Below are 55,767 nucleotides of genomic sequence, written 5' to 3'. Positions count from 1 at the left end.
TCCGCTCGACGACCCCGCCGTCACCGCCGCGGTACGCGACGCCGTCGCCGCCGAACCCGCCGTGCTCCGCGCCCACCTCGGACCGGGCCGCGCCGACGGCACCCTCGCCCTGGTACTGGCGGCGGACGCCGACCCCGCGGAGGCCGCGGGCCGGGTCGCCCGGTCGCTGGCCGCCAGCGAGGTGCTGCGGGCCCGGCTGGTGCGCGGCCTGGACCTGGCGCTGCTCCCGGCCGACGCGAACGCACCGGGTGACGCCCTGTTCACTCGCTGATCACCTCATCGGCTCAACGCGCGCGATGGTGCGCGGAGTCGGAGAATTGCGAAGAAAAGCGGACGATCTTCGCGAGGTGGTTGTATGCAGACGCGAATGGCGGCGTCGGAGTTCCTGGGCACCCTCCTGCTGGTCTTCTTCGCCGTCGGATCAGCGGTCCTCGGTGTCCAGTACATCGGGACCGTCGGCATCGCGCTGGCCTTCGGCTTCGTGCTGCTGGCCCTGGCCTACGCGCTCGGCCCGATCTCCGGCTGCCATCTCAACCCGGCGGTCACCCTGGGGATGCTGACGGCCCGGCGGATCGACGTGCGCACCGCGGTCACGTACTGGATCGCCCAGCTCCTCGGCGGAATCGCCGGTGCGGCCCTGCTGTTCCTGCTGGCCAAGCAGGTGCCCGGACTGAAGACGAGCGGCAAGTTCGGCAGTAACGGCTACGGGGACCGGTCCGACGTGCACATCAACATGGGCGGCGCGTTCCTGGCCGAGGTGGTGCTCACCTTCCTGCTGGTGTTCGTCGTGCTCGCGGTGACCCACAAGGTGGCCGTCATCGGGTTCGACGGACTGCCCATCGGCCTCTCCCTCGCGGTGATCCACCTGGTCGGCATCCCGCTCACCGGTACGTCGGTCAACCCGGCGCGGAGTCTGGGCCCGGCGCTGTTCGCCGGCGGTGCGGCGCTCTCCCAGCTCTGGCTGTTCCTGGTGGCGCCCCTGATCGGTGGCGTCATCGCGGCGCTCGCCCACCGGGTGACCCACCCCGTCCCCGGACATGAGGAGCAGACCGCGGAGGTCTGATCCCGGCCCCGGTACGCGGTGAGCCCCCGCCCACAGAGGGCGGGGGCTCACATCCGTCGGAGGGAAGGGGCGTACCGGCTCAGCCGAAGACCGGTCCGGTGTACTTCTCGCCGGGGCCCTTGCCCGGCTCGTCCGGTACGAGCGAGGCCTCGCGGAACGCCAGCTGGAGCGACTTCAGGCCGTCACGCAGCGGCGCCGCGTGGAAGGAGCTGATCTCGGTGGTGCTCGCGTCCAGCAGGCCGGCCAGCGCGTGGACCAGCTTGCGGGCCTCGTCGAGGTCCTTGTGCTCGTCGCCGTCCTCGGTCAGTCCGAGCTTCACGGCGGCGGCGCTCATCAGGTTGACCGCGACCGTCACGATGACCTCGACCGCCGGCACCTCCGCGATGTCGCGGGCCATCTCGTCGAAGCCGGGGGAATCAGTGGTGGGGGTCGCGTCGCTCATGCTGCATACGATAGGCCCACGCCGGGCCCGGTCCCTCTGCGGGAGTGCGTGCGAGGACCGGTTAGCGCACGTGCGGCCGAGCTGCTAACCTTGTGTAACGACCGGCTGGGCATCTATGTGCCCGGCCCACAAGTGGAGGCTCCGATCTCCCACCTGACCGTCCTCAGGACGGCGGGTCACCGGTCAGGTGGCGCCCATCGTTCCGTACGGACGATGGAGCCGCCCGATGCGCCCCGCGGTTGACCGCGACGGTGCTCCGGTTTTCCAGGAGCCCCGCCTGTGTCCCGTCCGGGGCATTTTTCTTGCCTCCGCAACGGTTGGTCTGTCGAAACAGACGTTACGTGGCTGTCCGCCAGGCGGCCGCGTGGTGCTACCGAGGAGGATCCATCAGCGCCGAGCCCCGCATCAACGACCGGATTCGCGTACCCGAGGTGCGACTTGTCGGTCCCAGCGGCGAGCAGGTCGGGATTGTCCCGCTTGCCAAGGCCCTGGAACTTGCGCAGGAGTACGACCTCGACCTGGTCGAGGTGGCGGCTACCGCCCGTCCGCCCGTGTGCAAGCTCATGGACTACGGGAAGTTCAAGTACGAATCGGCCATGAAGGCCCGTGAGGCGCGCAAGAACCAGGCGCACACGGTCATCAAGGAGATGAAGCTCCGGCCGAAGATCGACCCGCACGACTATGACACCAAGAAGGGTCATGTCGTCCGGTTCCTCAAGCAGGGTGACAAGGTCAAGATCACGATCATGTTCCGTGGTCGTGAGCAGTCCCGCCCCGAGCTGGGCTTCCGACTGCTCCAGCGTCTCGCTTCGGACGTGGAGGAACTCGGCTTCATCGAGTCCAACCCGAAGCAGGACGGCCGGAACATGATCATGGTTCTTGGCCCGCACAAGAAGAAGACCGAAGCCATGGCCGAGGCCCGCGAGGCCCAGGCCGCCCGCAAGGCGGAGCGTCAGGGGTACGCCCCCGACGACGCCGAGTCCGCGGACGAGGCTGCCGAGGCTCCGGCCGAGGCGTCCTCAGAGGCTCCGGCCGAGACACCTTCCGAGGCGTGACCTTCGGGGGTCGCCATCCAGGCGCCCCCGGGTCCCCCCGGAATCCCATCAAGATCTGACGCCCCTGCGGCCCGGTGCCCGCACCGGGAGGGGCGCCACTGACGAGGAGAGAACGGCGCGATGCCGAAGAACAAGACGCACAGCGGTGCCAGCAAGCGCTTCAAGATCACCGGCTCCGGCAAGGTGCTCCGCGAGAGGGCCGGCAAGCGCCACCTTCTTGAGCACAAGTCGTCCAAGAAGACCCGCTCGCTGACCGGCACGGTCGTCGTGGCTCCGGCCGACGCCAAGAAGATCAAGAAGCTTCTCGGCAAGTGAGGCCGTCGCCCCCGGTGAATCCGGGGGCGCGCCCTCGATCCGACCGGGACCAATTCGTTTCCGGGCCGTGTGAGTACGACCACGGCCCCGCTACAAGGAGTTAACAAGTGGCACGCGTCAAGCGGGCAGTCAACGCCCACAAGAAGCGCCGGGCGATTCTCGAAGCCGCCAGCGGTTACCGCGGTCAGCGCTCGCGCCTGTACCGCAAGGCCAAGGAGCAGGTCACCCACTCCCTGGTCTACAACTACAACGACCGTAAGAAGCGCAAGGGCGACTTCCGTCAGCTGTGGATCCAGCGCATCAACGCCGCTGCCCGCCAGAACGGCATGACGTACAACCGCCTCATCCAGGGTCTGAAGGCCGCCAACATCGAGGTGGACCGCAAGATCCTGGCCGAGCTCGCGGTGAACGACGCCAACGCGTTCGCGACCCTCGTCGAGGTGGCCCAGAAGGCCCTCCCGAGCGACGTCAACGCCCCGAAGGCCGCCTGATTCAGGGCCGCACTTCCTGGTATTGAGCCGGACCCGCAGGCGCTCGCCGTCTGCGGGTCCGGTGCGTTGCACCCCCGTCACCACCTGTCACGACCCGCACCTTCGTACGCAGAGAGGCTCGCCGCCGATCATGGGCATCCCTGAACTGATCTCCCCGCGATCGCCACGGGTCGCCGCCGCCCGACGGCTGGCCAGGCGCAACTTCCGCGGCAAGGAGCGCAGGTTCATCGCAGAGGGACCACAGGCCGTGCGCGAGGCCGCGGCCCACCGGGGCGGCGACGGCGAGGCGACCCTGGTCGAACTGTTCGCCACCGTCGAGGCCGCGGAACGGTACGAGGCCATCATCGACGCGGCCCTCGCGGCGGGCGCCCGGGTGCACCTGGCCGACAGCGAGGTGCTCGCCGATGTGTCGCAGACCGTGACCCCGCAGGGCCTGATCGGCGTCTGCCGCTTCCTCGACTCGCCGTTCGAGTCGGTCCTCGCCGCGCGGCCGAAGCTCGTCGCCGTCCTGGCGAACGTCCGGGACCCCGGGAACGCCGGTACGGTGCTGCGCTGCGCCGACGCGGCGGGCGCCGACGCCGTCGTCCTCACCGACGCCTCGGTCGACCTCTACAACCCCAAGTCGGTGCGCGCGTCCGTCGGTTCGCTCTTCCACCTGCCGGTCGCCGTCGGGGTGCCCGTCGAGCAGGCCGTACGGGGGCTGCGGGACGCGGGCTCCCGGATCCTGGCAGCCGACGGCGCGGGCGAGGACGACCTCGACGACGAACTCGACGCGGGCACCATGGGCGGCCCCACCGCCTGGGTCTTCGGCAACGAGGCCTGGGGCCTGCCGGAGGAGACCCGGGCGCTGGCCGACGCCGTGGTGCGGGTACCGATCCACGGCAAGGCGGAGAGCCTCAACCTCGCCACCGCCGCCGCCGTCTGCCTGTACGCCTCCGCGCGCGCCCAGCGCCCGCCCCGGAGCACGGGCTGACCCACCCGGTCGTCTCTCGGAGCGACGCAGGGTGTCGCTCCGTCACCGACGACTAGTAGGGTGACGAACTCGGGGGCCCACTGCACCGGTTCGAGAGGTGGGGTACGGGAATATGGCTGTCGGCATGAGCGGACCGCAGGCGACGGACGCGGCCGTCGTGCGCGTGGACGCGGACCCGGAAGCCGGTCCCGCCGGCCAGGGGCTGGACCCTGACGACCTTCCCGACGGGCTCGTCGTCGCGGACGAGACCGGCCGGGTGATCTGCTTCAACGCCGCCGCCGTACGGATCACCGCCATGCCCAGGGCCGCCGCCCTCGGCCGCCCGCTGGAGCACGCGCTGCCGCTGGAGGACCTCAAGGGCCGCCGCTGGTGGGAGCTGACCGACCCCTACGGCGGCCTCGCCACCCGGGTCGGCCAGCCCGAACGGAATCTGCTGCTGCCCGGCGGCCGCGAGGTCCTCGTCTCCGCTCGCTACGTACGCGAGAGCCCCACCGGGCCCGTCCGCCGGCTGGTGATCAGCCTGCGCGGCACCGAGGCCCGCCGCCGCACAGAGCGCAGCCACGCCGAGCTGATCGCCACCGTCGCACACGAGCTGCGCTCGCCGCTGACCTCCGTCAAGGGCTTCACCGCCACGCTGCTGGCGAAGTGGGAGCGCTTCACCGACGACCAGAAGCGGCTGATGCTGGAGACGGTCTACGCCGACGCCAACCGCGTCACCCGGCTCATCACCGAGCTGCTCGACATCTCCCGGATCGACTCGGGCCGGCTGGAGCTGCGCCGCCAGCCCGTGGACCTCTCGGCGGCCGTGGAGCGCCACATCCAGGCGCTCACCGCGAACGGCCAGGCGCCGGACCGTTTCCTCGTGCGTACCTGCCAGCCGCTGCCCGCCGTCTGGGCCGACCCGGACAAGGTCGACCAGGTGCTGGGCAACCTGCTGGAAAACGCGGTGCGCCACGGCGAGGGAACCGTCACCATCGAGGTGGCACCCGCACCGGCCAAGAGCGACGAGAAGGGAACGGCCGTCACCGTGAGCGACGAAGGCACCGGCATCCCCGAGGAGTCGATGGGCCGCGTCTTCACCCGCTTCTGGCGGGGCAGCAAACGCGGCGGCACGGGCCTGGGCCTCTACATCGTCAAAGGCATCGTCGAGGCGCACGGCGGCACGATCACCGTCGGCCGCGGCCCCGGCGGCGGCGCCGAATTCCGATTTATCCTGCCCGTGAGCACGCCGGCCTACATGAAGTAGCGGCCGGGCGGCCCACGGGCGCCTCCCACACCTTGTGGCCCTTAGACTCGACCATTGGCACCTTTGCGTCCTCCAGTCGTCGAGCGGGGTCGCGCCACCAGCCAATCGGAAGTACGGGAAGAGATGTCGGCACCGAACAAGTCGTACGACCCAGTCGAGGTCGAGGCACTGAAACCGGAAGAGATCGAGCGCATCCGGGACGAGGCGCTCGCCGCCTTCGCCGCCGCGGGCGACCTCGACGCGCTCGCCCAGGCGAAGACCGCGCACACCGGTGGTACCTCGCCCCTGTCCCTCGCCAACCGCGAGATCGGCGCGCTGCCGCCGCAGGCCAAGGCAGAGGCCGGCAAGCGCGTGGGCCAGGCCCGCGCCGCCGTGGGCAGGGCGCTCGCCGCCCGCCAGGCGGAGCTGGAGGCCGAGCGGGACGCCCGGGTCCTGGTCGAGGAGGCGGTGGACGTCACGCTGCCCTACGACCGCACCCCGGCCGGCGCCCGCCACCCGCTGACGACGATCATGGAGCGCGTCGCCGACGTCTTCGTGGCCATGGGCTACGAGATCGCGGAGGGCCCGGAGGCCGAGGCCGAGTGGTTCAACTTCGACGCCCTGAACTTCGTGCCCGACCACCCGGCCCGGCAGATGCAGGACACCTTCTTCGTCGAGGGCGCCGACGGCGCGAAGAACGACGAGTCCGGTGTCGTCCTGCGCACCCACACCTCGCCGGTGCAGGCCCGCACGCTGCTCGACCGCGAGCCCCCCGTCTACGTCGTCTGCCCCGGCCGGGTCTACCGGACCGACGAGCTGGACGCGACGCACACCCCGGTCTTCCACCAGATCGAGCTGCTCGCCGTCGACGAGGGCCTCACCATGGCCGATCTGAAGGGCACCCTCGACCACATGGTCCAGGCGCTCTTCGGCCCGGACATGAAGACCCGGCTGCGGCCGAACTTCTTCCCGTTCACCGAGCCGTCCGCCGAGATGGACATGGTCTGCTACGTCTGCCGCGGCGAGTCCGTCGGCAACCCGGACCGCCCGTGCCGCACCTGCGGCAGCGAGGGCTGGATCGAGCTCGGCGGCTGCGGCATGGTCAACCCCAAGGTGCTCATCGCCTGCGGCGTCGACCCCCAGAAGTACAGCGGATTCGCCTTCGGGTTCGGCATCGAGCGGATGCTGATGTTCCGCCACAACGTAGAAGACATGCGAGACATGGTCGAAGGCGACGTCCGGTTCACCCGGCCCTTCGGGATGGAGATCTGATGCGCGTCCCGCTTTCCTGGCTGCGGGAGTACGTCGACCTGCCTGCCACCGAGACCGGCCGTGATGTACAGGCCAAGCTCGTCGCCGTCGGCCTTGAGGTCGAGACGGTCGAGCAGACCGGCGCCGGCCTCAAGGGCCCGCTGGTCGTCGGAAAGGTGCTCACCATCGAGGAGCTGGAGGGCTTCAAGAAGCCCATCCGCTTCTGCACGGTGGACGTCGGCACCGCGAACGGCACCGGCGAGCCGCAGGAGATCGTCTGCGGCGCCCGTAACTTCGCCGTCGGCGACAAGGTCGTCGTGGTCCTGCCCGGCGCCGTGCTGCCCGGTGACTTCGCGATCGCCGCGCGCAAGACGTACGGCAAGACCTCGCACGGCATGATCTGCTCCGGCGACGAGCTGGGCATGGGCGACGACGGCAGTGGCGGCATCATCGTGCTGCCGCCGGAGCACGAGGTCGGCACCGACGCGATCGAACTGCTCCAGCTCGTCGACGAGGTCCTCGACATCGCCGTCACCCCCGACCGGGGCTACTGCCTGTCGATGCGCGGCGTCGCCCGTGAGACCGCCATCGCCTACGGCCTGCCGCTGCGCGACCCGGCCCTCCTGGACGTGCCCGCGCCGAACGCGTACGGCTACCCGGTCCAGGTCGCGGACCCGATCGGCTGCTCCCGCTTCACCGCGCGCACCGTGGTCGGCCTCCAGCCGGAGGCCCGGTCCCCGATCTGGCTCCAGCGCCGCCTCCAGAAGGCCGGGATGCGGCCGATCTCGCTCGCGGTCGACGTCACCAACTACGTGATGCTCGAACTGGGCCAGCCGCTGCACGCCTACGACCGGACCCGGATCGACGGCCCGATCGGGGTGCGCCGCGCGGAGCCGGGCGAGAAGCTCACCACCCTCGACGGCGCCGTCCGGGTCCTGGACCCGGCCGACCTCGTCATCACCGACAACCGCGGGCCGATCGGCCTGGCCGGTGTCATGGGCGGGGCCAACACGGAGATCGCGGACGCCGCGGAGGACGCGCACACCACCGAGGTCGTCATCGAGGCCGCGCACTTCGACGCGATCTCGATCGCCCGCACCGCGCGCCGCCACAAGCTGGCCTCAGAGGCGTCCAAGCGCTTCGAGCGCGGCGTCGACCCGCAGGCCGCCGCCGCTGCCGCGCAGCGCACCGTGGACCTGCTGGTGCTGCTCGCCGGCGGCACGGCTGAGGCGGGGGTCACCGAGGTGACCGCCCCGTCCGGCCCGCGCACCATCACGATGGCGGCCGACCACCCGGACAGGGTGGCCGGTGTCGCCTACGGCCGCGAGACCGTCGTCCGCCGCCTCCAGGAGGTCGGCTGCGACGTCTACGGGCAGGACGAGCTGCTCGTCACGGCCCCGTCCTGGCGGCCCGACCTGAACGAGCCGAACGACCTGGCGGAAGAGGTCATCCGGCTGGAGGGTTACGAGAACCTCCCGTCCACCCTGCCGACGCCGCCCTCCGGCCGCGGGCTCACCGACCGCCAGCGGCTGCACCGCCGCGTCGGCCGGGCCCTCGCGGGCGCGGGCTACGTCGAGGCGCTGAACTACCCGTTCACCGGCGAAGCCGTCCTGGACCAGCTGGGCCTGGACGCGGACGACGACCGCCGCCGCACGGTCCGGCTCGTCAACCCGCTCTCCGACGAGGAGCCGTCGCTGCGCACCACGCTGCTGCCGGGCCTCCTCGGCGCACTGCGGCGCAACGACGGCCGGGGCAGCCACGACCTCGCGCTCTTCGAGACCGGTCTCGTCTTCCGGCCGACCGGCCAGGAGACCAAGCCCGTCCGGCTCCCCGTCGACCGGCGCCCCACCGACGAGGAGATCGCCTCGCTCAACGCGGCGCTCCCGCGTCAGCCGCGCCGCGCCGCCGTCGTCCTCGCGGGCGCCCGCGAGCAGGCCGGCTGGTGGGGCAAGGGCCGCCCGGCCGACTGGGCGGACTCCGTCGAGGCCGCCCGCACCATCGCCCGTGAGGCCGGTGTCGAGCTCACGATCCGCGCCGGGCAGCACGCGCCGTGGCACCCGGGCCGCTGCGCCGCGCTGTACGTGACGGTCAACGGCGAGGAGACCCTGTTCGGGCACGCCGGTGAGCTGCACCCGCGCGTCATCAAGGAGCTCCACCTGCCCGAGCGCACCTGCGCCATGGAGGTCGAGCTCGACGTCCTGGAGCGGGCCGTGGACGGCGCGCTCCAGGCGCCCAGGATCTCCACCTTCCCGGTGGCGACCCAGGACGTCGCGCTGGTCGTCGAGCAGGACGTGCCCGCCGCGGAGGTGGAGCGGGCGCTGCGCGAGGGCGCGGGTGAACTCCTCGAATCGCTGCGGCTGTTCGACGTCTTCACGGGCGAGCAGATCGGCGGGGGCCGCAAGTCCCTGGCGTACGCGCTGCGGTTCCGTGCCGCGGACCGCACGCTGACCGTCGACGAGGCCACCGCCACCCGGGACGCCGCGGTGGCGCTGGCCGCCGAGCGCACGGGCGCGGTGCTGCGCGGCGCGTAACGGCTCGGGCGCACAGCGAGGAGGGGCGTGTCCGGCCACCGGACACGCCCCTCCCGCGTGCTCGCCCGGAGGCGGGGGACCGCACCCGGGCCCCGGCCGGGTCCGGGGGAACCCGGCGCCCGGCCGACCCCGCAGCCACCCTCCGATCCGTGGGCAGTGGGTCGTGCGATCCGGCGCCGTCCGCACTGCCGCGGAGTGTCGGGCAGGTCGGCAGAGCGGACGGCGCGGGTGCGGGTCGTCGTGCTGTACGAGGGGGAGCAGACGACCCGGCCGCCTCTTGCGAGGGACTCAGTCAAGCCATTCGCCGGCCCGCGCAACAGCGTGCGCAGCGGGACGGTTCGGGCATTCCGTTCACACCCCGTGTGAATCGTGCTCCACTGGGGCGACACGTCCTGGCGTGCCGACCCACCGGAGGGGGCAATGGGGGCAATGGAGCCCAACACTCTGCTAGAGGCTCTGATCGACGAGGCGGGTGTCTCCCGGGCCGGGCTCGCCGCGCACGTCAACCGGGCCGGCCGCGGCCGGGGTCTGTGCCTGCGGTACGAACACACCGCCGTCGCCCGCTGGCTGAAGGGCCAGCGCCCGCGCGGCCAGGTGCCCGACCTGATCTGCGAAGTGCTCGGCGGCCGCCTGCGCAGGGCCGTCTCGCTCGACGACATCGGCATGGCGGCCCACGACGGGCGCGCTCCCGGGCAGGGGTCCTCGCTCACCGGATTCGTCGAACGGGCCACCGCGCTGTGGCGCTCCGACGAACAGCAGCGCCCGCACGTCGTCGCCGCCCCGGCCGTCACCGGGACGACCGCCGTGATGCCGGTGTGGGAGTGGGAGAACCCGCCGGAGGACGCGGATGTGTCACGCGCCGGTACGAGCCGGGTCAGCATGGCCGACATAGCGACACTGCGGGCCGCCCGCGCCCACTACGAACTCATGTACCGCAGGGCGGGCGGTATCGCGACGCGCTCGCGCATCGTCGGCTTCCTCAACACCGAGACCGCTCCGCTGCTGCGCGGCGGCTACAGCGACGCGATGGGGCGTCAGCTGCACCGGGCGACGGGCGGGCTGGTGGCCGTCGCGGGCATCTGCGCCTACGACTCCGACGCGCACGGGCTCGCCCAGCGCTACTTCCACCAGGCGCTGCGGCTGGCCAAGGCGAGCGGGGACCGGGGGCTGGGCGGCTATGTGATCGCGCTGCTGGTCAACCAGTCGCTGTTCCTGGCCGACTACCGGCAGTCCGTCGCGTTCGCGGAGGCGGCGCTGCGGGCCGCCGGACGCGACATCACCCCCGCGCTCGCCGCCGATCTGCACGCGATGCAGGCCAAGGCGTACGCCCACTTCGGGGACGGCGGCAGTGCCCTGAAGTCCATCCGGCGCGCCGAGTCGGAGGCCGAGCGCATCCGGCCGGGCCAGGAGCCGGACGAGACGGGGTACGTCCAGCCGGGGCTGGTCAACGTCCAGGTGGCGGAGGCGCTGCTGAGCCTCGGTGACCTGTCCTCCGCCAGGGAGCACGCGGTGGCGGCGGTGCGCACGCCCGCGCACGACCGGGGCCGGGTGCACCGGCTGGCCATGCTGACCACCATCGAGCTGCGGCAGGGCGAGGCGGACCGGGCGGCGGTCACGGCCGCGGAGATGGCGGACCGGGCCAGGGGCATGGAGTCGCAGCGGCTGCGTGACCGGCTGCGCTCCGTGCGCGAGCGCCTGGTGGTGAGCGGCAGCGCGGAGGCGGAACGGGCCGCGGAGCTGATCGACGGATCGCTGCGCGTACCACTGTGAGCGCCGGTCTGCTGCGATATGGCCACCTACTAGTCAGAAGGTGGCAGAACTGTGCAGTGGACGAACCTGAACGAACAGACTGTGTACGAGAATCGCTGGTTCCGGGTCAATCTGGCCGATGTCGTCCTCCCGGACGGCGACCATCTCGACCACTACGTCATCCGGCTCCGCCCCGTCGCCGCGGCCACCGTCGTCAACGAGGCGAACGAGGTGCTGCTGCTCTGGCGGCACCGGTTCATCACCGACAGCTGGGGCTGGGAACTCGCGGCGGGTGTCGTCGAGGACAGTGAGGGCCTCGCCGAGGCGGCCGCGCGGGAGATGGAGGAGGAGACCGGCTGGCGCCCGGGACCGCTGCGCCCGCTGCTGACCGTGGAGCCGTCGAACGGTCTCACCGACGCCCGGCACCACTTCTACTGGGGCGAGCAGGCCGAATGGACCGGCGAGCCCTGCGACGCCTTCGAGTCCTCGCGCCGCGAGTGGATACCGCTCAAGCTGGTGCCCGACATGATCGCCCGCGGTGAGGTGCCGGCCGCGGGCATGGCGGCCGGGCTGATGATGCTGCACCACTTACGGCTGGGCTGATCACGGCCGGGCCGAACCGGCCCGCTCCGGTGCGAGTGGCCCGCCGGCGACTCGCACCGGAGCAGTGGGGGAGCGGTGTAACGGCATTCCCCTGCGTAATCGGCTGGGGTCAGGAGAAGGATGCGTCAGCCTTTACCCCGAAGCGCGATTGGCGTGGTTCGCTATTGGCGCGGAACCGGTGAATGCGCCTGCCGGCGCATTCGATAACAGTGGGCGTGTCACAGGCCTTTATGGGGGTCGCTTGCAATGGATCTCCTGCGGCTCGGATGCCATAGGCCCTGAGGATTTCCAATGTCAGGAATGCCGGCCTGGCAGCGCGTGAATATGGGACATACGGCATCTTTCGTGAAGAAGGCCTGATATTGGATGCATGACGGCCGGGCCAAGGGGAAGTGAACCCCGCCTTAAATCGCCCCTTCGGTTCAGAAGGGTGTCATTTACATCACAGAAATTTTTACAAGATCTGTACAACTATCCATAGTCACCGGTGTATGAGAGCGCGGCGAACTCCCGCTCTGCCGCGATCCGCTCGGCGGGATTCCTGCTAAATGCTCCCAAAGTGTCTATGATTCGCAATTCCGACAATGGGTTTGATGTCGACAGTACGGGGCTTTACGTCTTCCGAGCCGCGGATACCCTCGCCCCCGGGCCCGGCCGATGGCGCGCGACTCCGGCAAGTGCCTCTCATTGGTTGCGTACGATAAATCCGCATCGATCGCAGGCAGACCCGGTTAACGCGTGACGACTTGACGTCAACTGCCACATTGAAGAAGGGCGTTATTCATGGCGCAGTCTCTCGCTGATCTCGCATCGGCAAGAGTGCAGAGGATCTTGCGCTTCTTCCCCGAGAGCTCGCAGGCCGAGCGCGAAGAGCTGAGCGCCACTGCGCGGGAACTGCTCGACACCCACGGCGAGGAGGCGCTCACCGCCCTCCGTCCTGCCGCGCGCGTCATTTGGCACCTCGCCGCCGAGGGGCGTGCCGAGGACCTCGTCAAGGTGGTCCGGGGCCAGCGCAGGGACCCGAACGGCTTTCTCGTGGCAGGCGTCCGGCGCCCGCGCCTGGTGCTGCCGGGGATGCGGAGCCTCGCGCTGCCCGAACGGATAACCGAGCTCAAGCCCCGCGATCTGCCGGTGACGGCGCAGCTCACCTCGGTCGAGTGGCGCGGCGACGATCTGGTGTGGGGCGGGTACGCGTTTGTCGCGAACCTGCCGCGCGCATCGAGCCGCGTCATCGGCCGATTCGCGGTGCTGGAGCACGGCGAGACCGGCCGCCGCATCAAACTGCGCATGCGCCGCACCACGAACGAGCAGGCCACCGCCGCCTCCGGACAGGCGCTGCACTGCTACGATCAGTCGGGCTTCGAAGTCGTCGTCCCCGCTCGTCGGCTGCACGAGCTCGCCGGTCTCGGTGCCGGCCAGTGGTTCCTCTACATCGGGATAGCGGGACCGGGCGGGACCTACGGCGCCAGGGTGCGCCCGCGCGACGCGGGCACCGCCGGGCACAACCAGGTCCGTCATCTGCCGGACGGCTCACGTCTGGTGGTCGGCTTCATCAAGAACGCCGTGACCATCACGGTCCAGCAGCCCGCCGCAGAAGTCGAGTCCTGCACCGTCGAGGACGGCGAACTGCGAATCGTCACCAGGGCGCGGAGCGGTGCCGAGCCCCCCACCGCCGTGAGCATCGCCGACGGAGACAACAGACTCGACAGCCCGCTCACTCCGCTGTCCGGTTCCGCTGACGCGTTCCGGCGCCACCAGGCGGTCTTCAGCCTTGCCCAGCTGGCCGAGAACGACCTGCCGGGAATCAAGACCCGCCAGTTCAAGGTGACCTTCCGCGGAGACGACGGGCGTGGCCAGGAGGCCCCCCTCGCCGAGGGCTTCACGACCGCGAGGCACGGGCTCGGCCCCGGCCGTGAGCTGGCCATCTACCGTGACGGGCCCGGCAGGCTGATGCTGGCAACGCGAGCCGTACGACCCGTCGTGGACGCGATGACCGTGCTGGGGCCGGGGGAGCTGGTGCTTGAGGGCACGTATCCGGGTGAGTGGGCGGCCGGGAAGAAGTTCATCCTTCGGCACGGCGTCCGCCTTGAGGAGAAGGAGCTGCCGGTCGAGCTCACCGACGGGCGGTTCACCCTCCGGATCAAGCCGGAGGCGGCCCCCCAGACGCACGGCCCCGAGCTTCCCCTGTGCCCCGGTCGCTGGTACCTGTTCTTCCGCGACGCGGACGCCTGGGACAAGTCCGGGGACGTCCCGGTGACCCTGCGCCCGGAACAGGTGCAGGAGCTGCCCATGTCCTTGAGCGGCCCGCGGCGCGCCTACACCGTGGACCGTCGCTACTTCGACCGCATCTTCATCGAGCCGGAGCGGCTGCTCGGCCCCGACGAACACGGCGCCTACCGGCAGCGCATACTGCGCGAGACGTACTACCACGAGCAGCGCGAGCTCCCCCTGCGTGACTCGGTCCTCTACATCAGCCTCGGGGGCAAGCAGTTCTCGGACTCCCCGCGATCGGTCTACGAGGAGCTGGTGCGCCGGGGGGCCGACCTGGAGCACATCTGGACCCAGGACGCGGGGCTGCCCGAGATGCCGTCGGAAGCGCGTGTGGTCGGCTGGGGCAGCCGCGAGTGGTACGAGGCCCTCGCGCGCAGCCGCTACGTCGTCGTCAACTCGGCGGTGGGCGACTGGTTCGTCACCCGCCCCGGGCAACGGGTCGTGCAGACCTGGCACGGCACGCCGCTGAAGAAGATCGGCAAGGACCTGCTCGGCTCTCCGCAGTCGAGCCCCTCCTACATCGCCGGCCTGCCGCACAGCTACCGGCAGTTCGACTTCGTGGTGTCGCCGAACGCGTACACCACGGAGATCATGCGCAGGGCGTACTCCATCGAGGGCGACCTGCTGGAGAGCGGCTATCCGCGCAACGACGTCTTCCACGCCCCCGACCGTGACGAGCGTGCCGCGCGGGTCAGGGAGCGGCTCGGCCTGCCCGAGGGCAAGAAGGTGGTGCTCTACGCTCCCACCTGGCGGGAGGACCAGAAGCACGCGAGCAAGCTGTACAAACTCGATCTGCGGATCGACCTGGCCGCGGCCCAGGCCGAACTCGGCCACGACCACGTGCTGCTCTTCCGCAAGCACCCCAGGGTCCACGACAACGTGCCGGGTGCCGGCCGGGGCTTCGTGTGGGACGTCACCCGCTACCCGGACATCGCCGATCTGTACCTCGTCGCCGATGTCCTGATCACCGACTACTCCTCGGCGCTCTTCGACTTCGCGCACTCGGGCAAGCCGATGCTGTTCTTCACGTACGACCTGGAGCACTACCGGGACTCGTTGCGCGGCCTGTACTTCGACTTCACCACCCGGGCGCCCGGCCCGCTGCTGAAGACCTCGGAAGAGCTGGTCAAGGCCCTGCGCGACGTCGATGCCGTCGGAGCGGAGTACGGGGAGAAGTACGCACAGTTCAGGGCGGACTTCTGCGAGCCCGGCGACGGTCTCGCGACGGCGCGGGTCGTGGACCGCATGCTCGTGGACTGAAGGTGAGGCGAGCGCGGCCATGCGGCCGCGCGTCGGCACGGAGTGCCTCGACGGGCCCGGCGGAGTAACCGCCGGGCCCGTCGGCGTGACGGTCAGTAGGCGTAGAAACCCGAACCGGTCTTCCGGCCGAGCCGGCCCGCGTCCACCATCCGCTGGAGCAGCGGGGGAGCGGCGTACAGCGGCTCCTTGTACTCGTCGTACATCGAGTCCGCGACCGAGGCCACGGTGTCCAGGCCGATCAGGTCGGCGAGCTTGAGCGGGCCCATCGGGTGGGCGCAGCCCATCTCCATGCCGTTGTCGATGTCCTCGCGGCTGGCGATACCCGACTCGAACATCCGGATCGCGGAGAGCAGGTACGGGATCAGCAGCGCGTTGACGACGAAGCCGGAGCGGTCCTGGGCGCGGATCGGGTGCTTGCCCAGTATGTCCTGCACCACGGCCTCGGCACGCTTGACCGTCTCGTCGGACGTGGTCAGCGCGGGGATCAGCTCGACGAGCTTCTGCACCGGGGCCGGGTTGAAGAAGTGGATGCCGATGACCCTGTCGGGGCGGGAGGTCGCGACAGCCAGCTTCACCAGCGGGATCGAGGAGGTGTTGGAGGCGAGGATCGCGTCCTGCCGGGTCACCACCTGGTCCAGCACCTGGAAGATCTCGGTCTTCACCTGCTCGTTCTCCACCACGGCCTCGATGACGAGATCGCGGTCCGCGAACTCGCCGAGGTCGGTGGTGAAGCTGAGGCGGCCGAGGGTCTCGTCGCGCTCCTCCTCGGTGATCTTGCCGCGTTCTGCGGCCTTCGAGAGGGAGTTGTAGAGCCGGGTGCGGCCGATCTCCAGCGCCTCGCCGGTGGTCTCGGCCACTCTGACATCGAGGCCGCTGCGGGCGCACACCTCCGCGATGCCTGCGCCCATCTGGCCGCAGCCGACCACTCCGACGCGTGCGATGTCCGCCATAGAGTCCGTCACCTCGTGCCTTTCACTGTTCTCCGTGCGGCGGCTTCCGTTCGGTTCCGGGCTCCGCCTCGACCCCACGACGTTACTCCGCGCCCCGCACGGGATCGCAGGCCGGGGCGTGCATGCGCGGCCCTGGCCCGCGATCCCGGGGACCGGATGAGGACAGAGAAACGGCAGGTGCGAAGAAATGCGGCAAATCGGCAGAAGAGGCTTTGTGGCCGGTGCGGCCGGGACGGTGGCCTCGGTGGTGGCCCCCGGCACCGTGGCCGCGGAGGCGGCCGCGGATCCGCCGGGCGAGCGGCGCGCGGAGCGGCCGGGCGCGCCCCGCGACACGCTGCGGCGCGAGCTCAGGGGCATGTGGGTGGGGACGATCGACAACCTCGACTGGCCGTCGAAACCGGGGCTCTCCGCCGCGGCCCAGGAGACGGAGCTGCTCGGCTACCTCGACGAGGCCGTCGACCGGCGGCTCAACGCGGTGATCCTCCAGGTCCGCCCGTCCGCCGACGCGCTGTGGCCCTCCCCGTACGAGCCGTGGGCCAAGTGCCTCACCGGCGTACAGGGCAAGGACCCCGGCTGGGACCCGCTGGGGACCGCGGTGCGGGAGGCGCACAGTCGCGGCCTGGAACTGCACGCCTGGTTCAACCCGTACCGGGTCGCGAACCACACCGACCGCTCCCGGCTGGCCGCCACCCACCCCGCCAGGGTGCACCCCGACTGGGCACTGCCGTACGGCGGGAAGCTCTACTACAACCCGGGGCTGCCCGAGGTCCGGAGCTTCGTCCAGGACGCGATGCTGGACGCGGTGCGCCGGTACGAGATCGACGCGGTCCACTGGGACGACTACTTCTACCCCTACCCGGTGGCCGGGCAGTCCTTCGCGGACGGGGCCGCGTACGAGAAGTACGGTGCGGGCTTCGCGAGCAAGGCGGCCTGGCGGCGTTCCAACACCGACAAGCTGGTGCAGGAGACCGCCCGGCGGATCAAGGCGGTCCGGCCGGGGGTCCGGTTCGGCATCAGCCCGTTCGGGGTGTGGCGCAACGCGTCGACCGACCCGCTCGGCTCGAAGAGCGCGGCCGGGGTGGAGACGTACGACGATCTGTACGCCGACACCCGCGGCTGGATCAAGAAGGGCTGGATTGATTACGTTTGTCCCCAGATTTACTGGAACATCGGCCTCGCCGCCGCCGACTACGCGGTTCTGGTGCCCTGGTGGAACGAGGTGGTACGCGGCACGGGCGTCGACCTCTTCATCGGTGAGGCGCTCTACAAGGCCGGAGATCCGGCCCAGCCCGCGGCCTGGCGGGACCCCGCGGAACTGTCCCGGCACATCGAGCTGGCCGCCGGGTACGACCAGGTCCGCGGCCACGCCTACTTCTCGGCGAGAGCAGTGGTCGCGGACCGGATCGGCGCGATGTCGCGGGTGGTCGCCGACCACTACCGCTCGCGGGTGCGCCCGCCCGGCTGACTCACGGCGCTCCGCCGTCCCTGGGCCCGGAGGCGGGGCCGGCGGAGTGCCGGACGACGCTGTCGGGGCCGGGCGCCAGGAGATGTTCGTGTCCGTCGTCGAAGCGGACGCGGTACGGGGGAGTGCCCCCGTCGCCGAGCACCTCTACGATCTCTGCGACCCGGTCCTGCTGCCCCACGGTCCTGCCGTGCGTCACCAGCCGGTCGCCCGTGTGTGCCTCCATCGGGAGTGACCTCCTCACGGGTGGCGGTCCATGTCGACAAGTCTATGTCCGGACGGTCGCGGCGGGACGATCCGCCGGGGGCGGTCACCGGCCGCGCCCGGCACCGCCCGCGCGCTGCGTCGCCGCGATGCAGAGGAGCACCGCGACGGCGGCCACCGGCGCGGCCGCCGAGACCTCCTCGCCGAGCAGGAAGTACGACCAGACCAGCGTCAGCAGCGGCTGCGCGAGCTGGAGCTGGCTGGCCCGCGCCACCCCGATCTCCGCCATGCCCCGGTACCAGACGTACAGCCCGAAGAAGGTCGAGCAGGCCGCGACCCAGACCACGCCGATCACCCCGTGCGCGGTCAGCCGCACCGGCTCGTACGGCAGCGCGAGCGCGGTGCCCGCCACGGCGAGCGGCAGCGCGAGGATCAGCGCCCAGCCGATCACCTGCCAGCCCGGCATGACCTTCGCCAGCCGGCCGCCCTCCGTGTACCCGGCCGCGCACACCAGCAGGGCGCCGAACAGGAAGACGTCCCCGGCCGAGAGCGTGCCGCCGCTCTGCAGCACGGTGAAGACGATCACCACCCCGGCGCCCGCCACCGCCGCGCTCCAGAACGTACGGGAGGGCCGCGACCCGGTCCGCAGCGAGGAGAACACCGCCGTGGTCAGCGGCAGCAGCCCCACCACCACGGCCGCGTGCGAGGTCGTCGAGGTCTCCAGGGCCAGCGTGGTCAGCAGAGGGAACCCGACCACCACGCCACCCGCCACGACGGCGAGCCCGCCCCAGTGCCGGCGCTCCGGCACCCGCACCCGGGCCGCGAGGAGCACGCCGCCCGCGATCGCGGCGGCCAGCAGACTGCGCAACGCCACCAGGGACCAGGGGCCGAAGCTCTCCAGGCCCCACGCGGTGGAGGGGAAGGTCAGGGAGAAGGCGAGCACGCCGAGCCCGGCGAGCAGCGTGCCGTGCGGCCCCGCCGGCCGGGCGCCGGCGGCGTTGCGCTCGCTGTCCGCACTATCCGCGCTGTCCGTCGTGGGCCCGACCGCTATCGTGCTGCTGGGAGTAGCGCTATCCTCTGCTTTCATGCGTGAGCGTAGCAGTGTGGCCGATCTGGCGGGTTCTCTGCGGAGAGAGCTGAACCGCTACTCACCCGGCGAGAAGCTGCCGTCCAGCCGTGCCCTGGTGGAGCGCTTCCGGGCGAGTCCCGTGACCGTCTCCCGGGCCATCGCACAGCTCGCCGCGGAAGGGCTCGTCGTCACCCGCCCCGGCTCCGGCGCGTTCCGGGCGCAGCCCCGCGGCGCCGCACCGCCGGCCGGCGACACCTCGTGGCAGGAGGTGTCGCTCAGCGGCGACGGCGGCCCCGAGGCCGTACCCCGCAGCGTCGACGCGTCCGGCGTGCTGGCCACCCTGGCGGCCCCGGCCACCGGCGTCGTCGAGTTCAACGGCGGCTATCTGCACAGCTCGCTCCAGCCGGAACGCGCACTCGCCGCCGCCCTCGCGCGGGCCGGCCGCCGCCCCGGCGCCTGGGGCCGTCCGCCCACCGACGGGCTGCCCGAACTGCGCGCCTGGTTCGCCCACGAGATCGGGCCCGCGCTCACCGCCGCCGACGTGCTGATCACCGCCGGGGGCCAGAGCGCGCTGGCCACCGCGCTGCGGGCGCTCGCCCCGCCCGGCGCCCCGGTGCTCGTCGAATCGCCCACCTACCCGGGCATGCTCGCCGTGGCGCGGGCCACCGGGCTGCGGCCCGTCCCCGTCCCGGCCGACACCGACGGGGTGCGGCCCGAACTGCTCGCCGCCGCTTTCCAGGCCACCGGCGCACGGGTCTTCGTCTGCCAGCCGCTGTTCCAGAACCCGACCGGCGCCGTCCTCGCCCGTGCCAGGCGGGCCGAGGCCGTCCGGATCGCCAGGGAGGCGGGGGCGTTCGTCGTCGAGGACGACTTCGCCCGCCGGCTCGTCCACGACGACGCCGGACCGCTGCCGCCGCCGCTGGCCGCGGACGACCCCGACGGAGTCGTCGTCCACGTCTGCTCCCTCACCAAGGTGACCTCGCCCAGCCTCAGGGTGGGCGCCCTCGCCGCGCGCGGCCCGGTACTCGAACGACTGCGCGCGATCCAGGTCGTCGACAGTTTCTTCGTCCCCCGGCCGATCCAGGAGGCCGCGCTCGAACTCGTCGGCACCCCGACCTGGAGCCGCCATCTGCGCTCCCTCTCCGCCGAGCTGCGGACCCGCCGCACCGCGATGGCGGCGGCGCTGCGCGGTGAACTGCCCGCGCTCGCGGTCCCGCACATCCCGGCGGGCGGCGGCAGCCTCTGGGTGGGCCTGCCCGGCACCGGGGCCGGCGCCGACGAGTCCGCGATGGTCTCCGCCGCCCTGCGGGCCGGCGTCGCCGTCGCGCCGGGACGGCCGTACTTCTGCGCCGAACCACCGGCGCCCCACGTCCGGTTGAGCTACGCGGCCGTCGCCGGGACGGCCGAGATCGCGGAGGGCGTGCGACGGCTGCGCACCGCCTGGGAGGGCGCCCTCGGCGCGCCGGAGGCTACGCTCGGAGGATGACGGAAACTCCCCAGCAGCGTTACGAGATATCGTCCGAACCGTCCCGGCTGGACGCGGCCAGGATTCACAACTGGCTCTCCACCGACGCCTATTGGGCGCTCGGCCGGACCCGCGAGCGCCAGGATCTGGCCATCGCCGGCTCACTCAACTTCGGCGCCTACGACCTCGCGTCGGGCGAACAGGTCGGCTACGCCAGGGTGGTGACCGATCACGCCACCTTCGGCTGGGTCTGCGATGTGTACGTCGATCGCGCAGCCCGCGGCCATGGACTCGGCGCGAGCATGGTCACGGCGGCGCGCGATCACCTCGCCGAGGTCGGCGTCCGGACGATCGTGCTCGCCACGGACGACGCCCACGGCGTGTACGAGAAGGTCGGTTTCAAGCCGCTGGACAGTCCGGAGAAGTGGATGTCACTGAAGCTCGGCTGATCCGGAAGCGCTTCCGGCCGCGCTCTTGACCTGCGGGGCGAACGGCTCCACGATCGCGGCCATGAGTGTTCGAGTCTCACTCGTCGCCGCGGCGCGCAACTCCTCCCTGCTCGGTGAGCGCTTCGAGGACGACCGGCCGCTCGACGAGACCGGCTGGCACGAGGTGCAGTTCGCCGCCCCCGCCCTGCTGCCCCTGGGGGCGGCCGAACTGCGCTACTGCTCACCGACCGCCCGCAGCCGTGCCACCGGCCAGGCACTCGGCTTCGCCCCGATGGTCCAGCCCGCCCTGCGCGACTGCGACATGGGCCGGTGGCGCGGACTCACCCTCGCCGACGTCACCGCGCGCGAGCCCGCGGCCGTGGACGCCTGGCTCGCGGACCCGCGCTCCGCGCCGCACGGCGGCGAGACGCTGCTCGCGTTCATCTCGCGGATAGGCGGCTGGCTGGACACCCGGCCCGCCTGCGACGGGCTGATCGTCGCCGTCGCCGAACCGGCCGTCGTCCGGGCCGCCCTGGTGTACGCGCTGCGGGCGCCGCCCTCGACGTACTGGAACGTCGACGTCCGCCCGCTCTCCACCGTCACGCTGACCGGCCTGCCCCGGCGCTGGAGCCTCTGCCTGGAGACCGGGGCCCGCTGAGGGTGTCGGGACCGGCCTCCCCGGGGCCGGTCTTCCGGTGTGTCACGGCGACTTCAGCGGCGGGACGGACTCGCCCTCCGTGTCGATGTGCGGAAGCACCCGGTCCAGCCATCCGGGAATCCACCAGGCGCCGCGGCCCAGCAGCGTCATCACGGCGGGCACCAGCAGCAGCCGGACGATCGTGGCGTCGATGAGCACGCTGACCGCCAGCCCGAGGCCCAGCATCTTGATCACCACGGTGTCGCTGAGGATGAAGGCGGCGAACACGCTGACCATGATGAGCGCGGCACAGGTGATCACCCGCGCGGTGATCTCCAGCCCGTGCGCCACCGCGTCCTTGCTGTTCCCGGTGCGCAGCCAGGCCTCGTGCACACGGGTGATCAGGAACACCTCGTAGTCCATGCTGAGGCCGAAGACGATCGCGAACATCATCATCGGTACGTAGCTCTCGATGGGCACCGTCCCCGACACGCCCAGCGACGGCCCGCCCCAGCCCCACTGGAAGACCGCCACCACCACCCCGTAAGAGGCGGCGATCGACAGCAGGTTGAGGACGGCGGCCTTCAGCGCGACCAGCAGCCCGCGGAACACGATCAGGATGATGACGAAGGCCAGCGCGACCACGACGGCGATGATCAGCGGGAGCCGGCTGACGATGATGTCGAGGAAGTCCTCCTGGGCGGCGGTCGTACCGGTCACGTACGCGGAGGCGTCCGTGCCGGACACCCCCTTCGGCAACACGTCGTCCTTGAGGTGGTTGAAGAGAGTGGTCGTGCCCGCGTCCTGCGGGGCCTCCTTGGAGATGGCGTTCCCGACGAGCAGGGCCCCGTCGTCCGTCGGCTGGAGAGGGCTGACGCTGGCCGCGCCCGGCACGTCGGTGAGGGCCTTCTGCAGGCTGCTCGCCAGGGCCGAACGGTCCGCGCTCGGCACCGACCGCTGATCGACGACCAGGGTGAAGGGGCCGTTCGCGCCCGGCCCGAATCCCTCAGAGATGAGGTCGAAGGCCCGCCGGTCGGTGAAGCTCGTCGGATCGGCCCCGTCGTCGATGTGCCCGAGGCGGATGGAGAACAGCGGCACCGCCAGGACCCCGACCACGACGAGCCCCGCGAGCAGGAACCACCAGGGCCGCCGCTCCACCCGCCGGGAGTAGCGGTGCCAGCCGCCCTGCGACTCGGTACCGGGCGCCGCCCCGCCCTCCGCTACCGGCGGACGGACCCGGTAGCGGTCGATCCGCCTGCCGATGAGCCCCAGCAGGGCGGGGACCAGGGTGATCGCGCCGATGACCGCGGTGATGACGGTGACCGCGGCGGCCGCCCCCAGCTTGCCGATGAAGCTCACCCGGGACACGTACAGCCCGGCCAGGGCGACGATGACGGTGCAGCCGGAGACCAGTACGGCCCGCCCGCTGGTGGCCACGGCCCGGCCGGCGGCCCGGACCGGGTCGCCGCCGTCCATGACGAGCTGGCGGTGGCGGGTGATCAGGAACAGCGCGTAGTCGATGCCGACCCCCAGCCCGATCATGGTGGCGAGGGTGGGGGAGACGCTCGCGAACGTGGTGGCCGCGGCCACCAGCGACAGGACGCTGAGCCCGACGACCACTCCGATGAGCGCGGTCACCAGCGGGACACCGGCGGCGATGACGCTGCCGAACCCGATGAGCAGAACGACCACCGCGACGCCGAAACCGATGGCCTCGCTCGTCAGGTCCTTGGTCTCGGGCCTGGCGAGCTCGCCCAGCGGTCCGCCGTACTCGACCTCGACCCCGGCGGTGCGCAGCGGTTTGACCGCCGTGTCGACCTGGTGGAGGTAGCTGTCGCCCAGCGAGGTCGGGTTCACGTCGAACCGCACGGTGATGTACCCCGTTTTGCCGTCCTTGGACAGCGATGTCGACGTCGCCGAGGGCGATGACGGCAGTGGGTTCTGGGCGGACAGTACGTGCGGCAGCTTCTGCAGGCTGCCCACCACCTGGTCGATCTGGCTCCCGTCGTCGGTCAGGGGCTGACGGGCGTCGTGCATGACCACCTGGGCACCCGTGCCCCCCGCGGCGGGATCGTGCGCCTTCAGCAGCTCGGCCCCGGTGTTCGACTGGGTGCCCGGCAGGTTGAAGTCGTCCGAGTACGTCCCCCCGAACGCGCTCTGGAGGGCGTGCAGAGCGCCGAGTGCGACCAGCCAGGCGATGATCACCACGACGAAGTGGCGGGCGCACCATTCACCCAGCCGCGACAGCCACCCCCCGCTCGGTTTCGCCGGTGCCGCGTACGTGCTGCTGCTGGGCGGGGCCATGCGTTCTCCCGGAGGAAGGGACGGGCCGTTCGGCCGGGGCGCGCCGCGTACCCCGTGTCCAACGCGCCGTGTCCCCTGTGTCCAATTCGAGAACGTAGATGGCGGGGTGAGGAGCCGGTGCCGCGACACGTGCGGCGGAGCCGGCCGTTCCGCCGCACGGCCGGTACGTGCCGCCCGGTCCGGCCCGTTCCCGACGGTCAGCCGTGGCGGACCGGGCCCAGACCGTCAGTCCTTTTCCTGTGCGGCGACGATGAGCGTGAGCGCCTCGATGACGGCCGCCTCCGTGGTCGCCTTGTCGATACCGAGGCCGGTCAGCAGTCCCGCGCCGTCCTCGTGCTCCAGCAGGGCCAGCAGGATGTGCTCGGTCCCGATGTAGTTGTGCCCCAGCCGCAGCGCCTCGCGGAAGGTGAGTTCGAGCGCCTTGCGGGCGTCGGCGTTGTAGGGCAGGAGCTCGGGCAGCTCCTCCTCCGAGGCCGCCGGGAGCGCGGCCGTCGCGGCCTGGCGGACGGTGTCCAGGGTGACCACCTGGGCCTTGATGAACGCCGCCGCGAGCGCTTCCGGCTCGCTGAGCAGCCCGAGTACGAGGTGCTCGGTGCCGATCTCGCTGTTGCCCGCGGCGCGCGCCTCGTTCTGGGAGGCCATCACGACGTTCTTGGCGCGGGCGGTGAAGCGGCCGAAGCCCTGGCTGGGGTCGAGGTCGGTCGATTCGCCGGGGTTCTTGGCGACGAACCGCTTCTGCGCCGCCTGCCGGGTGACCCCCATGCTCTTGCCGATCTCCGTCCAGGAGGCACCGGAGCGCCGGGCCTGGTCCACGAAGTGGCCGATCAGGTGGTCTGCGACGTCGCCGAGGTGGTCGGCGGCGATGACGGCGTCCTGGAGCTGGTCCAGGGCGTCGGGGTGGACCTTCTTGATGGCTTCGATGAGGTCGTCGAGGCGGACCGGACGCGTGGGGCCGAGTGGTTTCGTCATGTGTCAACCTTAGGTTGACAGTGGAGAGGGTGTCAACCTTCCGTTGACAGTCGGGTGTGGTGAGTCCCGGATACGACGAACGCGCCGGCCGACGGTGTTCGTCGGCCGGCGCGTCCGGTCAGCTGTTCAGCCTGCGGGTCGGGATCAGAGGACCCCGGAGTCCGCGATGGTGACCTTCGCCTTGGTCCGGCCGCTCTGCGAGCCGAGACCCTCGATCTTGGTGACCAGGTCCATGCTCTCCTGGTCGGCGACCTCGCCGAACACCACGTGCTTGCCGTCCAGCCACGAGGTCACGATGGTCGTGATGAAGAACTGCGAACCGTTCGAGTTCGGGCCGCTGTTCGCCATGGAGAGCAGACCGGGCTTGGTGTGCGCCAGCTTGAAGTTCTCGTCGTCGAACTTCGCGCCGTAGATGCTCTTGCCGCCGGTGCCGTCGCCCCGGGTGAAGTCGCCGCCCTGGAGCATGAACTCGGGGATGACCCGGTGGAAGGACGAACCCTTGTAGCCGAAGCCGTGCTCGCCGGTCGCCAGCTGGCGGAAGTTCTCCGCGGTCTTGGGAACGACCTCGTCGTACAGGTTGAAGACGATCCGCCCGGCGGGCTCGTCGTTGATGGTGATGTCGAAGTAAACCTTGCTCGTCATGGAACCATCCTGACATCCGGCCGAGCGGCCCCGACGGGCGGGCGCGGCCAAAGCCCGCTCACGGGTGACGGCCGGGCGCATGTGGTCCACGCGCGCGGCGCCCGCGACGCCGGTCCCCGGCCCGTGCCCGGCCCTCGCGGTCAGACCCCGGTACTGCCGTCGATCCGCTCGCGCAGCAGGTCGGCGTGGCCGCTGTGGCGGGCGTACTCACCGATCATGTGCGTGTAGATCCACCGCAGGCTCACCTCGCCGCCCATGAACGCGACGGTGTCCTCCAGCGCCCGCGCCGCGCAGTTGGCGCGGGACAGGGCGACCTCGTCCCGCCAGGCATCAAGGGTCTGTGCGAAGGAGGCGTCGGCGGAGACCTCGAAACCGCCGTCGTGCCCACCGGAACCGGCCGGTGCGGGGTGCGTGGGCGGGGCGTCCTCCGCGGCGAGCACCCGGCGGAACCAGTTCCGCTCGACCTCGGTCAGGTGCTGGACCAGTCCCAGCAGCGACAGCGACGACGGCGGAACAGCGTCCTGCCGGACCTGCTCGTCGGCCAGGCCCTCGCATTTCAGGGCCACGGTGGCCCGGTAGAAGTCGAGCCAGCTCTCCAGATTGGTGCGTTCGTCGGCGTTCAGGGGCGGCATCGCGCGTTCGGTGTGCGTCATGATCACCGATCGTGCCAGCCGGGTCTGACAACCGGCGCGTTACGGCCGCTTGCGGGGCTTTCCGCGCTTGGCGCCCGCAGCGCCCTTCGCGCCCCGGGAGCCGCCCTTGGCCCCCTTCGCGCCACCGGAACCGCCCCGGGCGCCCTTCCCCGTTCCCGCACCGGCCGCGGGCTTGCGCCGGGCGCCACCGGTCTCCGGAGCCTTGCGCTTCGGCTTCTCCGCGGGCGGCCTCCCTCGGCCCCTGGTGCTGTTCACCGTCCGGCCCCGGACGATCCCGATGAAGTCGTCCACCAGATCGGTGGTCCGCTCCTCCGGCCACGACAGCGCGATGCGCGACTCGGGAGCGCCGGAGAGCGGCCGGTACGTCAGGTCCTTGCGGTGGTGCAGACGGGCCAGCGACTGCGGGACGGCGAGGACGCCCACCCCGGCCGCCACCAGCTCGATCGCGTCCGCCGTCGTGGCGGGACGCTCGATCGCGGGCTGTCCGGGCAGCCGCTCCCAGCCGAGGACGTCGTCCAGCGGGTGCAGCACGATCTCGTCGGCCAGATCCTCGACGGAGATCTCGTCCACCGCCGCCACCACGTGGTCCTTGGGGATCACGACCACGGTCGCCTCGGTGTAGAGGGGGATCGCGCTGAGGTCCGCCCGGTCCACCGGCAGCCGTACGAAACCCGCGTCGGCGCCGCTGTCGAGCAGCAGGGCGGAGGCCTCCGCCGCGGGGACCGCGACGAGGGAGAGGGGGACGTCGGGCAGGCGCTCGTTCCAGATCCGCACCCACTTGGTGGGGGTCACCCCGGGGACGTACGCGAGCCGGAACGAGGGGGTTGCTTCCGAGCCTGTCACCCCGCCAGGTTACCGGTCGTGGTCAGCGGTAGCGCACACGCTCGATACTCTTGACCCCATGACGTCGCACCAGACCACCCAGACAATGAAGCCCGCGACCGCGGCGAAGAAACTGGGTGTGTACCTCGAAGCCACACCCGCCGAGTTCCAGGAGGGTGTCGTCTCGCGCGCCGAGCTGGCGGCCCTCCAGTCAGAGCCGCCCGAGTGGCTGCGGGACCTGCGACGCGATGGCCCGCACCCCCGGCCGGTGGTCGCCGCCAAGCTCGGCGTCTCCATCTCCGGTCTCGCGCGCGGTGGCGTCACGGAAGCGCTCACCACGGAGCAGATCGAGGCCCTGAAGCAGGACGACCCCGGGTGGCTGCGCAAGGAGCGCGCCACCCAGGCCGAGGTCCGCAAGGAGACGGTCCGCATCAAGGAGCGGAACGCGGAGCGCAGCGGCAAGGAGCAGGACCGGTCCTGACACCGGCCGCCTCCGCCGTCACGGGGTACCGGCGGGGGGCGGCAGAAACCGCCCCCGGCCCCGCCCCCGCGCTCAGCGAGTGGCGAGCAGCGTCAGCGTGTCGATCACGCGGTTCGAGAAGCCCCACTCGTTGTCGTACCAGGCGGACACCTTGATGTGGCGGCCCTCCACCCGGGTGAGGGCGGAGTCGAAGATCGACGAGGCCGGGTTGCCCGTGATGTCGGACGACACCAGCGCGTCCTCCGAGTATTCGAGCACTCCCGCCAGCGGCCCCCGCGCCGCCGCCCGGTACGCCTCCAGCACCTCCTCGCGCGTCACATCGCGGGCCACGGTGGTGTTCAGCTCGACGATCGAGCCCACCGGAACCGGTACGCGGATCGAGTCGCCCGACAGCTTGCCGTCGAGGTTGGGCAGCACCAGGCCGATCGCCTTGGCGGCGCCCGTCGTCGTCGGCACGATGTTGATCCCGGCGGCGCGGGCACGGCGGGCGTCGCGGTGCGGGCCGTCCTGGAGGTTCTGCTCCTGCGTGTAGGCGTGCACCGTCGTCATGAAGGCGTGTTCGATGCCCGCGAGCTCGTCGAGCACGGCGGCCAGCGGCGCGAGGGCGTTGGTGGTGCACGAGGCGTTCGAGACGACGGTGTGCAGGGCCGGGTCGTACGCCTCGCTGTTGACGCCGTAGGCGAGCGTGACGTCCGCGCCGTCCGACGGCGCCGCGACCAGCACCCGCTTCGCACCCGCGTCGAGGTGCGCGCGGGCGGCCTTGGCGGAGGTGAAGCGGCCGGTCGCCTCCAGCGCGATGTCGACGCCCAGCTCGGTCCACGGCAGCTGTCCCGGTTCGCGCTCGGCGAGCACCTTGATGCGGCGGCCGTCGACGACGAGGGTGTCCCCGTCCACGCTCACCGGACGTCCGAGCCGGCCGGCGGTGCTGTCGAAGGCGAGCAGCCGGGCCAGCGCGGCGGGCTCCGCGAGGTCGTTGACCGCGACGACTTCGAGATCGCTCTCGCGTTCCAGCAGCGCGCGCAGCACGTTGCGTCCGATGCGGCCGAATCCGTTGATGGCAATGCGAGTCATGTGAGAGTCCCTTTCTCCTCGCTTCCAGCATCACGCTCGCCACACCCCTCCGACAGCGGCGTGATCGCCATGGTCCGTAAGGATCCCGCCACGCCCCGCGCGGGCTATTCGCCCTGGGCGAAGGTGCGCCGGTACTCGCTCGGAGTGGTGCCGAGGATGCGCTGGAAGTGCAGCCGCAGATTGGCGCCGGTGCCGAGCCCGACATCGGCCGCGATCTGCTCCACGCCCCGCTCGGAACGTTCCAGCAGCTCGCGGGCCACATCGATCCGGGCGCGCATGACCCACTGCATCGGGGTGTACCCGGTGTCCTCCGTGAACCGCCGCGAGAACGTCCGGGGCGACACCGCCGCGTGCCGGGCCAGCACGTCGAGGGTGAGGGGTTCGCCCAGCCGGTGCAGCGCCCACTCACGGGTGGCGGCGAACCGTTCGCCGAGCGGCTCGGGCACACTGCGCGGCACGTACTGGGCCTGGCCGCCGCTGCGGTAGGGGGCCGCGACCAGGCGCCGGGCCGCGTGGTTGGACGCGGCCACCCCGAGGTCGCCGCGCAGCACGTGCAGGCAGAGGTCGATGCCGGAGGCGGCGCCCGCAGAGGTCAGCACCCCGCCCTCGTCGACGAACAGGACGTTCTCGTCGACCCGGACGTGCGGGTACTTCGCGGCGAGCGCCCGCGTGTAGTGCCAGTGCGTCGTGGCGCGGCGGCCGTCGAGGAGGCCGGTGGCGGCGAGCGCGAACGCCCCGGTCGAGATGGCGGCGAGGCGCGCGCCCCGGTCGTGGGCGGCGATCAGCGCGTCGATGACCGGCTGCGGCGGATCGTCACGGTCGGGGAGCCGGTAGCCGGGCACGAAGACGATGTCGGCCCAGTCGAGCGCGTCGAGCCCGTGGGTGACGTAGTACGAGAGGCCGTCGCCGCCGGCCACGAGACCGGGCGCCGCACCGCATACCCGCACCTCGTACGGCATGCTCGCGCGGGTCGTGAACACCTGGGCGGGAATGCCGACGTCGAGTGGCTTCGCGCCGTCGAGGACGAGCACCGCGACGTGGTGCAGGCGGGGGGCTGGCATGGGAGACGAGGGTACGCGGCGGACCCGTACAGGCCCCGGCGGCTCAGCGACGCGTCGGGGCCGCGGGCGCCCCGGCCGAGCCGCTGAGGAACGGATCCAGCAGCCGCAGCAGCTCGTCCGGCCGGTGCAGCGGAATGATGTGCCCGCAGTCCTCGACGATCCGGCCGACCAGCCGGTCGGCCACCGGCCGCAGCTGCTGTTCGAGCGCCCTGCCGACGGGCCGGGCGCCGATGGCCATGGTGGGCACGGTCAGCCGGCCCCTGCGGGTGGCGTCCAGGATCTGCCCGGCGCTCGACGGCAGCGCGCGGTAGTACGAGAAGGCGCACCGCAGGGCCTCGCTTCCGCTGAAGGCGTCGCGGAAGGCCGCGCGCACGGCGGGCTCCACGCCCTGCCCGAGCGTGCCCTCGTCGAGGAACCAGCCGATGTACCGGTCCTCGTTCCCGCTGAGCACGGATTCCGCGAGACCGGGCTCGCGGTGGAAACCGAACCACCAGGGCGGCCCCTGGGCGAGGAATTCCTCGGCGCCCGGAAGCGTGCCCAGCAGCGACTCCATGACCACCAGCTGCCGGACGAGACCGGGGCGGCGCATGGCCAGCAGGAAGGCCGGCGGCGTGCCCGCGTCGATGGCGACGACCGCGGCGGAACTCTCCCCCAGCGCGTGGAGCAGGGCCTCGGCGTCCGCCGCGAGCGTGCCCGCGTCGTAGCCGTCCACGGCCCGGGTGCTCGCCCCGAACCCCCGTAGATCCGGTGCGATGACCCGGAACCGGTCCGACAGCCCGTCCATGACGTGGGTCCACAGCCGCCAGGTGTGCGGGAAGCCGTGCAGCAGGAGGACGGCCGGTCCGCTTCCCGCGACGGCCACGTTGATCTCGATGCCGTTGGCCGTGACCTGCCGGAGCTCGGCGCGGGGCCTGTGGTGGTGAGGGAGGGGGCTCGACGGGACGGGCACGGTGGGCTCCGGATCGGCTCGGGCGATGCGGCTCATGGCCGCATCGCAGCGGTTACTATTGGTGACTACAAAACGATAGGTAACTACTACGGGGGTGCCAAGACGGCACTTCCGCCTCAGGTGGTGAGCTCCAGGTGACCTCCAAGGCGCGACGGCCCCCGCAGGGCGGGCGCGGGGACCTGTTCGATCCGGAGTGCCCGACGCGCGGCCTGCTCGACCGGATCGGCACGAAGTGGATGTCGATGGCCGTCAAGGTGCTGGCGGAGGCGTCCCCCGGCGAAGTGCGCTTCGCGGAACTGCGGCGCAGGATGCCCGGTGTCTCGCAGAAGATGCTGTCCACCACCCTCCAGGGGCTGACCCACGACGGTCTGGCCGAGCGCCGGGTGGAGCCGACGGTGCCGCCGCGCGTCCACTACCGCCTCACCCCGCTCGGCCTCTCCCTGGAGGGACCGCTGGCCATGGTGCGCGCCTGGGCGGAGGAGCACATGGCCGAGATCGACCGGGCCAACCGGGAGAGCCGGACGGGCGCCCCGGAGCCGGAGCACACGGCCGCTCCCGGCACGGCGACTCCGCGGCGCGGTGGAGACGCGGACGCGGTCGACGGGAGTGTTCCGGCCGTGCGCCGAACGCCGTAGGGTCCCGCCATGACCGAGCGACACCCCAACGCATGGGCCGCAGAAGCGATCCGGCGGGTTCGGGAGGACGGTTCGCACCTGCTGCCGACGCCCCTGCGCGCACTTTCGCTGCCCGGCGTCCCGGGCGTCGACATCTACCTGAAGGACGAGTCCGCGCATCCCACCGGCAGCATGAAGTACCGCCTGGTGCGCGCCATGTTCTGCGAGGCGGTCGCCAGTGGCGCCCTGACGGCGGACACGCCGGTGATCGCGGCCACGAGCGGGGCGGTCGCCGTCGCCGGCGCCCGGTTCGCGAGGCTGCTGGGGCTGGAGTTCACCACCGTCGTGCCGGCGAAAACCGCTCCGGAGGTCCTGGCCGCCATCGCGGCGGAAGGCGGCCGCTGGCAGCGGGGTGAACAGCCGCCTGCCGCCGCCCAGACGGAGGCGCGGGCGCTGGCCGAGCGGCTCGGCGGCCACTTCCTCGACCACTTCACCGATGCGGAGCGGGCGGTCGCCGGATGCGGTGGGCCGACGGTCGCCGACGAGATCTTCGACCGGCTGGGCGGGGAGCCGCACCCGGTCCCGGAGTGGATCGTCACCGGTGCCGGTACGGGGGCGACCTCGGCGGTGATCGGACGCCACCTGCGGCGCGACGGCCATCCGACCCGGCTGGCCGTGGTCGACCCGGAGAACTCCGCCTACTTCCCCGCGTGGGCGAGCGGGTGCGCCGACTACGCCACGGGGATGCCCTCCCGGATCCCGGGCATCGGCCGCCCCCGTACCGAGCCCGGGTTCCGGCCGGCTCTGATCGACCTGATGATCCCGGTACCGGACGCGGCGTCCCTCGCGGCGGTCCGGTGGCTGAGGACGGCCGCCGGGATCGAGGCCGGACCGTCGACGGGCACCAACCTCTGGGGGACCTGCCACCTCGTGGCACGGATGCGCGAGGCGGGGATACGGGGGAGCGTCGTCACGCTCGTCGGGGACGGCGCCGGACCCTACCGGAGCACCCACCTCGACCCGGCGTGGGCGCGGGAGCGGGGACTCGACCCGACGCCGTACGAGGCCGCCATCGAGCGGTTCGCCCGCACCGGGCACTGGGCGGACGGATGACGGCCGCGGCGGCCGGACCGACCGTCCCGCTGCCCGGCCGTGACGGTGGGCCGTCCCGTAATGTGACCGGGTGACAGAATTCAACGCCCTTGCTGACAACGGGGATTGGCAGAACGACTTCGAGCGGCGGCTGACCGCCTCACTGCTGGCCGCCGGGCTCGGTGACGCCGCGACGCGGCGCACGGTCGAGGAGACGCGCGGCAGGTCCGGCGGCTGGACCGTCGCCGCGATCACCGATGCGGGGACCCGGGTGGGTTATGTCGCGGTGTCGGTGGAGGACGAGAACGGGGTGCCCACGGGGCAGATAGGCGACCTCCGCGTCGAGGCGGACCACGCCGGCCAGGGGTACGAGGAAGCCGCCCGGGACTGGGCGGAGGCATGGTGCGCGGAGCGCGGCGCCGTCCGGGCGGACATCCGGATCACCGAGCCGGCCGGCGGGCTGTTCGACGGGTACGGGGTCCGGGGCCAGCTCAGGGCGCGACGCGTCGACTCCCCGCCGGAACCGGTCGACGGCGTCACCGCGCGGCCGATGACGCCGGACGAGTACCCCGAGTGGCTGGCCGCCGAGAAGCTCGCGTACGTCGAGGACATCGTCCGCTCGGGGGCCAAGAGCCCCGAGGACGCCGCACGCAAGTCCGACGACGACTTCGCCAAGCTGCTCCCCGAAGGCCTGGCGACCCCCGCGACCACGCTCCTGGTCCTTGAGGTGGCGGGTGAGCCGATCGGCACCGGCTGGCTGAAGCACGGGCACCTCCCGGGCGTCACGTACGGCTACTCGCTCCACATCGAGGAGCGGTACCGGGGCAAGGGATACGGCCGGGCCGCGATGGCGGCCGGCGAACAGGCGACGCTCACGGCCGGTGACTCGGTGCTGATGTTCACCGTGTGGGGCGGCAACGAGGTGGCGATGAACCTGTACACGAGCGTCGGCTACCGGATCGTGGAGGAGTACCGGTCCACCGGCCTCCCGCGCGCCTCGGCCTGACGGGGCCCGGAGACCGCCGGGGAGACGGGGTGCCGGATCAGCTGCTCCGGTACCGGCCGGCCAGCCGCGGGCTCTGGCCGCCGAAGGCCGCCAGGTCCGCGGCGAAGACGTCCTGGAGGAGCCCGGGATCCTCGACGCCGGGGGCGCTGACGACCTCACCGAGCTCCAGCCCGCGCAGCGCGCCGGTGACCAGGTCCTCGGCGCTCATGCGGGGTACGGCGCTCATGTCCAGGCCCTGGGCGGAGTGGAACTCGGTGGCGACGACGCCGGGGCAGACCACATGGGCCCTGACCCCCGTGCCCGCCAGCTCGGCGCTGAGCGCCTGGGTCATGGCCACCAGGTGGGCGAGGGTACCGGCGTACACGGCGCGGCGCGGCATGACCGACGGGTCGGCGGGTCCGGAGAACGCGATCATTCCGGCGACGTTGATGAGGGTGCCGGTACCGCGCCGCAGCATTCCGCCGACGGCGGCGCGCATCAGCAGGGTGGGTGCGAGGACCTTGACGTTGATCAGCTCGCGGGCCTTGTCGGCGGGCAGCTCGGCCAGCGGCATGTAGTGGGAGACCCCGGCGTTGTTGACCAGCATGTCCAGCGGCTCATCGGCGCAGTACTCCGCGACGGAGTCGATGCCCTCCTGCGTGGACAGGTCCGCGGCGACCGTGCGCACGTTCACCCCCCGATGGCCGGAGGCGAACTCCGCGAGACGGTCCCGGCGGCGGCCGACGACGATCAGGTCGTAGCCGTCGGCGGCGAAGCGCTCGGCGAATGCCCTGCCGATACCGGAGGTCGCGCCGGTCACGAGAGCGAGCTTGCTCATGGGGTTTCCTTTCTGTCCGCGGCCGACGGCTCACGATTTCTCTCCGCCGCCGCACTTTCCGCCGTCCCACCAGCCTGGGGCACTTTCCGGCCGGCAGACAGTGGACGCGTTTTCCTGGGACTCGCGGTACCAGGAAAGAGCCGGTCCGGGTTGCCACAATGGCCGGCATGGCTCATACAGAACTGGGCGGAGCCCTGCGCGCCTGGCGCGACCGCGTCACCCCGGAATCGGTCGGCCTGCCCGCCACGAGCCGTAGACGCGCCCTCGGCCTGCGCCGGGAAGAGCTCTCCCAGCTCGCGGGCATCTCCGCCGACTACATCGTCCGCCTCGAACAGGGAAGAGCCACTCACCCCTCCGCCCAGGTGGTCGAAGCCCTCGCCCGCGCCCTCCGCCTCGCCCCGGGGGAGCGGGAGCACCTGTTCCGCCTGGCAGGACTGGCGCCGCCGGGCGCCGGCCTCATCCCCCGCCACCTCACACCCGGCATCCACCGCATCCTCGACCGGCTCGTCACCACCCCCGTCGCCGTCTACGACGCGGCCTGGACCCAGCTCCTCGCCAACCCCCTCTACACGGCCCTCATGGGCGAATGGCACGGCGAGGACCTGAACGCCGCCTGGCGCGCGTTCGTCAGTTCCAGAACCCGCGTGCGCCATACTCCGCGGTCGAACGGAGAACTCCGGGAACTCCTGGCCGCCGACCTGAAACGCACCAGCGGCCAATACCCCCACGACCCCGAGCTGAAATCCCTGATTCAGCGACTGCGCACGCACAGCACCCAATTCGCCGGACTGTGGGAAAGCGGGACGGCAGCGGAACACGAAGCAGGCCGCAAAATCATCGATCACCCCCACGTCGGTGCTCTCACCCTCGACTGCGACGTCCTCAACGTCGCGGGCAGCGGCCTGCGCGTCATGGTCTACACCGCACAGCCCGGTACCCGTGACGCGGAGCGCCTCGACTTCCTGTCGGTCGTGGGAACCCAGAGCCTCAGCTGAGTACGCGAACTCATGTACGACGCGGGACCGACTGTCAGAATCCGCCGCATGACGAGTGACAGACGCATGCTGACGGCCCTTCATCTTCTCCTGGTCTGGGCGGCGATGGCGGTCACGGTGCCGGCGCTCGGGTTCACGCTGCTGGCTTCGGCATGGGGCGGCGGGTTCGCCGCTGCGGTTCCGGTCCTCGTCCTGGGGGTGCCGCTGGCGGTGGGCCTGCTGACCGTGACGGGCGTCCCGGTGCGCACCCTGGTGCCGCTGTGCGAGACCACGTCACGACGGTTCGGCTGGGCGGCGGCGGTCTTCGTCCTGGGCACGCTCGGAGTCCTGGCAGGTCTGGCCGCTTACGCCGGTGATGTAGATCTCGGGAGCGCCGGCGCCCGCTTCGCACTGACGGGCGTGCCCTACGCGGTGGCGGCGGCGCTCTTCGTGCCGAACCGGTGGCTGCGGGTCGGGGCGGTGGCCGTGCTGGCGGCCGCGGTGGGCTACGGGGGCTTCGTCGCCCCCGCGCAGTCGCGGGAGCGGCAGCGCGAGGCGGAGATCGCGCGCTACCGGGAACACACGGAACTGCTCTACCTGGCCGCCGCCCCGGCCGGCATGGAGCTGACCCGCACCGAGGCGGGCCCCGCCTACTTCAGAGTCGAGTACCGCCCGGAGGGACGGAACAGCATGGGGTACGTGGACATCAACCTGCGAACGGCACTCACCCCCGCGCCCCGGTGCCCCGAGCCGGTGAGCAAGGGCGATTCCTGCACGGTGGACGCGCACGGCGGGATGCGCACGGTCCGCACCTTCCCCGGCGGCAGCACCATCAGCCTCACCCGCCGCCTCCCGGGCGCGGAGGCCGAGGTCAGCAGCCAGACCCTGGACGAACCCGGGCTGCGCCGTCTGCTGGACACGCTGCACCCGCTGTCCGACCAGGAACTGCGGGAGCTGATGCGGGAGAAGAAGATCGACCGCAGGAACTGAGCCCGTGAGACCTTGCATTGCGCTTGGCGGGTTGTGCGCGATGTTTGGCGGGCAGCGTAGCGATCGAGGTGTGCAGCCGGCGCGGTTTTGGGGAATCTGCGCGCCGAGGTTCGATCAAGTTGTCGCCCCGCTCACCCACGCCATCAGCGGCGGCACATCCACTCGCCGGTCTCGCGCCCAACACGCTGGATTCGCTCCCCGAGCACGTGCCCGCGTTCCTGCCCGAGGCATGGGCCGATCACTACTTTCAGAAAGGTGACGGCTTCAGCCCGCGGCTCCTGCGGTGCACAGCCTCGGTCCGCCTCGCACACATGGCCACGGGCGGCTCTCTCGACCAAGCCGTGGACTTCCTCGGCATCCACACCCCGTCGAGCGCTACGGGTGCCATCCGCCGATGGGCTCACCCCAAGCTCGATGTGTTCGAGTTCGACACCGCCCTGCACCCCCTGGCCACCGACCTGGACCAGCACGTGTCACGCCTCCCCGACTACAGGCACCGGCGTCAAGCTCTCCAGAACTGGCATCTCGACGAGCAGAGCCGGCACGAGCTCACCTCCAAGGCCCCGCCTTCGGCTACCACCCCCGCCCGCTACGACGACCTCAAGCGGCACATCGCCTCGAATTTCATATGGAGCCGCATCACACAAGGTGAGCACCTCTTCGCCCCGCGCCCCATGGAAGCCGGCCAAGAATTCCAAACTCAGAAATGGTGGCGAAGCCGCCGCAACACCATGTGGTGCCTGCCCACCAACCCAGGCGTCTCGCCTTACTGCTCCGCCCTCGGCGAGCTCCTGACCGAGTACGCCGATCAGCATCTGAATTGCGACTTTTCGAGATAGGTGAGTCAGTTCGCCCCGTGCACCGGGCTCAAGAACTCCTAACAGAATGACTCTTTGGGGTCGGTTGCCCGACGTGCGGCGCTCTCGGGCAGCACGGGTCGATGGGCGTTGAGCGGCCGCTGCGACGCGAGGTGAAGGTCATTGATTCGGCCTCGTAAACATGGCTCCGGACTCGGCACGCAATGCTGGGTTGTCGAGGCGATGAGCCTGTCTCCGGAGCACTTGCGTCCTTCTGATGAATCGTCGAGCCGGCGGCCACTCCGGGCGGCGCCATGCGTAGTACCCCGTGAGGTTTGCCAATCGACAGCACAACTACCGCTACTAAAAACCTAGTTGATGTTCTAAGCAGACTTTGCGAGACTCACCTCGCCATCGGGCCGATCACCCGACGGTTCTGCAGATACCCAAGGGGGGAACCACATGGAATTCCGCGTGCTCAGAGGCGGCCTGTCGCGTGCCGCAGCCGTCGTCGCGCTCGCCGCGGCCCTCGCCACCGGCTCGACCGGGCTGCTGCCGGTCGGAGAGGCACATGCGGCGCCGGCGTCCGAGGGAACCTTCGGCTTCAGCGGGGACGAAGGAGATTACATAAGCCTCGGACAGTCCTACGCCTACGACACGGCTTCAGAGGACCGCCTGAACGTCTACGCGAACGCCGACAACAGCGTGGTGTCGTTGTCCGTCGACGGCGCCAACGGTGACTGGTGGTCCCTGAACCTCGCCGCGCCCTCAGGCAGTGCTCTGGCTCCCGGGACCTACGCGGGTGCGACCCGTCACCCGTTCAATGAGCCATCCGAACCGGGGCTGTCGCTGGACGGAAACGGCCGCGGCTGCAACACGCTCACCGGCGCCTTCACCATCGAAAAGGTCGAGTTCGGCCCGCTGGGCTACGTCAAGACGCTCGATGCGACCTTCGAGCAGCACTGCGAGGGAGATGTCGCCGCCGCCCGCGGTGAGGTACACATCGACAACCCGGCCCCTCCCGCGGCCCTCGACCTCGGTCTCGTTGTGGCCCTGGACGGCACGGCGAGCACCTTGAACGGGAAGGCCACACTGCACGGGTCGGTCAGCTGCAACAAGCCCGTGCGGGTCGACGTCTCGGGCGACATCACACAGGTGAAGAAGCGGAAGCTCATCCGGGGTTCGTACGCCACCGCCGTGAACTGCGTACCGGGCGCACCGGTCGCATGGTCTGCCAAGGCAGTCCCGGCGGGCGACGTTCCGTTCCAGCGCGGTGACGTCGAAGTCGAAGCCCGCGCAACGGCGATCGATCCGGACTACGACCAGTCCGTCTCCGCCGGCGAGACGGTCGCCATCCACCTCGCCCGCGGCTGACTGGGACGACCACGTCGCGAACACTTCTCCACCGGGCCGCTCCCTTCACGAGGGGAGCGGCCCCACCCCCTTCCCGACTGACGGATCCCCGAACGCCGCGGCATTCGTCCTGAACCCCGCCACGGCGTGCGCGTCCTCGTCCAGTCTGATGGTCACCATCTCCGACGTGCGGAGTACTCGTAAAGCGCATCAAGGTGGAGTCAGCCGGCCCGTCGGAGTCGGTCGGGCAGTCGGTCCTGCCGACGTCAGTCGCGTCCGACGACTGTGGACCCGGGGACGTCGGAAGGAGTAAGCCGCGCCCGGTCAGCACTTCCGCGTTTCGCCGAAGCCGCGGCCCACAGGTCACGGACAGGGCTGACGATGTCTCTTCCGCCGGTCTGCCAAGTGGCCGTCTGGCGGCCTGCCCAATCCGTGCGCAGGCCGAGGCTCTCTCCTCACGCGACTGTGCACGGCACGACCAGCTCGTCGAAAGAAGCCTGGCTGTGTCGATGCAGTCGCTACCCCGCGCGCCAGTCATCGTGCTCAGCCGCTGACCGTCCTGCCCTTCCACATGAGGGGCAGCGGTCACCAGGTCGTGGGGCTGACCGTTCGAGGTCGGGGGGCGGCGTTGGGCAGGTGCTCGTGTGCGGTCGCGGTGTCTCGCCAGAGCGGGGTAGAGGTTTGGGGCCCCTGCTTGACGCTGCGCGTGCTCGGCGTTAATCGGCGCGACTCGATCTCATCAATGCGAAGAGGTGCGTGCGCAACCCTCGAAGGATCACACACAACCCGCCAGGTCACCTGCAAGCCCGCCAATTGAAGCGCAAGGTCACACCCGGCCTGCCTCCGACCAGCCCATTTCTTTGCATAAAAGTGCGACGCTGCGTATAGTCATGCCATCGACGAGGAGGATTTCGATGGTGGTACGTGCAGCGGTGGCAGGGGCGAGCGGATACGCCGGCGGGGAACTGCTGCGTCTTCTCCTGGTCCACCCGGAGGTCGAGATCGGGGCCCTCACCGCGAATTCCAACGCGGGACAGCCGCTCGGGGCGCTGCAGCCGCACCTGCGGCCGCTCGCCGGGCGGGTGCTTCAGCCGACCACGCCCGAGGTGCTCGCCGGGCACGACGTGGTCTTTCTCGCGCTGCCGCACGGGCAGTCCGCCGCCGTGGCGGAGCAGCTCGGTGACGATGTGCTCGTGGTGGACATGGGGGCCGACTTCCGGCTCAAGGACGCCGCTGACTGGGAGAAGTTCTACGCCTCGCCGCACGCCGGGACCTGGCCGTACGGCCTGCCCGAGCTGCCCGGCGGGCGGGCCGGGCTGGCGGGGACCAAGCGTATCGCGGTGCCCGGCTGCTACCCCACCGCCGTGTCGCTCGCGCTCTTCCCGGCGTACGCCGCCCAGCTCGTCGAGCCCGAGGCCGTGATCGTCGCAGCCTCCGGGACCTCCGGCGCGGGCAAGGCGGCCAAGCCGCATCTGCTCGGCTCCGAGGTGATGGGCAACATGTCGCCGTACGGCGTCGGCGGCGTCCACCGGCACACGCCCGAGATGATCCAGAACCTCAGCGCGGCGGCCGGTGAGCCGGTCACCGTGTCGTTCACGCCGACCCTCGCACCGATGCCCCGCGGCATCCTCGCCACGTGCAGCGCGAAGGCGAAGCCGGGCGTGAGCGCCGAGTCCGTCCGTACCGCGTACGAGAAGGCCTTCGCGGACGAGCCGTTCGTCGACCTGCTGCCCGAGGGGCAGTGGCCCGCGACCGCCGCCGTGTACGGCTCCAACGCCGTCCAGATCCAGGTCGCGTACGACGACGCGGCGGGCCGCGTCATCGTGATCAGCGCCATCGACAACCTCGCCAAGGGCACCGCGGGCGGCGCCCTGCAGAGCATGAACATCGCCCTCGGACTCCCCGAGGACACAGGTCTTTCCACGATCGGAGTCGCACCGTGAGCGTCACGGCAGCACAGGGATTCACGGCGGCGGGCATCGCCGCCGGAATCAAGGAGAGCGGTAACCCGGACCTGGCCCTCGTGGTCAACAACGGCCCGCGTCGCGCCGCCGCGGGCGTCTTCACCTCCAACCGTGTCAAGGCCGCCCCCGTCCGCTGGTCGGAGCAGGTGCTCAAGGGCGGCGCGGTGACCGCCGTCGTCCTCAACTCCGGTGGCGCCAACGCCTGTACGGGACCGCAGGGCTTCCAGGACACCCACACCACCGCCGAGAAGGCCGCCGAGGTCCTGGGCGGCCACAGCGCCGGCGAGATCGCCGTCGCCTCCACCGGGCTCATCGGTCTGCTGCTCCCGATGGACAAGCTCCTGCCGGGCATCGAGAAGGCCGCGGCGGTCCTGAGCGAGCACGGCGGCGAGAAGGCCGCCATCGCCATCAAGACCACCGACACCGTGCACAAGACCGCCGTCGCGGGCGGCGAGGGCTGGACCGTCGGCGGAATGGCCAAGGGTGCCGGCATGCTGGCCCCCGGCCTCGCCACCATGCTCGTCGTGCTCACCACCGACGCCGACGTGGACGCCGCCGGACTGGACGCCGCGCTGCGCGACGCGACCCGCACCACCTTCGACCGGGTCGACTCCGACGGCTGCATGTCCACCAACGACACCGTTCTGCTGCTGGCCTCCGGGGCCTCCGGGATCACCCCGGAGCAGGGGGAGTTCGCCGAGGCCGTACGGACCGTCTGCGACGACCTGGCCCGGCAGCTGATCGGGGACGCCGAAGGCGCGTCCAAGGACATCCGGATCGAGGTCGTCAACGCCGCGACCGAGGACGACGCCGTCGAGGTGGGCCGTTCCATCGCCCGTAACAACCTCCTCAAGTGCGCCATCCACGGCGAGGACCCCAACTGGGGCCGGGTGCTGTCCGCCATCGGCACGACGAAGGCCGCGTTCGAGCCGGACGAGCTGAACGTCGCCATCAACGACGTCTGGGTCTGCAAGAACGGTGGAGTCGGCGAGGACCGCGACCTTGTCGACATGCGCTACCGGGAGGTCAGGATCACCGCCGACCTCGCCGCGGGCACCGAGTCGGCCGTCATCTGGGCCAACGACCTCACCGCGGACTACGTCCACGAGAACAGCGCGTACAGCTCATGACCACCGCGCGGAAGCACACCGCACTCCCGAAGGCGCAGATCCTCATCGAGGCGCTGCCCTGGCTGACCCGGCACAACGGCAAGACCGTCGTCATCAAGTTCGGCGGCAACGCCATGATCGACGAGGAGCTGAAGGCCGCCTTCGCCCAGGACGTCGTCTTCCTGCGGCACGCGGGCCTCAAGCCCGTCGTCGTGCACGGCGGCGGCCCGCAGATCAGCGCCCAGCTCGACAAGCAGGGCCTGGTCAGCGAGTTCAAGGCCGGTCTGCGCGTCACCACGCCGGAAGCGATGGACGTCGTACGGATGGTGCTCGCCGGACAGGTCCAGCGCGAGCTGGTGGGCCTGCTCAACCAGCACGGGCCGCTCGCCGTCGGCATGACCGGCGAGGACGCCCACACCATCACCGCCACCCAGCACCGGCCCGTCATCGACGGCGAGGCCGTCGACATCGGCCGGGTCGGGGAGATCACCGCCATCGACACCGGGGCCATCCAGGCGCTCCTGGACGACGGCCGCATCCCGGTCATCTCCTCCATCGCCCGCTCGGCGGAGGACAACCACGTCTACAACGTCAACGCCGACACCGCGGCCGCCGCGCTCGCCGCCGCGCTCAACGCCGAGACGCTGATGGTCCTCACCGACGTCGAGGGCCTCTACGAGGACTGGCCGAACAGCGACGACGTGATCAGCCGCCTCACCGCCACCGAACTGGAGAAGCTCCTGCCGGAACTCTCCAGCGGAATGGTGCCCAAGATGCAGGGCTGCCTGCACGCCGTGCGCAACGGCGTCGAAACCGCCCGGGTCATCGACGGCCGGGTCCAGCACTCGATCCTGCTGGAGATCTTCACCGACGAGGGAATCGGCACGATGGTCGTGCCCGACGCACAGGGGGAAGCATGACCAACGCCGAGCTCTCGCAGCGCTGGCAGAGCGCGCTGATGGACAACTACGGCACCCCGAAGCTGTCCCTCGTCCGAGGCGAAGGTGCCAAGGTGTGGGACGCCGACGGCAACCAGTACCTCGACTTCGTCGGCGGCATCGCGGTGAACGCGCTGGGCCACGCCCACCCCGCGATCGTCGAGGCGGTCTCCGCCCAGATCGCCTCCCTCGGCCACGTCTCCAACCTCTTCATCGCCGAACCGCCCGTCGCGCTCGCCGAGCGGCTGCTCCAGCTCTTCGGCCGCACCGGCAAGGTCTACTTCTCCAACTCGGGCGCCGAGGCCAACGAGGCCGCGTTCAAGATCGGCCGGCTGACCGGGCGCACCCACATGGTCGCCACCGACGGCGGCTTCCACGGCCGGACGATGGGCGCCCTCGCGCTCACCGGACAGCCCAAGAAGCGCGAGGCGTTCGTCCCGCTGCCCGGTGACGTCACGCATGTCCCGTACGGGGACGTCGAGGCGCTGCGGGCCGCGGTGACCACGGACACCGCGCTGCTGATCATCGAGCCGGTCCAGGGCGAGAACGGAGTCGTCGTCCCGCCCAAGGGCTATCTGGAGGCGGCCCGGGAGATCACCCGGGCCACCGGCACCCTGCTGGTCCTCGACGAGGTGCAGACGGGCATCGGCCGGTGCGGCACCTGGTTCGAGCACCAGCGCCACCAGGGCGTGGAGCCCGACCTCGTCACGCTCGCCAAGGGGCTCGGCGGCGGGCTGCCGATCGGCGCCACCGTGGCGTTCGGCGCGGCCGCGGAGCTGCTGACACCCGGTCAGCACGGCACGACGTTCGGCGGCAACCCGGTCGCCTGCGCCGCCGGACTCGCGGTCCTGGACACCCTGGCCGCCGACGGCGCGCTGGACAACGTGAAGCGGCTCGGCGAGCGGATCCGGGAGGGCGTGGAGGGTCTGGGACACCCCCTGGTCTCCCATGTCCGGGGCTCGGGGCTGCTGCTGGGTATCGTGCTCACCGAGCCCCTCGCACCCCAGGTGCAGCAGGCGGCTCAGGGAGCCGGGCTCCTGGTGAACGCACCCGCACCCGATGTCGTACGGCTGATGCCGCCCCTGATCATCGGTGACGCGGAGGTGGACACGTTCCTCCGGGCACTTCCCGGCGTACTCGACGCGGCACAAGGACGATCCGGAGAATGACGTTCCGGAGAATGAGGCGACGACGATGACCGAGGCGCAGGAATCCGAGCACGGCGGGCCGTCCGTGCCGCAGACCCGCACGGCACGCCACCGCCGGATCGTGGACATCCTGAACCGGCTGCCGGTGCGCTCGCAGAGCCAGCTGGCCAAGCTCCTCAGCGACGACGGGCTGAGCGTCACCCAGGCGACGCTCTCCCGGGACCTGGACGAACTGGGCGCGGTGAAGATCCGCAACACCGGCGGCGAGCTGATCTACGCGGTGCCGAGCGAGGGCGGATTCCGTACCCCGCACGCGCCCTTGGGCGGCTCCGCGAAGGAGGAGCGGATGCGCCGCCTCTCCGCCGAACTGCTCATCTCGGCGGAGGCCTCGGCCAACCTCGTGGTGCTGCGCACGCCTCCGGGCGCCGCCCAGTTCCTCGCCTCCTCGATCGACCAGGCCGAACTGCACGACATCCTCGGCACCATCGCCGGGGACGACACGCTGATGCTGATCAGCCGCGACCCGGCGGGCGGACAGGCGCTCGCCGACCATCTGCTGCGGCTCGCGCAGAACGACCGCTGAAGGCCGGCGGCGGTCAGTAGCGGGTGATCGCGGTCGGGCCCGAATCGGTCCCGATCGCGAGGTGCGGACGACGGGCGGGATCGGCCCAGGCCAGGATCCGGTCCATCGCGGCCGCCGGTACGGAGACACAACCGGCGGTCGCACCATGCCCGTTGACGTGCAGAAAGATTCCCGCGCCGCGGCCGCGCACCGGACGTTCGTAGTTGAAGCCGACGACCAGCGCACGGGCGTACTGCGCCGGATACGTGATCAGGTGCTCCGCCTCGGACGCGCGGCAGTCGGCGGGCCGCGGCTCCACCCACCGGTTGTACGCCCGCGCCGCGTTGTCCTGGCACCACCAGGACCCGTTGTGGACCCGGCGGTAGGGGTAGCGGGTACCGGGCGGTGCCGCCGCCACCCCGAAGGCGTACGGCAGGTCGTAGAGCCCGGTGGGTGTGGTGTCCGTGCCCTGCTCGCGCGTCGCGCCCTCGGTCAGCCCGTTGGCCCCGAAGCGGGCCGGTGCGGATCCGGCCGCCACCCACTGCCCGGAGCGCCTGTTCCACCAGGTGACCGTGCCCGTGGTGGCCCCGGTGGCGGAGGCCTCGGCGGTGATCAGCTGGGAGCCGCCGCCCGTGTCGGCCAGCCGCTGCGGCAGCGGCGGGTCCACCGGGGCCCGTACCCCGGTCAGGGCGGTGACAGCGAGCAGGACCGAACAGGCCACCAGACATCTGCGCATGTCCCGGACCGTAGACCGGCCGCCGCGCCACCACCCGCGCGCCTGCTCCGTACGGCCCAACCGCTCACTGCGCGGGCGGCATGGCGGGCAGCGGGAGCGGCAGCCCCGGCAGCCCGTCGATGCTGGTGGCGATGTGGTCCTTCTTGGCGAAGTAGGCGCTGAGCGAGTCGTCGTCGTCACGCGAGAAGCGCTTGGCGTGCAGCGGCCTGTCCTCGTCGTACGACATGAAGGGGACCGCGTATCCGCAGCTGTCCCGGATCAGTTCCGCCGTCACCACGATGATCGCGCGCAGTCCGTGCCGGGAGGGGTCCACCCCGTCGAACCTCCCGAGCAGACCGGCAAAGCGGTCGTCGTCGCGGAAGACCGGCTCACCTCTGCCGTGCACCCGCACGATGGTCGGCGGCCCCTGGAAGGCGCACCACATCAGGGTGATCCGGCCGTTCTCGCGCAGATGGGCCACCGTCTCCGCGTTGCTCCCGGCGAAGTCCAGGTACGCCACGCGCTGTTCGTCCAGCACCACGAAGGAGCCGCTGACCCCCTTGGGGGAGAGGTTGACCGTGCCGTCACCGTCCAGCGGCGCGGACGCCGTGAAGAAGATGTGCTGCTCCTCGATGAAGGTCCGCAGCCGCCCGTCGATGCGTTCGTATGTCTTTCCCATGCGTTCGAGTATCTTCCCCGGATCCCGCGCGGGCAGGCGTATTTCAGCCGGTGGGACCGGAGCGGCCGCCCCCTGTTCGGCGCACCCCTCACCTGTGACTTTGGCAAACCATACGGAGGGACGTATAGTTATACGCGTCAGTGAGCGCACCGTGAGGAGGAAACCGTGACCGAGCGCGTCGTACTCGCCTACTCGGGCGGCCCGGACACCTCCGTCGCCATCGGCAGGATCGCGGACGGGACGCCGCCCGATGTGACCTGACCCGACCCCACCCCGTTACGTCACCGCCTCCCCGGCCGCCCGCGCGGGGAGGCGGTCGCACATCCACCCCCCTTGTTCTTCCGAGGAGCACGCAGTGAGCAACGGCAACGGCAACAGCGACGTACGCCTCTGGGGCGCCCGGTTCGCGGACGGCCCGGCCGAGGCGCTGGCCAGGCTGTCCGCGTCCGTCCACTTCGACTGGCGCCTCGCGCCGTACGACATCGCGGGTTCCCGCGCCCACGCGCGGGTCCTCAACAAGGCGGGGCTGCTCACGGAGGACGAGCTGAAGCGGATGACCGCAGGGCTCGACCAGCTGGAGGCGGACGTCGCGGACGGCTCGTTCACCGGCACCATCGCGGACGAGGACGTCCACACCGCCCTTGAGCGCGGCCTGCTGGAGCGGCTCGGCCCGGACCTCGGCGGCAAGCTGCGGGCCGGCCGCTCCCGCAACGACCAGATCGCCACGCTCTTCCGGATGTACCTGCGCGACCACGCCCGGATCATCGGCGGTCTCCTCGCCGAGCTCCAGGACGCACTGGTCGGCCTCGCCGAGGCCCACCCGGACGTGGCCATGCCCGGCCGCACGCACCTCCAGCACGCCCAGCCGGTGCTCTTCGCCCACCACATCCTGGCCCATGTGCAGCCGCTGTCCCGGGACGCCGAGCGGCTGCGCCAGTGGGACGAGCGGACCGCCGTCTCCCCGTACGGCTCCGGCGCGCTCGCCGGCTCCTCGCTCGGCCTCGACCCGGAGGCGGTCGCGGCGGACCTCGGCTTCGAGCGCGGCTCCGTGGCCAACTCCATCGACGGCACGGCCTCGCGGGACTTCGTCGCCGAATTCGCCTTCATCACCGCGATGATCGGGATCAATCTCTCCCGGATCGCGGAGGAGATCATCATCTGGAACACGAAGGAGTTCTCCTTCGTCACCCTCCACGACGCCTTCTCCACGGGCTCGTCGATCATGCCGCAGAAGAAGAACCCCGACATCGCGGAACTGGCACGGGGCAAGTCGGGACGGCTCATCGGCAACCTCACCGGGCTGATGGCCACGCTGAAGGCCCTGCCGCTCGCGTACAACCGCGACCTCCAGGAGGACAAGGAGCCGGTCTTCGACTCCTGCGACCAGCTCGAAGTCCTGCTGCCCGCCTTCACCGGCATGATGGCCACGCTCACCGTCAACCGCGAGCGCATGGAGGAGCTGGCCCCGGCCGGCTTCTCGCTCGCCACCGACATCGCGGAGTGGCTGGTCAAGCAGGGGGTGCCGTTCCGCGTCGCCCACGAGGTCGCCGGCGCCTGCGTCAAGGAGTGCGAGCGGCACGGCATCGAGCTCGACGAGCTGACCGACGAACAGTTCGCGAAGATCTCCGAGCACCTCACCCCCGAGGTCCGCACGGTCCTGGACGTGGCCGGCGCGCTGGCCTCCCGCGACGGCCGGGGCGGCACGGCCCCCTCCGCGGTCGCCGTCCAGCTGGCCGAGGTCAAGGAGGACCTCGCGACACAGCACGCCTGGGCCGCTGCCCGCAAGTAGCCGGACGGGCATCGCGGGCTACGTTGGTCGGGTGGGGCCTGTCCGGGCCGGGTCCGGGCAGGTGCGACACCATCACCTGTGCGGCAGGCCGGGGCAGGACGGCCCCGGCCGCGTTGCCCCACCGAACACGAGGAGCCCGCGATGCCCTTCGCCCGACTGGCCAGTACCACCACCCCGACCGCCCACATCGGGCTCGGCCTGGCAGCGGTCGGCAGGCCCGGCTACATCAATCTCCACCGTGACCGCGACCTGCCGGACGAGCGCACCGCCGACGCGCTGCGCGCCCGCACCCACGAACTGCTCGACGCCGCCTACGCCCAGGGCGTCCGCTACTTCGACGCGGCCCGCTCCTACGGCCGCTCCGAGGAGTTCCTCGGCGAGTGGCTGACGGCCCGGCCCGAGGTGCGCGACGTCGTCATCGGGAGCAAGTGGGGCTACACGTACACCGCCGACTGGAACGTCGAGGCCGAGGCGCACGAGGTCAAGGACCACAGCCTCGCCACGTACGAGCGCCAGCGCGCCGAGACCGCGGAGCTGCTCGGCGACCGGCTCGACCTCTACCAGATCCACTCCGTCACCGCGGACAGCCCGGCCCTGACGGACAAGGAACTGCACGCCCGCCTCGCCGCACTCGCCGCGGAGGGCGTCAGCGTCGGCCTCTCCACCAGCGGGCCCGCGCAGGCCGAGGCGATCCGGGCCGCCCTCGCCGTCACGGTCGACGGAGAGCCCCTCTTCCGTACGGTCCAGGCCACCTACAACGCGCTGGAGACCTCGGCCGGACCGGCGCTGGCCGACGCGCACGCCGCCGGGCTCACCGTGATCGTCAAGGAGGCCATGGCCAACGGCCGGCTGGCGGGCACGGAGGCCCCGGCCGTGGTGCGGGAGATCGCAGAGGAGGAGGGGCTGGGCAGCGACGCGGTGGCCCTGGCGCTGGTGCTGCACCAGCCGTGGGCCGGGGTCGTGCTCTCCGGTGCCGCGACCGTCACCCAGCTCGCCGGCAACCTGCACGCCGCCGTCCTCGGCCTCGACGAGGAGCGGCGCGCCCGGCTGGACGCGCTGGTGGAGGAACCGGAGGCCTACTGGCGCCACCGCGCGTCGCTGCCCTGGAGCTGAACCGTCCGCCCCCTCACCACGGTTCCGGGCCCGGTGGTCACATCCGGCGGGTCCGTGGCGTCAAGGTGATGAGAACACCTGACACGGGAGGACGGCTGTGGACGAGATCGAGTTCCTGGCGGCGCGGTTCGAGGAGAACCGCACCCATCTGAAGGCCGTGGCCCATCGGATGCTCGGCTCGTCGAGCGAGGCGGAGGACGCGGTCCAGGAGGCCTGGATCCGGCTCTCCCGGTCGGACAGCGCGGCGATCGAGAACCTGGGCGGCTGGCTGACGACCGTGGTCGGACGGGTCTGCCTGGACATGCTCCGCTCGCGCCGCGTCCGCCGCGAGGAGCCCCTGGAGATCGGGATGCCGGAGGCGCCGGAGCCCGGTCCGGCGTCGGTCCCGGAGCCCGGCGGGGACCCGGAGCAGCAGGCGCTGACCGCCGACTCGGTGGGGCTCGCGCTGCTGGTGGTCCTCGAAACGCTCGACCCGGCCGAGCGGCTCGCCTTCGTGCTGCACGACATGTTCGCGGTGCCGTTCGACGAGATCGCCCGCATCGTGGACCGCACCCCGGCCGCCGCCCGGCAGCTCGCCAGCCGGGCCCGCCGCCGGGTGCGGGGCGTCGCCCCCGAGCCCGGCCCGGGGGCGGTCCGCCGCGAGGTCGTGGACGCCTTCCTGGCGGCCGCCAGGGGCGGGGACTTCGAGGCGCTCGTCGCCGTGCTCGACCCCGATGTCGTGTCCCGGTCCGGCAGCGGCGCCGGAGAGGCCACCACGGTGGTGCGTGGCGCGGCGAACGTGGCGCGGCGGGCGATCATGTTCGCGCCGTACGCCAGGTCGGCGCGGTTCGCGCTGCTCGACGGGGCCCCGGCGGTCATCGCGGCGCGCGAGGGAGAGGGCTTCTCCGTCATGCGGTTCACGATCGAGCGCGGGAAGGTCGTCGAATTGCTCGTCATCAGCGACCCGGCCGGGCTGGCCGGCCGCGATCTGGTCCTCCTCGACGAGTGAGGCGGCGCGGCCGGCCCCGGCGTCAGGGGCTCGTGAGGATGACGAGCTGCCGGGTCGCCCTGGTCATCGCGACATAGCGGTCGACGGCTCCCTCGATGCCCTCACCGAACGTCTGCGGGTCGATGAGGACGACCAGGTCGAATTCGAGCCCCTTGGTCAGCTCCGGGGCCAGCGACCGGACGCGGGTGGTCGGCTCGAACCCGGGATCGCCGACGACGCAGGCGATCCCGTCGGCATTGGCGGCGAGCCAGTTGCCGAGGACCTGGCCCAGGTCCGCCGTGGAGCCGTGCGTGACAGGGATCCCGCTGCTGCGGACGGAGGCCGGCACGTTGGCGTCCGGGAGCACGGCCCGGATGACCGGCTCGGCCTCCGCCATGATCTCTTCCGGCGTCCGGTAGTTGATGCTCAGGGAGGCCAGGTTGATCCGGTCCAGCCCGACCCGCTTCAGCCGTTCCTGCCACGACTCGGTGAACCCGTGCCGGGCCTGGGCGCGGTCCCCGACGATGGTGAAGCTCCCGGACGGGCACCGGAGCAGCAGCATCTGCCACTCCGCGTCGGTCAGCTCCTGGGCCTCGTCCACGACGACGTGTGCGAACGGCCCGGCGAGCTCGTCCGGTTCGGTGCCGGGGGCGCCGCTGTCGTCGACCAGGGCCTCCTGGAGGTCCTTCCCGTGCAGCATCGTCACGGCGCCCTCGCCGTCGTCGTCCGCCTGGAGCAGGGTGTCGATGACCTTGTCCATGTGCTCGCGGTCGGCGGCGAGCGCCGCCTGGTGCCGGCGGCTGCGGCGGGACGCCTCGGGGTCGCCGAGGCGCTGCCGGGCCGCGTCCAGGAACGGCAGGTCGGACACCGTCCACGCCTGGGCGTCCGCCCGCTGGAGCCGGGCGACCTCTTCGCGGCTGAGCCAGGGAGCGCATCTGCGCAGGTAGGCGGGGACCGACCAGAGGTCCCCGACGACGTCGGCCGCCTCCAGCAGCGGCCAGGCGCGGTCGAAGGTGGTGAGCAGCTCCCGGTTCTTCAGCAGCGACTTGCGCAGTACGGCGTCCGAGACGTCGCCCTCGTGCTTCTCGACCAGGATGGTGAGCAGCTCGTCGCGGACCTGGTCGCGCGCCTCGTTGTGCGGAGTGCCGGGTTCCGCCGCGTCGAACGCCACGGCCCAGTCGGCGGCGGTCAGCTGGATGTCCGACCAGTGGGTGGTGACCGTCATCCCCTTGGCCGGCGGCTCCTCGTAGAACCTGGCGGCCGCGTCGACCGCCGCCACCAGCTTCCCGGAGGACTTCAGGCGGGCCACCTCCGGATCGGTCTCCGGCCCCGCGGCCGCCCCCTCGGTGACCAGGTCCCGCAGGGTGCACGTCTGCACGCCCTCCTCACCGAGGCTGGGCAGTACGTCGGCGACGTAGCCCAGGTAGGGCTGGTGCGGGCCGACGAACAGCACGCCGCCCCGGCGGTGACCGAGCCGGGGGTCGGAGTAGAGGAGGTAGGCGGAACGGTGCAGGGCGACGACCGTCTTGCCCGTACCGGGGCCCCCGTCGACGACGAGCGCGCCGCGCGAGCCCGCGCGGATGATGGCGTCCTGGTCGGCCTGGATGGTGCCCAGCACGTCCCGCATCCGGGCCGAGCGGTTGCTGCCCAGGCTGGCGATGAACGCGGACTGGTCGTCGAGCGCGGCGTGCCCGGCGAACCCCTCCGAGGTGAACACCTCGTCCCAGTAGTCGCTGATCCGGCCGCGGGTCCAGCGGTACCTGCGGCGGCTCGCCAGCCCCATCGGGTTGGCGTGGGTGGCGCCGAAGAACGGCTCGGCCGCGGGGGAGCGCCAGTCGATGAGCAGCCGGCGGCCCGAGCTGTCGGTGAGGCCGAGCCGTCCGACGAACAGCGGCTCGCCGTCGTCCGCCGCGACCATGTGCCCCAGGCACAGGTCGAGGCCGAAGCGGCGCAGCGCCCGCAGACGGGCGGTCAGCCGGTGGATCTCCACGTCCCGGTCCATCGCCTGCCGGCCCGCGCCGCCGGGCGTCCTGCGCTCGGCGGCGAGGCGCTCGGTGAGTTCGGCGATCGACTCGTCGAGGCACTCGGCGATGGCGGCGAAGTGTTCCTCGTCGCCGGCGATCAGGGCCGGGTCCGCCTTGGAGGAGAGGCGGTCGGGAAGGTCGAACGCGCTGGTGGTCAGGGGGTTCACGTCATCAGCTCCGAACTGGGCCGCTCGCAGTCGATGTGCGCAGCGGGGCGCCTGGACCGGCGCGGTGTACCTGGTGGCAGGGAAGGGACGAGGTTCGTCAGCGGTTCGGTATCACCGCGCGACCCGCAGGCCGGCAACAGCACACGCACTCCGTGACTCACCCATCTCCGCCGAATACTGGCCTTCGGCCGATGATTCTGCGCCATGACGGGGGCCTTGTGGCAAGCCCCCCCATGCGCTATAAGTTAAAAGTGGCAAGGAGTGGGTTCGTGCTCACGAACCTCCCGCCCGGAGCCCGGCACTTCCAGCCCGGCACTTCCGGGGCCGATCACCACGACGATCTCCACGATACGGGCCTGTGGCCCGCTCCCCTCACCGCCCGGCGCTACCGCCGGATGACGGACAACGGGATCTCTACGCCGTACAGCGGCCTCCTGCGACCTCCCCCGGCCACCTTCGGCACCCCGAATGAGACATCATCGTCTCACTTGGGCTAATCTCGTCTCATGACTCTCGATCGTGAGCAGGTACTGCGCAGCGCCGCGGCCCTGCTGACCCGTAAATCGACCGCCACCATGGACGAGGTCGCCAAGGCCGCCGGTATCGGACGTGCCACCCTGCACCGGCACTTCGCCGGGCGGGACGCCCTGGTCAGGGCCTTGGAGGAGCTGGGGATCCAGGAGTTCGGGGCGGCGCTCGACCGGGCCGGGCTCGACGAGGGCACCTCGGAGGAGGCGCTGCGCCGGTTCGTCGCGGCCGTCGAGCCGAGCGCCGGACTGCTCTCCTTCCTCGTCACCGAGAACCAGCTCTTCGAGGGCGGCGAGATGAACGAGGGCTGGGACCGGCTGGACGCACGGGTCTCCGCCTTCTTCCGGCGCGGCCAGGAGCGCGGCGAGATCCGCATCGACCTGACCCCCGCCTGGCTGACAGAGGCCCTCTACGGGCTCATCGGCACCGGCGCCTGGGCCGTCCAGGTGGGACGGGTGGCCGCGCAGGACTTCCAGTACATGATCGTCGAGTTGCTGCTCGGCGGCGCACGCCGGAGCGTGGAGCAATGAGCAGCATGGAACAGCACCCGGAGCCACCGACCGAGCTGCGCCGCCCCGGGCGGTGGCTCGCGCTGTCCGTGCTCGTGCTCGCCGTGCTGCTGGTGGCCGTCGACGCGACCGTGCTCGGTCTGGCGACCCCGTTCCTCAGCGAGGACCTGGAGCCCACCGGCACCCAGCTGCTCTGGATCGGTGACATCTACTCCTTCGTCATCGCCGGACTCCTGGTCTCCATGGGAAGCCTCGGTGACCGCATCGGCCGCAAGAAGCTGCTGCTCTGCGGAGCCACCGCCTTCGGCGCGGTCTCGGTGCTCAACGCCTACGCGATGACGCCGGAGATGATGATCCTGGCGCGTGCCCTGCTCGGCGTCGCCGGCGCCACCCTGATGCCGTCCACCCTCGCCCTGATCCGCAACATCTTCCACGACGCGCGCGAACGCAGCCTCGCCATCGGCATCTGGGGCGCGATGGCCTCGGCCGGCGCGGCGGTCGGCCCGGTCGTCGGCGGATTCCTCCTGGAGCACTTCTGGTGGGGCTCGGTCTTCCTGATCAACCTGCCGGTCATGGCGGTGCTCGTCGTCGTCGGGATCAAGCTGATCCCCGAGTCGAAGAACCCGGCGCCCGGACCGTGGGACGTGATGAGCGTCGGCCTCTCGCTGGTCGGCATGTTCGGAGTCGTGTACGCGATCAAGGAGCTGGCGGCGCACGGCGCCAGCTGGCCGGTCGCGCTCGCGGGCGTCGGCGGTGCGGCCGCACTCGTCTGGTTCGTACGCCGGCAGTTCCGCCTCCCCGCGCCGCTGCTGGACATGCGCCTCTTCCACCACCGGGGCTTCTCTGGCGCCGTGCTCGCGGACCTGCTGACCATCCTCGGCCTGTCCGGGCTGGTCTTCTTCCTCTCCCAGTTCCTGCAACTGGTCCAGGGCCGGGGACCGCTGGAGGCGGGACTTGCCGAACTGCCCGCCGCCGTCGGCGCGGTCACCGCGGGCCTGCTGGCCGGGACCACCGCCCGCCGCTTCTCCGTGCGGTCCGTGGTGTCCGGGGGGCTCGGGGCCATCGGCCTGTCGCTGGCCGCGGTCGCCGCCATCCACAAGGAGACCGCGTACCCGCTGATCGGCGCCCTGCTGCTGATCGTGGGCGTGGGCGCGGGCTTCGCCTTCACCGTGACCTCCGACGTGATCCTCTCCAGCGTCCCCAAGGAGCACGCGGGCTCCGCGTCCGCGGTCTCCGAGACGGCGTACGAGCTGGGCGCGGCGCTCGGCATCGCCCTGCTCGGCTCCGTCGTCACCGGGGTCTACCAGGACTTCGCCACTCCGGCGGGGGTACCGGCCGCCACCTCGTCGGCCGCCCACGAATCACTGGGCGGCGCCGTCGAGGCGGCCAAGACGCTCACGGGGCAGCAGGGGGCGGACCTGGTCTCCGCGGCCCAGGACGCGTTCGTCGACGGACTGCGGCTGGCCTCCGCCGTGGGCGCTGTCGTCCTGGTGGCGACGGCGGTCGCGGCCTGGTTCCTGCTGCGCGGCCAGGAGCTGGAGGAAGGCATCGTGCACGACTGACGGCCGGCCGGGTGGCACCGGTACGCCGAAGGGTCCGTACCCCCGACCGGGGTACGGACCCTTCCGCAGGACTGAGCGGGCTCAGGCGGCCTTGGCCTTCGTCGCGTAGATGTCGACGTACTCCTGACCGGACAGCCGCATCACCTCGGCCATCACCGAGTCCGTCACCGCCCGCAGCACATAGCGGTCGCGGTCCATGCCCTCGTAGCGGGAGAACTCCATCGGCTCACCGAAGCGCACCGTGACCTTGCCCGGCCGGGGCAGACCGGAGCCGCCCGGCTGGAGCTTGTCCGTACCGATCATCGCGAACGGCACGACCGGCGCACCCGTCATCAGCGTCAGCCGCGCGATGCCCGTCCGGCCCCGGTAGAGGCGGCCGTCGGGGGAGCGGGTGCCCTCCGGGTAGATCGCGAACGCCTTGCCCTCGTCCAGCACCCGGCGCCCGGTCATCAGCGCCGCGACACCGCCCCGGCCGCCGTCCCGGTCCACCGGGATCATGCCGACGCCCGTGAAGAACCAGGCCATCAGGCGGCCCTTGAGGCCCTTGCCGGTGACGTACTCGTCCTTGCCGATGAAGTAGACCGGACGTTCGCAGCAGATCGGCATGATCATCGAGTCGATGAACGTGAGGTGATTTCCCGCCAGGATCACCGGCCCGGTTCCCGGAATGTTCTCGATGCCTTCCACCCGCGGCCGGAACATCAGGCGCAGGATCGGTCCGAGCACTGCCTTGATGAGTGCGAGTCGGGACAACGGTTCCTCCGGTGTAGTGGCCGGGCCCGGCCGAGCGACGGATTGAGCGGTCCATGCAGGTGAGGACGATACTCGCGGGTACTCGCTGATCGCACATCGGGTTCACGCAGTGGATACGCAGTGTTGACGTGTGTTTGCGCCACGTTGGCCCGGGTGCCGCCGTCCGGACGGCCCAGCTGCCTACGCTCGGGCCCCGCTCGACAGATGCCGGACATCATATGCGAGGAGCATTCATGACAGAGCGTGCGCACGCCACACCCGGACGACGGACCGTCATGGGCGTGGGAGCCGCCGTACTCGGAACCGCGGCCGCCGGGCTGTCCGGGACGGCGCGGGCCGCCGGGAACACCGCGGAGCGCCCCGGCGGCCACGGCGGCTCCGGACACCGCCTCGACCTGCCGGTGCCGACCGTCATCGGACACCGGGGCACCAGCGGATACCGCCCGGAACACACCCTCGGCTCGTACCAGCTGGCCCTCGACATGGGCGCCCACGTCATCGAGCAGGACCTCGTGCCGACCCGGGACGGGCACCTCGTCTGCCGCCACGAGAACGACATCACCGCCACCACCGACGTCTCCGCGCACCCCGAGTTCGCGAGCCGCAGGACCACCAAGACCGTCGACGGCATCCCGCTCACCGGATGGTTCACCGAGGACTTCACCCTCGCCGAACTGAAGACACTGCGGGCCAAGGAGCGCATCCCGGGCAACCGCCAGAAGAACACCCTGTACGACGGCCGCTGGGAGATCCCCACCTTCGAGGAGGTCCTGCGCTGGGCCGACCGCGAGGGCCGCAAGCGCGGGAAGCCGGTCTGGCTGTACGTCGAGACCAAGCACCCCACCTACTTCCGCGGCCTCGGCCTCGGTCTTGAGGAACGCCTCGTCAAGCTGCTGCGCCGCTACGACCGCCACCGCGCCCAGTCGCCGCTCATCCTCCAGTCCTTCGAGCCCAGCAGCATCCAGCGGCTGTCGAAGCTCGTCGCCACTCCGCGCGTCGTCCTCCTCTCCGGCACCGGCACCCAGCCCTGGGACTTCACGGCGACCGGGGACCCGCGCACCACCGACGACCTGGTGAAGCCCGCGGGCCTGAAGTGGATGGCGTCCTTCGCCCAGGGCATCGGGCCCACCCTGGACCTGATCATCCCCAAGGACGCGTCCGGCAGGCTCGCGGAACCCACCACCCTGGTGCGCGACGCGCA

Annotated in this window: 51 protein-coding genes and 1 pseudogene (2 of these 52 running past the window's edge); 35 read left to right on the top strand and 17 right to left on the bottom strand. The window is 71.3% G+C overall.

Annotated features, from left to right (window positions below):
* A protein-coding gene (locus ACFVQ0_RS25885; protein ID WP_390091588.1) for an SseB family protein crosses the window boundary here: on the top strand, positions 1–271 show its 3' end. Its footprint begins 458 nt before the window's first position; the window shows 271 of its 729 coding nt (coding positions 459–729); its start codon lies off the left edge, out of view; its stop codon occupies positions 269–271.
* An 84-nt stretch (positions 272–355) separates the two neighbouring features.
* Positions 356–1,063, top strand: coding sequence for an MIP family channel protein (locus ACFVQ0_RS25880; RefSeq protein ID WP_390091587.1), 708 nt, complete (start codon positions 356–358; stop codon positions 1,061–1,063).
* Positions 1,064–1,142: 79 nt separating this feature from the next.
* Here the strand turns inward: ACFVQ0_RS25880 and ACFVQ0_RS25875 are convergent, their stop codons facing one another.
* Positions 1,143–1,505 (bottom strand): DUF1844 domain-containing protein, encoded by a 363-nt coding sequence (locus ACFVQ0_RS25875; RefSeq protein WP_073737426.1) that lies wholly within the window; start codon positions 1,503–1,505, stop codon positions 1,143–1,145.
* 341 nt (positions 1,506–1,846) lie between these two features.
* On the opposite strand from ACFVQ0_RS25875, the gene infC reads away from it, so the two are divergent.
* From infC to ACFVQ0_RS25825, 10 genes are all read left to right on the top strand, one after another.
* Entirely contained in the window at positions 1,847–2,560 is a 714-nt protein-coding gene (gene infC, locus ACFVQ0_RS25870; RefSeq protein ID WP_311306680.1) for a translation initiation factor IF-3, read from the top strand.
* Between the two features lie 120 nt (positions 2,561–2,680).
* Positions 2,681–2,875, top strand: coding sequence for a 50S ribosomal protein L35 (rpmI, locus tag ACFVQ0_RS25865; protein ID WP_003970213.1), 195 nt, complete (start codon positions 2,681–2,683; stop codon positions 2,873–2,875).
* 107 nt (positions 2,876–2,982) lie between these two features.
* Positions 2,983–3,366, top strand: a complete 384-nt coding sequence (rplT, locus tag ACFVQ0_RS25860; RefSeq protein WP_073737428.1) for a 50S ribosomal protein L20 — start codon at positions 2,983–2,985, stop codon at positions 3,364–3,366.
* Between the two features lie 130 nt (positions 3,367–3,496).
* On the top strand, positions 3,497–4,339 hold the full coding sequence (locus tag ACFVQ0_RS25855; RefSeq protein WP_390091586.1) for a TrmH family RNA methyltransferase: 843 nt from the start codon (positions 3,497–3,499) through the stop codon (positions 4,337–4,339).
* Between the two features lie 124 nt (positions 4,340–4,463).
* On the top strand, positions 4,464–5,585 hold the full coding sequence (locus tag ACFVQ0_RS25850; RefSeq protein WP_390091585.1) for an ATP-binding protein: 1,122 nt from the start codon (positions 4,464–4,466) through the stop codon (positions 5,583–5,585).
* Between the two features lie 123 nt (positions 5,586–5,708).
* Entirely contained in the window at positions 5,709–6,836 is a 1,128-nt protein-coding gene (pheS, locus tag ACFVQ0_RS25845) for a phenylalanine--tRNA ligase subunit alpha (protein ID WP_390091584.1), read from the top strand.
* Positions 6,836–9,346 carry a phenylalanine--tRNA ligase subunit beta gene (gene pheT / locus ACFVQ0_RS25840; protein ID WP_390091583.1) on the top strand — a complete coding sequence of 837 codons (2,511 nt, stop codon included), beginning with the start codon at positions 6,836–6,838 and terminating at the stop codon, positions 9,344–9,346. The genes pheS and pheT overlap by 1 nt, the downstream gene beginning before the upstream one ends.
* 429 nt (positions 9,347–9,775) lie before the next feature.
* Positions 9,776–11,116 (top strand): transcriptional regulator, encoded by a 1,341-nt coding sequence (locus ACFVQ0_RS25835; protein ID WP_390091582.1) that lies wholly within the window; start codon positions 9,776–9,778, stop codon positions 11,114–11,116.
* Between the two features lie 51 nt (positions 11,117–11,167).
* Complete coding sequence (locus ACFVQ0_RS25830) at positions 11,168–11,698, top strand: NUDIX domain-containing protein (RefSeq protein ID WP_390091581.1); 531 nt, start codon at positions 11,168–11,170, stop codon at positions 11,696–11,698.
* A gap of 783 nt (positions 11,699–12,481) precedes the next feature.
* Positions 12,482–15,229 (top strand): CDP-glycerol glycerophosphotransferase family protein, encoded by a 2,748-nt coding sequence (locus ACFVQ0_RS25825; protein ID WP_390091580.1) that lies wholly within the window; start codon positions 12,482–12,484, stop codon positions 15,227–15,229.
* Positions 15,230–15,321: 92 nt separating this feature from the next.
* On the opposite strand, the gene ACFVQ0_RS25820 is transcribed toward ACFVQ0_RS25825, so the two are convergent.
* On the bottom strand, positions 15,322–16,179 hold the full coding sequence (locus ACFVQ0_RS25820; protein WP_073737446.1) for a 3-hydroxybutyryl-CoA dehydrogenase: 858 nt from the start codon (positions 16,177–16,179) through the stop codon (positions 15,322–15,324).
* Positions 16,180–16,393: 214 nt separating this feature from the next.
* On the opposite strand from ACFVQ0_RS25820, the gene ACFVQ0_RS25815 reads away from it, so the two are divergent.
* Positions 16,394–17,644 (top strand): glycoside hydrolase family 10 protein, encoded by a 1,251-nt coding sequence (locus tag ACFVQ0_RS25815; RefSeq protein ID WP_390091579.1) that lies wholly within the window; start codon positions 16,394–16,396, stop codon positions 17,642–17,644.
* 1 nt (position 17,645) lies between these two features.
* Here ACFVQ0_RS25815 and ACFVQ0_RS25810 read toward each other — a convergent pair whose 3' ends face one another.
* Both ACFVQ0_RS25810 and ACFVQ0_RS25805 read right to left on the bottom strand, forming a co-directional pair.
* Positions 17,646–17,867 (bottom strand): DUF1918 domain-containing protein, encoded by a 222-nt coding sequence (locus ACFVQ0_RS25810; RefSeq protein ID WP_390091578.1) that lies wholly within the window; start codon positions 17,865–17,867, stop codon positions 17,646–17,648.
* Between the two features lie 84 nt (positions 17,868–17,951).
* On the bottom strand, positions 17,952–18,932 hold the full coding sequence (locus tag ACFVQ0_RS25805; protein ID WP_390091577.1) for a DMT family transporter: 981 nt from the start codon (positions 18,930–18,932) through the stop codon (positions 17,952–17,954).
* Here ACFVQ0_RS25805 and ACFVQ0_RS25800 point away from each other — a divergent pair.
* The 3 genes from ACFVQ0_RS25800 to ACFVQ0_RS25790 all read left to right on the top strand — a co-directional run bounded on the left by ACFVQ0_RS25800 (position 18,931) and on the right by ACFVQ0_RS25790 (position 21,465).
* Positions 18,931–20,400 carry a PLP-dependent aminotransferase family protein gene (locus tag ACFVQ0_RS25800; RefSeq protein WP_390091576.1) on the top strand — a complete coding sequence of 490 codons (1,470 nt, stop codon included), beginning with the start codon at positions 18,931–18,933 and terminating at the stop codon, positions 20,398–20,400. The genes ACFVQ0_RS25805 and ACFVQ0_RS25800 overlap by 2 nt on opposite strands.
* On the top strand, positions 20,397–20,828 hold the full coding sequence (locus tag ACFVQ0_RS25795) for a GNAT family N-acetyltransferase (protein ID WP_390091575.1): 432 nt from the start codon (positions 20,397–20,399) through the stop codon (positions 20,826–20,828). Before ACFVQ0_RS25800 ends, ACFVQ0_RS25795 begins: the two co-directional genes overlap by 4 nt.
* A 61-nt stretch (positions 20,829–20,889) precedes the next feature.
* Complete coding sequence (locus tag ACFVQ0_RS25790; protein ID WP_311306692.1) at positions 20,890–21,465, top strand: histidine phosphatase family protein; 576 nt, start codon at positions 20,890–20,892, stop codon at positions 21,463–21,465.
* A 42-nt stretch (positions 21,466–21,507) separates the two neighbouring features.
* Here the strand turns inward: ACFVQ0_RS25790 and ACFVQ0_RS25785 are convergent, their stop codons facing one another.
* From ACFVQ0_RS25785 to ACFVQ0_RS25765, 5 genes are all read right to left on the bottom strand, one after another.
* Complete coding sequence (locus ACFVQ0_RS25785; RefSeq protein WP_390091574.1) at positions 21,508–23,748, bottom strand: MMPL family transporter; 2,241 nt, start codon at positions 23,746–23,748, stop codon at positions 21,508–21,510.
* 225 nt (positions 23,749–23,973) lie between these two features.
* Positions 23,974–24,717, bottom strand: coding sequence for a Clp protease N-terminal domain-containing protein (locus ACFVQ0_RS25780; RefSeq protein WP_390091573.1), 744 nt, complete (start codon positions 24,715–24,717; stop codon positions 23,974–23,976).
* Positions 24,718–24,861: 144 nt separating this feature from the next.
* Positions 24,862–25,359: a peptidylprolyl isomerase gene (locus ACFVQ0_RS25775; protein WP_390091572.1), complete on the bottom strand. Its 498-nt coding sequence runs from the start codon at positions 25,357–25,359 to the stop codon at positions 24,862–24,864.
* Positions 25,360–25,499: 140 nt separating this feature from the next.
* Positions 25,500–26,012: a DinB family protein gene (locus ACFVQ0_RS25770; RefSeq protein ID WP_390091571.1), complete on the bottom strand. Its 513-nt coding sequence runs from the start codon at positions 26,010–26,012 to the stop codon at positions 25,500–25,502.
* A 39-nt stretch (positions 26,013–26,051) separates the two neighbouring features.
* A complete protein-coding gene (locus ACFVQ0_RS25765; protein ID WP_390091570.1) occupies positions 26,052–26,855 on the bottom strand; it encodes a LysR family substrate-binding domain-containing protein in 804 nt (267 codons plus the stop codon).
* A 58-nt stretch (positions 26,856–26,913) separates the two neighbouring features.
* Here ACFVQ0_RS25765 and ACFVQ0_RS25760 point away from each other — a divergent pair, with 58 nt between their 5' ends.
* Positions 26,914–27,315 (top strand): DUF5997 family protein, encoded by a 402-nt coding sequence (locus ACFVQ0_RS25760; protein ID WP_390091569.1) that lies wholly within the window; start codon positions 26,914–26,916, stop codon positions 27,313–27,315.
* A gap of 72 nt (positions 27,316–27,387) precedes the next feature.
* Here ACFVQ0_RS25760 and gap read toward each other — a convergent pair whose 3' ends face one another.
* The 3 genes from gap to ACFVQ0_RS25745 all read right to left on the bottom strand — a co-directional run bounded on the left by gap (position 27,388) and on the right by ACFVQ0_RS25745 (position 30,432).
* Positions 27,388–28,386, bottom strand: a complete 999-nt coding sequence (gene gap, locus ACFVQ0_RS25755) for a type I glyceraldehyde-3-phosphate dehydrogenase (protein ID WP_390091568.1) — start codon at positions 28,384–28,386, stop codon at positions 27,388–27,390.
* Between the two features lie 104 nt (positions 28,387–28,490).
* Complete coding sequence (locus ACFVQ0_RS25750) at positions 28,491–29,447, bottom strand: GlxA family transcriptional regulator (RefSeq protein ID WP_390091567.1); 957 nt, start codon at positions 29,445–29,447, stop codon at positions 28,491–28,493.
* Between the two features lie 43 nt (positions 29,448–29,490).
* Complete coding sequence (locus tag ACFVQ0_RS25745) at positions 29,491–30,432, bottom strand: alpha/beta fold hydrolase (protein WP_390091566.1); 942 nt, start codon at positions 30,430–30,432, stop codon at positions 29,491–29,493.
* Between the two features lie 98 nt (positions 30,433–30,530).
* On the opposite strand from ACFVQ0_RS25745, the pseudogene ACFVQ0_RS25740 reads away from it, so the two are divergent.
* From ACFVQ0_RS25740 to ACFVQ0_RS25730, 3 genes and pseudogenes are all read left to right on the top strand, one after another.
* Positions 30,531–30,914, top strand: a pseudogene (locus tag ACFVQ0_RS25740) (winged helix-turn-helix transcriptional regulator); the annotation flags it as partial.
* Positions 30,915–31,040: 126 nt separating this feature from the next.
* The gene (locus ACFVQ0_RS25735; RefSeq protein ID WP_390091565.1) at positions 31,041–32,123 is read left to right on the top strand and encodes a PLP-dependent cysteine synthase family protein; all 1,083 of its coding nucleotides are present in this window, start codon (positions 31,041–31,043) and stop codon (positions 32,121–32,123) included.
* Between the two features lie 70 nt (positions 32,124–32,193).
* Positions 32,194–33,108 (top strand): GNAT family N-acetyltransferase, encoded by a 915-nt coding sequence (locus ACFVQ0_RS25730; protein ID WP_390091564.1) that lies wholly within the window; start codon positions 32,194–32,196, stop codon positions 33,106–33,108.
* Between the two features lie 37 nt (positions 33,109–33,145).
* On the opposite strand, the gene ACFVQ0_RS25725 is transcribed toward ACFVQ0_RS25730, so the two are convergent.
* Positions 33,146–33,925, bottom strand: coding sequence for an SDR family NAD(P)-dependent oxidoreductase (locus ACFVQ0_RS25725; protein ID WP_390091563.1), 780 nt, complete (start codon positions 33,923–33,925; stop codon positions 33,146–33,148).
* A gap of 167 nt (positions 33,926–34,092) precedes the next feature.
* Between ACFVQ0_RS25725 and ACFVQ0_RS25720 the strand changes: the two genes are divergently transcribed.
* The 9 genes from ACFVQ0_RS25720 to ACFVQ0_RS25680 all read left to right on the top strand — a co-directional run bounded on the left by ACFVQ0_RS25720 (position 34,093) and on the right by ACFVQ0_RS25680 (position 43,781).
* On the top strand, positions 34,093–34,920 hold the full coding sequence (locus ACFVQ0_RS25720; RefSeq protein WP_390091562.1) for a helix-turn-helix transcriptional regulator: 828 nt from the start codon (positions 34,093–34,095) through the stop codon (positions 34,918–34,920).
* 48 nt (positions 34,921–34,968) lie between these two features.
* Positions 34,969–35,889 (top strand): hypothetical protein, encoded by a 921-nt coding sequence (locus tag ACFVQ0_RS25715; protein WP_390091561.1) that lies wholly within the window; start codon positions 34,969–34,971, stop codon positions 35,887–35,889.
* A 206-nt stretch (positions 35,890–36,095) separates the two neighbouring features.
* Positions 36,096–36,728, top strand: a complete 633-nt coding sequence (locus ACFVQ0_RS25710) for a hypothetical protein (protein ID WP_390091560.1) — start codon at positions 36,096–36,098, stop codon at positions 36,726–36,728.
* A 420-nt stretch (positions 36,729–37,148) separates the two neighbouring features.
* A complete protein-coding gene (locus ACFVQ0_RS25705; RefSeq protein WP_390091559.1) occupies positions 37,149–38,060 on the top strand; it encodes a hypothetical protein in 912 nt (303 codons plus the stop codon).
* A gap of 893 nt (positions 38,061–38,953) precedes the next feature.
* Positions 38,954–39,982 carry an N-acetyl-gamma-glutamyl-phosphate reductase gene (gene argC / locus ACFVQ0_RS25700; protein ID WP_390091558.1) on the top strand — a complete coding sequence of 343 codons (1,029 nt, stop codon included), beginning with the start codon at positions 38,954–38,956 and terminating at the stop codon, positions 39,980–39,982.
* Complete coding sequence (gene argJ, locus ACFVQ0_RS25695) at positions 39,979–41,133, top strand: bifunctional glutamate N-acetyltransferase/amino-acid acetyltransferase ArgJ (protein ID WP_390091557.1); 1,155 nt, start codon at positions 39,979–39,981, stop codon at positions 41,131–41,133. The genes argC and argJ overlap by 4 nt, the downstream gene beginning before the upstream one ends.
* Positions 41,130–42,032: an acetylglutamate kinase gene (gene argB, locus ACFVQ0_RS25690; protein WP_327336035.1), complete on the top strand. Its 903-nt coding sequence runs from the start codon at positions 41,130–41,132 to the stop codon at positions 42,030–42,032. Before argJ ends, argB begins: the two co-directional genes overlap by 4 nt.
* Complete coding sequence (locus tag ACFVQ0_RS25685) at positions 42,029–43,219, top strand: acetylornithine transaminase (protein WP_390091556.1); 1,191 nt, start codon at positions 42,029–42,031, stop codon at positions 43,217–43,219. Before argB ends, ACFVQ0_RS25685 begins: the two co-directional genes overlap by 4 nt.
* A gap of 25 nt (positions 43,220–43,244) precedes the next feature.
* On the top strand, positions 43,245–43,781 hold the full coding sequence (locus ACFVQ0_RS25680) for an arginine repressor (protein ID WP_311306710.1): 537 nt from the start codon (positions 43,245–43,247) through the stop codon (positions 43,779–43,781).
* A 13-nt stretch (positions 43,782–43,794) separates the two neighbouring features.
* On the opposite strand, the gene ACFVQ0_RS25675 is transcribed toward ACFVQ0_RS25680, so the two are convergent.
* Positions 43,795–44,496: a L,D-transpeptidase gene (locus ACFVQ0_RS25675; protein ID WP_390091555.1), complete on the bottom strand. Its 702-nt coding sequence runs from the start codon at positions 44,494–44,496 to the stop codon at positions 43,795–43,797.
* Positions 44,497–44,560: 64 nt separating this feature from the next.
* Positions 44,561–45,154: a pyridoxamine 5'-phosphate oxidase family protein gene (locus ACFVQ0_RS25670; RefSeq protein WP_390091554.1), complete on the bottom strand. Its 594-nt coding sequence runs from the start codon at positions 45,152–45,154 to the stop codon at positions 44,561–44,563.
* A gap of 355 nt (positions 45,155–45,509) precedes the next feature.
* Here ACFVQ0_RS25670 and argH point away from each other — a divergent pair, with 355 nt between their 5' ends.
* The 3 genes from argH (at position 45,510) to ACFVQ0_RS25655 (ending at position 49,044) form a co-directional block, all read left to right on the top strand.
* Positions 45,510–46,943 carry an argininosuccinate lyase gene (argH, locus tag ACFVQ0_RS25665; protein ID WP_390091553.1) on the top strand — a complete coding sequence of 478 codons (1,434 nt, stop codon included), beginning with the start codon at positions 45,510–45,512 and terminating at the stop codon, positions 46,941–46,943.
* A gap of 141 nt (positions 46,944–47,084) precedes the next feature.
* Entirely contained in the window at positions 47,085–48,056 is a 972-nt protein-coding gene (locus ACFVQ0_RS25660) for an aldo/keto reductase (protein ID WP_390091552.1), read from the top strand.
* Between the two features lie 97 nt (positions 48,057–48,153).
* A complete protein-coding gene (locus ACFVQ0_RS25655; protein ID WP_390091551.1) occupies positions 48,154–49,044 on the top strand; it encodes a sigma-70 family RNA polymerase sigma factor in 891 nt (296 codons plus the stop codon).
* A gap of 22 nt (positions 49,045–49,066) precedes the next feature.
* Here ACFVQ0_RS25655 and helR read toward each other — a convergent pair whose 3' ends face one another.
* A complete protein-coding gene (gene helR / locus ACFVQ0_RS25650; RefSeq protein ID WP_390091550.1) occupies positions 49,067–51,214 on the bottom strand; it encodes an RNA polymerase recycling motor ATPase HelR in 2,148 nt (715 codons plus the stop codon).
* A gap of 506 nt (positions 51,215–51,720) precedes the next feature.
* Between helR and ACFVQ0_RS25645 the strand changes: the two genes are divergently transcribed.
* Positions 51,721–52,272 (top strand): TetR/AcrR family transcriptional regulator, encoded by a 552-nt coding sequence (locus tag ACFVQ0_RS25645; RefSeq protein ID WP_390091549.1) that lies wholly within the window; start codon positions 51,721–51,723, stop codon positions 52,270–52,272.
* Entirely contained in the window at positions 52,269–53,813 is a 1,545-nt protein-coding gene (locus ACFVQ0_RS25640; protein ID WP_390091548.1) for an MFS transporter, read from the top strand. Before ACFVQ0_RS25645 ends, ACFVQ0_RS25640 begins: the two co-directional genes overlap by 4 nt.
* Before the next feature lie 81 nt (positions 53,814–53,894).
* Here the strand turns inward: ACFVQ0_RS25640 and ACFVQ0_RS25635 are convergent, their stop codons facing one another.
* Entirely contained in the window at positions 53,895–54,566 is a 672-nt protein-coding gene (locus ACFVQ0_RS25635) for a lysophospholipid acyltransferase family protein (RefSeq protein ID WP_311306720.1), read from the bottom strand.
* A gap of 233 nt (positions 54,567–54,799) precedes the next feature.
* Between ACFVQ0_RS25635 and ACFVQ0_RS25630 the strand changes: the two genes are divergently transcribed.
* Positions 54,800–55,767 carry the 5' portion of a glycerophosphodiester phosphodiesterase gene (locus ACFVQ0_RS25630; RefSeq protein WP_390091547.1) on the top strand. 205 nt of this gene lie beyond the right edge of the window, so 968 of the gene's 1,173 nt are visible here — the first part of the coding sequence; it begins with the start codon at positions 54,800–54,802; its stop codon lies beyond the right edge, outside the window.

It is taken from the genome of Streptomyces sp. NPDC057900 (assembly GCF_042887885.1).
Taxonomy (GTDB): Bacteria; Actinomycetota; Actinomycetes; order Streptomycetales; family Streptomycetaceae; genus Streptomyces.
Note: the sequence above shows the minus strand (reverse complement) of the source record. Positions and strands in the feature narration are given on the sequence as shown.

Bases quoted from the DNA above. Each gene is read 5' to 3' on its own strand.
- ACFVQ0_RS25880 (WP_390091587.1), top strand. From the start codon at position 356: ATGCAGACGCGAATGGCGGCGTCGGAGTTCCTGGGCACCCTCCTGCTG.
- ACFVQ0_RS25875 (WP_073737426.1), bottom strand. From the start codon at position 1,505: ATGAGCGACGCGACCCCCACCACTGATTCCCCCGGCTTCGACGAGATG.
- rpmI (WP_003970213.1), top strand. From the start codon at position 2,681: ATGCCGAAGAACAAGACGCACAGCGGTGCCAGCAAGCGCTTCAAGATC.
- ACFVQ0_RS25855 (WP_390091586.1), top strand. From the start codon at position 3,497: ATGGGCATCCCTGAACTGATCTCCCCGCGATCGCCACGGGTCGCCGCC.
- ACFVQ0_RS25850 (WP_390091585.1), top strand. From the start codon at position 4,464: ATGAGCGGACCGCAGGCGACGGACGCGGCCGTCGTGCGCGTGGACGCG.
- pheS (WP_390091584.1), top strand. From the start codon at position 5,709: ATGTCGGCACCGAACAAGTCGTACGACCCAGTCGAGGTCGAGGCACTG.
- pheT (WP_390091583.1), top strand. From the start codon at position 6,836: ATGCGCGTCCCGCTTTCCTGGCTGCGGGAGTACGTCGACCTGCCTGCC.
- ACFVQ0_RS25835 (WP_390091582.1), top strand. From the start codon at position 9,776: ATGGAGCCCAACACTCTGCTAGAGGCTCTGATCGACGAGGCGGGTGTC.
- ACFVQ0_RS25825 (WP_390091580.1), top strand. From the start codon at position 12,482: ATGGCGCAGTCTCTCGCTGATCTCGCATCGGCAAGAGTGCAGAGGATC.
- ACFVQ0_RS25820 (WP_073737446.1), bottom strand. From the start codon at position 16,179: ATGGCGGACATCGCACGCGTCGGAGTGGTCGGCTGCGGCCAGATGGGC.
- ACFVQ0_RS25810 (WP_390091578.1), bottom strand. From the start codon at position 17,867: ATGGAGGCACACACGGGCGACCGGCTGGTGACGCACGGCAGGACCGTG.
- ACFVQ0_RS25800 (WP_390091576.1), top strand. From the start codon at position 18,931: ATGCGTGAGCGTAGCAGTGTGGCCGATCTGGCGGGTTCTCTGCGGAGA.
- ACFVQ0_RS25805 (WP_390091577.1), bottom strand. From the start codon at position 18,932: ATGAAAGCAGAGGATAGCGCTACTCCCAGCAGCACGATAGCGGTCGGG.
- ACFVQ0_RS25795 (WP_390091575.1), top strand. From the start codon at position 20,397: ATGACGGAAACTCCCCAGCAGCGTTACGAGATATCGTCCGAACCGTCC.
- ACFVQ0_RS25790 (WP_311306692.1), top strand. From the start codon at position 20,890: ATGAGTGTTCGAGTCTCACTCGTCGCCGCGGCGCGCAACTCCTCCCTG.
- ACFVQ0_RS25785 (WP_390091574.1), bottom strand. From the start codon at position 23,748: ATGGCCCCGCCCAGCAGCAGCACGTACGCGGCACCGGCGAAACCGAGC.
- ACFVQ0_RS25780 (WP_390091573.1), bottom strand. From the start codon at position 24,717: ATGACGAAACCACTCGGCCCCACGCGTCCGGTCCGCCTCGACGACCTC.
- ACFVQ0_RS25775 (WP_390091572.1), bottom strand. From the start codon at position 25,359: ATGACGAGCAAGGTTTACTTCGACATCACCATCAACGACGAGCCCGCC.
- ACFVQ0_RS25770 (WP_390091571.1), bottom strand. From the start codon at position 26,012: ATGACGCACACCGAACGCGCGATGCCGCCCCTGAACGCCGACGAACGC.
- ACFVQ0_RS25760 (WP_390091569.1), top strand. From the start codon at position 26,914: ATGACGTCGCACCAGACCACCCAGACAATGAAGCCCGCGACCGCGGCG.
- gap (WP_390091568.1), bottom strand. From the start codon at position 28,386: ATGACTCGCATTGCCATCAACGGATTCGGCCGCATCGGACGCAACGTG.
- ACFVQ0_RS25750 (WP_390091567.1), bottom strand. From the start codon at position 29,447: ATGCCAGCCCCCCGCCTGCACCACGTCGCGGTGCTCGTCCTCGACGGC.
- ACFVQ0_RS25745 (WP_390091566.1), bottom strand. From the start codon at position 30,432: ATGAGCCGCATCGCCCGAGCCGATCCGGAGCCCACCGTGCCCGTCCCG.
- ACFVQ0_RS25735 (WP_390091565.1), top strand. From the start codon at position 31,041: ATGACCGAGCGACACCCCAACGCATGGGCCGCAGAAGCGATCCGGCGG.
- ACFVQ0_RS25725 (WP_390091563.1), bottom strand. From the start codon at position 33,925: ATGAGCAAGCTCGCTCTCGTGACCGGCGCGACCTCCGGTATCGGCAGG.
- ACFVQ0_RS25720 (WP_390091562.1), top strand. From the start codon at position 34,093: ATGGCTCATACAGAACTGGGCGGAGCCCTGCGCGCCTGGCGCGACCGC.
- ACFVQ0_RS25715 (WP_390091561.1), top strand. From the start codon at position 34,969: ATGACGAGTGACAGACGCATGCTGACGGCCCTTCATCTTCTCCTGGTC.
- ACFVQ0_RS25705 (WP_390091559.1), top strand. From the start codon at position 37,149: ATGGAATTCCGCGTGCTCAGAGGCGGCCTGTCGCGTGCCGCAGCCGTC.
- argC (WP_390091558.1), top strand. From the start codon at position 38,954: ATGGTGGTACGTGCAGCGGTGGCAGGGGCGAGCGGATACGCCGGCGGG.
- argB (WP_327336035.1), top strand. From the start codon at position 41,130: ATGACCACCGCGCGGAAGCACACCGCACTCCCGAAGGCGCAGATCCTC.
- ACFVQ0_RS25685 (WP_390091556.1), top strand. From the start codon at position 42,029: ATGACCAACGCCGAGCTCTCGCAGCGCTGGCAGAGCGCGCTGATGGAC.
- ACFVQ0_RS25680 (WP_311306710.1), top strand. From the start codon at position 43,245: ATGACCGAGGCGCAGGAATCCGAGCACGGCGGGCCGTCCGTGCCGCAG.
- ACFVQ0_RS25675 (WP_390091555.1), bottom strand. From the start codon at position 44,496: ATGCGCAGATGTCTGGTGGCCTGTTCGGTCCTGCTCGCTGTCACCGCC.
- ACFVQ0_RS25670 (WP_390091554.1), bottom strand. From the start codon at position 45,154: ATGGGAAAGACATACGAACGCATCGACGGGCGGCTGCGGACCTTCATC.
- ACFVQ0_RS25660 (WP_390091552.1), top strand. From the start codon at position 47,085: ATGCCCTTCGCCCGACTGGCCAGTACCACCACCCCGACCGCCCACATC.
- ACFVQ0_RS25645 (WP_390091549.1), top strand. From the start codon at position 51,721: ATGACTCTCGATCGTGAGCAGGTACTGCGCAGCGCCGCGGCCCTGCTG.
- ACFVQ0_RS25640 (WP_390091548.1), top strand. From the start codon at position 52,269: ATGAGCAGCATGGAACAGCACCCGGAGCCACCGACCGAGCTGCGCCGC.